The sequence below is a fragment of the Actinokineospora guangxiensis genome (assembly GCF_042657845.1).
Classification (GTDB): Bacteria; Actinomycetota; Actinomycetes; order Mycobacteriales; family Pseudonocardiaceae; genus Actinokineospora; species Actinokineospora guangxiensis.
Genome location: NZ_JBHSKF010000022.1, coordinates 57,672 through 101,826 on the forward strand (window position 1 = coordinate 57,672; position 44,155 = coordinate 101,826).

Annotated in this window: 38 protein-coding genes and 1 pseudogene (1 of these 39 running past the window's edge); 12 read left to right on the plus strand and 27 right to left on the minus strand. The window is 72.8% G+C overall.

Going from position 1 to position 44,155, the window contains the following annotated elements; genetic code table 11:
• From ACFPM7_RS29335 to ACFPM7_RS29350, 4 genes are all read right to left on the minus strand, one after another.
• Window positions 1–5,828, minus strand: partial view of an SDR family NAD(P)-dependent oxidoreductase gene (locus ACFPM7_RS29335; RefSeq protein WP_378251080.1) — the 5' portion only. It extends 673 nt beyond the left edge of the window; 5,828 of the gene's 6,501 nt are visible here — the first part of the coding sequence; the start codon lies at window positions 5,826–5,828; the stop codon falls past the left edge of the window.
• 367 nt (window positions 5,829–6,195) lie between these two features.
• On the minus strand, window positions 6,196–7,032 hold the full coding sequence (locus ACFPM7_RS29340) for an SDR family oxidoreductase (RefSeq protein ID WP_378251081.1): 837 nt from the start codon (window positions 7,030–7,032) through the stop codon (window positions 6,196–6,198).
• A 36-nt stretch (window positions 7,033–7,068) separates the two neighbouring features.
• Window positions 7,069–7,911: a hypothetical protein gene (locus ACFPM7_RS29345; RefSeq protein ID WP_378251082.1), complete on the minus strand. Its 843-nt coding sequence runs from the start codon at window positions 7,909–7,911 to the stop codon at window positions 7,069–7,071.
• Window positions 7,912–8,030: 119 nt separating this feature from the next.
• Window positions 8,031–9,599 (minus strand): MFS transporter, encoded by a 1,569-nt coding sequence (locus ACFPM7_RS29350; protein ID WP_378251083.1) that lies wholly within the window; start codon window positions 9,597–9,599, stop codon window positions 8,031–8,033.
• Window positions 9,600–10,395: 796 nt separating this feature from the next.
• On the opposite strand from ACFPM7_RS29350, the gene ACFPM7_RS29355 reads away from it, so the two are divergent.
• On the plus strand, window positions 10,396–11,556 hold the full coding sequence (locus ACFPM7_RS29355; protein WP_378251084.1) for a BTAD domain-containing putative transcriptional regulator: 1,161 nt from the start codon (window positions 10,396–10,398) through the stop codon (window positions 11,554–11,556).
• A gap of 292 nt (window positions 11,557–11,848) precedes the next feature.
• Here ACFPM7_RS29355 and ACFPM7_RS29360 read toward each other — a convergent pair whose 3' ends face one another.
• The 4 genes from ACFPM7_RS29360 to ACFPM7_RS29375 form a co-directional block, all read right to left on the minus strand.
• Entirely contained in the window at window positions 11,849–12,196 is a 348-nt protein-coding gene (locus ACFPM7_RS29360) for a hypothetical protein (protein ID WP_378251085.1), read from the minus strand.
• Between the two features lie 220 nt (window positions 12,197–12,416).
• Complete coding sequence (locus ACFPM7_RS29365; protein WP_378251120.1) at window positions 12,417–13,556, minus strand: LLM class flavin-dependent oxidoreductase; 1,140 nt, start codon at window positions 13,554–13,556, stop codon at window positions 12,417–12,419.
• A 276-nt stretch (window positions 13,557–13,832) separates the two neighbouring features.
• Window positions 13,833–14,876, minus strand: a complete 1,044-nt coding sequence (locus ACFPM7_RS29370; RefSeq protein ID WP_378251086.1) for a Rossmann-fold NAD(P)-binding domain-containing protein — start codon at window positions 14,874–14,876, stop codon at window positions 13,833–13,835.
• A gap of 162 nt (window positions 14,877–15,038) precedes the next feature.
• Window positions 15,039–15,713 carry a DUF899 family protein gene (locus tag ACFPM7_RS29375; RefSeq protein WP_378251087.1) on the minus strand — a complete coding sequence of 225 codons (675 nt, stop codon included), beginning with the start codon at window positions 15,711–15,713 and terminating at the stop codon, window positions 15,039–15,041.
• A gap of 109 nt (window positions 15,714–15,822) precedes the next feature.
• Here ACFPM7_RS29375 and ACFPM7_RS29380 point away from each other — a divergent pair, with 109 nt between their 5' ends.
• A complete protein-coding gene (locus ACFPM7_RS29380) occupies window positions 15,823–16,977 on the plus strand; it encodes a glycosyltransferase 87 family protein (protein ID WP_378251088.1) in 1,155 nt (384 codons plus the stop codon).
• Here the strand turns inward: ACFPM7_RS29380 and ACFPM7_RS29385 are convergent.
• A complete protein-coding gene (locus ACFPM7_RS29385; RefSeq protein ID WP_378251089.1) occupies window positions 16,966–18,537 on the minus strand; it encodes a sulfatase in 1,572 nt (523 codons plus the stop codon). The genes ACFPM7_RS29380 and ACFPM7_RS29385 overlap by 12 nt on opposite strands.
• Window positions 18,538–18,552: 15 nt before the next feature.
• On the opposite strand from ACFPM7_RS29385, the gene ACFPM7_RS29390 reads away from it, so the two are divergent.
• Complete coding sequence (locus tag ACFPM7_RS29390) at window positions 18,553–19,221, plus strand: RibD family protein (RefSeq protein WP_378251090.1); 669 nt, start codon at window positions 18,553–18,555, stop codon at window positions 19,219–19,221.
• 4 nt (window positions 19,222–19,225) lie between these two features.
• On the opposite strand, the gene ACFPM7_RS29395 is transcribed toward ACFPM7_RS29390, so the two are convergent.
• On the minus strand, window positions 19,226–19,909 hold the full coding sequence (locus ACFPM7_RS29395) for a CDP-alcohol phosphatidyltransferase family protein (protein ID WP_378251091.1): 684 nt from the start codon (window positions 19,907–19,909) through the stop codon (window positions 19,226–19,228).
• 37 nt (window positions 19,910–19,946) lie between these two features.
• Here ACFPM7_RS29395 and ACFPM7_RS29400 point away from each other — a divergent pair, with 37 nt between their 5' ends.
• On the plus strand, window positions 19,947–20,912 hold the full coding sequence (locus tag ACFPM7_RS29400; RefSeq protein WP_378251092.1) for a dehydrogenase: 966 nt from the start codon (window positions 19,947–19,949) through the stop codon (window positions 20,910–20,912).
• Window positions 20,905–21,600, plus strand: a complete 696-nt coding sequence (locus tag ACFPM7_RS29405) for a creatininase family protein (RefSeq protein WP_378251093.1) — start codon at window positions 20,905–20,907, stop codon at window positions 21,598–21,600. The genes ACFPM7_RS29400 and ACFPM7_RS29405 overlap by 8 nt, the downstream gene beginning before the upstream one ends.
• On the opposite strand, the gene ACFPM7_RS29410 is transcribed toward ACFPM7_RS29405, so the two are convergent.
• From ACFPM7_RS29410 to ACFPM7_RS29425, 4 genes are read right to left on the minus strand one after another with little or no spacing between them, the layout of a single operon-like run.
• Window positions 21,514–22,542, minus strand: coding sequence for a lysylphosphatidylglycerol synthase transmembrane domain-containing protein (locus ACFPM7_RS29410; protein ID WP_378251094.1), 1,029 nt, complete (start codon window positions 22,540–22,542; stop codon window positions 21,514–21,516). The two genes, ACFPM7_RS29405 and ACFPM7_RS29410, sit on opposite strands and share 87 nt — an antisense overlap.
• A complete protein-coding gene (locus tag ACFPM7_RS29415; protein ID WP_378251095.1) occupies window positions 22,539–23,273 on the minus strand; it encodes a methyltransferase domain-containing protein in 735 nt (244 codons plus the stop codon). The genes ACFPM7_RS29410 and ACFPM7_RS29415 overlap by 4 nt, the downstream gene beginning before the upstream one ends.
• Complete coding sequence (locus tag ACFPM7_RS29420) at window positions 23,270–24,286, minus strand: glycosyltransferase family 4 protein (RefSeq protein ID WP_378251096.1); 1,017 nt, start codon at window positions 24,284–24,286, stop codon at window positions 23,270–23,272. The genes ACFPM7_RS29415 and ACFPM7_RS29420 overlap by 4 nt, the downstream gene beginning before the upstream one ends.
• Window positions 24,283–24,681 carry a 6-pyruvoyl trahydropterin synthase family protein gene (locus ACFPM7_RS29425; RefSeq protein WP_378251097.1) on the minus strand — a complete coding sequence of 133 codons (399 nt, stop codon included), beginning with the start codon at window positions 24,679–24,681 and terminating at the stop codon, window positions 24,283–24,285. Before ACFPM7_RS29425 ends, ACFPM7_RS29420 begins: the two co-directional genes overlap by 4 nt.
• Window positions 24,682–24,737: 56 nt before the next feature.
• On the opposite strand from ACFPM7_RS29425, the gene ACFPM7_RS29430 reads away from it, so the two are divergent.
• Window positions 24,738–25,364 carry a GTP cyclohydrolase II gene (locus ACFPM7_RS29430; RefSeq protein ID WP_378251098.1) on the plus strand — a complete coding sequence of 209 codons (627 nt, stop codon included), beginning with the start codon at window positions 24,738–24,740 and terminating at the stop codon, window positions 25,362–25,364.
• Between the two features lie 24 nt (window positions 25,365–25,388).
• Here the strand turns inward: ACFPM7_RS29430 and ACFPM7_RS29435 are convergent, their stop codons facing one another.
• The 4 genes from ACFPM7_RS29435 to ACFPM7_RS29450 form a co-directional block, all read right to left on the minus strand.
• Window positions 25,389–26,711 carry a ferredoxin reductase family protein gene (locus tag ACFPM7_RS29435; protein WP_378251099.1) on the minus strand — a complete coding sequence of 441 codons (1,323 nt, stop codon included), beginning with the start codon at window positions 26,709–26,711 and terminating at the stop codon, window positions 25,389–25,391.
• A gap of 131 nt (window positions 26,712–26,842) precedes the next feature.
• Entirely contained in the window at window positions 26,843–28,063 is a 1,221-nt protein-coding gene (locus ACFPM7_RS29440; protein ID WP_378251100.1) for a cytochrome P450, read from the minus strand.
• Between the two features lie 301 nt (window positions 28,064–28,364).
• Window positions 28,365–28,622, minus strand: a complete 258-nt coding sequence (locus ACFPM7_RS29445) for a hypothetical protein (RefSeq protein ID WP_378251101.1) — start codon at window positions 28,620–28,622, stop codon at window positions 28,365–28,367.
• A gap of 11 nt (window positions 28,623–28,633) precedes the next feature.
• A complete protein-coding gene (locus ACFPM7_RS29450; protein WP_378251102.1) occupies window positions 28,634–28,930 on the minus strand; it encodes a hypothetical protein in 297 nt (98 codons plus the stop codon).
• A 155-nt stretch (window positions 28,931–29,085) separates the two neighbouring features.
• Here ACFPM7_RS29450 and ACFPM7_RS29455 point away from each other — a divergent pair, with 155 nt between their 5' ends.
• Window positions 29,086–30,015 carry a DUF5996 family protein gene (locus ACFPM7_RS29455; RefSeq protein WP_378251103.1) on the plus strand — a complete coding sequence of 310 codons (930 nt, stop codon included), beginning with the start codon at window positions 29,086–29,088 and terminating at the stop codon, window positions 30,013–30,015.
• Here ACFPM7_RS29455 and rarD read toward each other — a convergent pair.
• Window positions 30,012–30,956 (minus strand): EamA family transporter RarD, encoded by a 945-nt coding sequence (gene rarD, locus ACFPM7_RS29460; RefSeq protein ID WP_378251104.1) that lies wholly within the window; start codon window positions 30,954–30,956, stop codon window positions 30,012–30,014. The two genes, ACFPM7_RS29455 and rarD, sit on opposite strands and share 4 nt — an antisense overlap.
• Window positions 30,957–31,091: 135 nt before the next feature.
• Here rarD and ACFPM7_RS29465 point away from each other — a divergent pair, with 135 nt between their 5' ends.
• Window positions 31,092–32,015, plus strand: a complete 924-nt coding sequence (locus ACFPM7_RS29465) for a LysR family transcriptional regulator (RefSeq protein ID WP_378251105.1) — start codon at window positions 31,092–31,094, stop codon at window positions 32,013–32,015.
• Window positions 32,016–32,092: 77 nt separating this feature from the next.
• Here ACFPM7_RS29465 and ACFPM7_RS29470 read toward each other — a convergent pair whose 3' ends face one another.
• The 3 genes from ACFPM7_RS29470 to ACFPM7_RS29480 form a co-directional block, all read right to left on the minus strand.
• On the minus strand, window positions 32,093–33,133 hold the full coding sequence (locus ACFPM7_RS29470) for an RNase adapter RapZ (protein ID WP_378251106.1): 1,041 nt from the start codon (window positions 33,131–33,133) through the stop codon (window positions 32,093–32,095).
• An 88-nt stretch (window positions 33,134–33,221) separates the two neighbouring features.
• Window positions 33,222–33,776 (minus strand): class F sortase, encoded by a 555-nt coding sequence (locus tag ACFPM7_RS29475; protein WP_378251107.1) that lies wholly within the window; start codon window positions 33,774–33,776, stop codon window positions 33,222–33,224.
• A complete protein-coding gene (locus tag ACFPM7_RS29480) occupies window positions 33,773–34,558 on the minus strand; it encodes a choice-of-anchor P family protein (RefSeq protein ID WP_378251108.1) in 786 nt (261 codons plus the stop codon). The genes ACFPM7_RS29475 and ACFPM7_RS29480 overlap by 4 nt, the downstream gene beginning before the upstream one ends.
• Window positions 34,559–35,013: 455 nt before the next feature.
• Here ACFPM7_RS29480 and ACFPM7_RS29485 point away from each other — a divergent pair, with 455 nt between their 5' ends.
• From ACFPM7_RS29485 to ACFPM7_RS29495, 3 genes are all read left to right on the plus strand, one after another.
• The gene (locus tag ACFPM7_RS29485; protein ID WP_378251109.1) at window positions 35,014–35,523 is read left to right on the plus strand and encodes a GNAT family N-acetyltransferase; all 510 of its coding nucleotides are present in this window, start codon (window positions 35,014–35,016) and stop codon (window positions 35,521–35,523) included.
• Window positions 35,524–35,593: 70 nt separating this feature from the next.
• Entirely contained in the window at window positions 35,594–36,994 is a 1,401-nt protein-coding gene (locus ACFPM7_RS29490; protein ID WP_378251110.1) for a glycosyl hydrolase, read from the plus strand.
• Window positions 36,995–37,079: 85 nt separating this feature from the next.
• Entirely contained in the window at window positions 37,080–37,490 is a 411-nt protein-coding gene (locus tag ACFPM7_RS29495) for a RidA family protein (RefSeq protein WP_378251111.1), read from the plus strand.
• 13 nt (window positions 37,491–37,503) lie between these two features.
• Here ACFPM7_RS29495 and qcrB read toward each other — a convergent pair whose 3' ends face one another.
• Complete coding sequence (qcrB, locus tag ACFPM7_RS29500; RefSeq protein WP_378251113.1) at window positions 37,504–39,090, minus strand: cytochrome bc1 complex cytochrome b subunit; 1,587 nt, start codon at window positions 39,088–39,090, stop codon at window positions 37,504–37,506.
• 232 nt (window positions 39,091–39,322) lie between these two features.
• A complete protein-coding gene (locus ACFPM7_RS29505; RefSeq protein WP_378251114.1) occupies window positions 39,323–40,153 on the minus strand; it encodes a MerR family transcriptional regulator in 831 nt (276 codons plus the stop codon).
• Window positions 40,154–40,557: 404 nt separating this feature from the next.
• On the opposite strand from ACFPM7_RS29505, the gene ACFPM7_RS29510 reads away from it, so the two are divergent.
• Entirely contained in the window at window positions 40,558–42,705 is a 2,148-nt protein-coding gene (locus ACFPM7_RS29510; RefSeq protein WP_378251115.1) for a putative Ig domain-containing protein, read from the plus strand.
• Between the two features lie 94 nt (window positions 42,706–42,799).
• Here ACFPM7_RS29510 and ACFPM7_RS29515 read toward each other — a convergent pair whose 3' ends face one another.
• The 3 genes and pseudogenes from ACFPM7_RS29515 to ACFPM7_RS30430 all read right to left on the minus strand — a co-directional run.
• Window positions 42,800–43,084, minus strand: coding sequence for a hypothetical protein (locus ACFPM7_RS29515; protein WP_378251116.1), 285 nt, complete (start codon window positions 43,082–43,084; stop codon window positions 42,800–42,802).
• A 28-nt stretch (window positions 43,085–43,112) separates the two neighbouring features.
• Complete coding sequence (locus ACFPM7_RS29520) at window positions 43,113–43,748, minus strand: DUF2238 domain-containing protein (protein WP_378251117.1); 636 nt, start codon at window positions 43,746–43,748, stop codon at window positions 43,113–43,115.
• A 287-nt stretch (window positions 43,749–44,035) separates the two neighbouring features.
• Window positions 44,036–44,155, minus strand: a pseudogene (locus ACFPM7_RS30430) (IS30 family transposase); the annotation flags it as partial.

Below are 44,155 nucleotides of genomic sequence, written 5' to 3' on the forward strand. Positions count from 1 at the left end.
GCGCGGTCGAACAGGCCGAGGCCGGTCGCCGAGGACAGCGCGCCGATGCCGGTGCGCCGCATCCTGGCCAGGTCGGCCTCGTCCAGCTCGCCGGTCATGCCGGTCGAGTCCGCCCACAGGCCCCACGCCAGCGACGTGGCGGGCAGGCCCGCCGAGCGGCGCAGCTGCGCCAGCGCGTCGAGCGCGGCGTTGGCGGCGGCGTAGTTGGCCTGGCCCGGGTTGCCCAGCTGGCCCGCGGCCGAGGAGAACAGCACGAAGGCGGAGAGGTCCAGGCCCGCCGTCAGCTCGTGCAGGTTCCACGCGGCGTCGATCTTCGGGCGCATCACCTTGTCGACGCGCTGGGGCGTCATGGACTCGACGACACCGTCGTCGAGCAGACCCGCGGCGTGCACGACCGCGGTGAGCGGGCGGTCCAGCGAGGTGATCAGCTTGCCCAGCTGGTCGCGGTCGGCGACGTCGCAGGCCTCGATGCGCACGGCCGCGCCGAGCGACTCCAGGCGCGCGGCCAGCGCGTCGACGCCGTCGACCGCCCGGCCGCGCCTGCTGACCAGCAGCAGGTTGCGCGCGCCGTGCTCGGTGACCAGGTGCTCGGCGAACAGCGCGCCGAGGCCGCCGGTGCCGCCGGTGATGAGCACGGTCCCGTCGGCCTCGCGCGGGGGCGGCACGGTCAGCACGACCTTGCCGATGTTGCGGCCCTCGCGCAGGAAGCGGAACGCCTCCACGCCGTCGCGCACGTCCCAGGCGCGGATCGGCGACGGGGTGAGCACGCCCCACTCGAAGAGCCGGGCGATGTCGAGCAGCATCTCCTGGATGCGCTCCGGCCCGGCCTCGATGAGGTCGTAGGAGCGGTAGCGCACGCCCGCGCGCTCGTGGGCGACGACCTCCGGGTCGCGGATGTCGGTCTTGCCCATCTCGATGAACCGGCCGCCCTCGGGCAGCAGGTCCAGCGAGGCGTCCACGAACTCGCCCGCGAGCGAGTCGAGGATGACGTTGACGCCCTCGCCGCCGGTGACGTCCAGGAAGTGGTCCCGGAAGCCGAGGTCGCGCGAGGAGGCGATGCGCCCGGCGGGCACGCCCAGGGCGCGCACGGCCTCCCACTTGTGCGGGCTCGCCGTCGCGAAGATCTCCGCCTCGAAGTAGCGGCCCAGCTGGATGGCGGCCATGCCGACACCGCCCGCGGCGGCGTGCACCAGCAGACGCTGCCCGGCCCGCAGGTCCGCGAGGTCCACCAGGCCGTAGTAGGCGGTCAGGTAGACCACCGGCACCGCGGCGGCCTCGGCGAAGGTCAGGTTGCTCGGCACCGGCACGACCGTGCGCCGGTCGGCGATGGCCACCGGGCCGAACGCGTCGGTCACCAGGCCCATCACCCGGTCGCCGGGCTTGAGGTCGGTGACCTCCGCGCCGGTCTCCAGCACGATGCCCGCGGCCTCGCTGCCCAGCGGCGCGTCACCCGGGTACATGTCCAGGGCGATCAGCACGTCGCGGAAGTTCAGGCCCGCGGCGCGCACGGCGATGCGGACCTCGCCGGCCCCGAGTGCGCGGCCGCCGTTGCCCGGCATGATCGCCAGGTCCTCAAGCGACCCGGCGCGGGTCACCGCCAGCCGCCACGTGTCGTCGGCGGGCTGCTCCTGCGGCGCGCGCTCCAGGCGCGGCGCCAGCAGCCTGCCCTCGCGCACGGCCAGCGCGGGCTCGTCCAGCTCGCCCAGCGCCGCCCAGTCGATCCCGCCCTGGATGTCGCCCTCGCGGACATCCACCAGCAGGAAGCGGCCGGGGTGCTCGGACTGGGTGCTGCGCAGCAGGCCCCACACCGCGGCCTGCGCGATGTCCGGGGTCTCCGCGCCGATCGCGGCGCCCGAGACGGTGCGCACGACGAGCCGCGCGTCGGCGAGGCGGTCGGCGGCCAGCCACGCCTGGACGAGGCCCAGCGCGTTCGCGGCGGCCTCGCGGGACGCGGCGGCGGGCTCGCCCAGCGGCGTGGCGACCGAGGCGACGACCACATCCGGGACAGCCGCGCCGTCGGCCAGCGCGCGCTCCAGCGCGCGCAGGTCGGCGTACTCGGCACCATCGGCGCCGAGGGCGCCGAGGGAGCCGAGGGTGCTGTCGGCGCCGCCGAGGCGCACGACCGTGCCGGTGCCCGCCTCGTCCGCGCGGACCTCGGCCCAGCGCACCTGGTAGAGCGAGTCCTCGGCCTTCTTGGCCGGGACGAGCGCGCCCGGGGCGAGCGGCCGCAGGCCGAGCGCGCCGACGGAGACCAGCGGTGCGCCCTCGGCGTCGGCCACGTCCAGCCGCAGGCCGGTGTCGCCGTGCGGGGTGAGCCGCACCCTGGCCGTGGTGGCGCCGGTCTTCTGGTCCCGCGCCCCCTCGGCGAAGCGCACCTCCGACCAGGAGAACGGCAGCTCGACGGTGGCGGACTCGTCCTTGTCGACCAGCGAGGAGTGCAGCGCCGCGTCGAAGAGCGCCGGGTGCACCGCGTACCCGGCGGTGGAGGTGTCCTCCGGCAGCGCCAGCTCGGCGTAGACGGCCTTGCCGACGCGGTAGGCCGAGCGCAGGCCCTGGAAGACCGGGCCGTACTCGAAGCCGATGAACGCCAGCCGGTCGTACAGGTCGTGCACCGGGATCGGCCGGGCGCCCGACGGCGGCCACTGGGCGGGGAACGGCTCGACGGCCGCGCCCTGCTCGCTGAGCCAGCCGGTGCCGTGGCACACCGCCGCGTTCTCGGTTCCCTCAGAGGAGCCTGCTGCCTCGGCGGTCGGCCTGCTGTAGACCGCCACCTTCCTGCGGCCGTCCTCGGCCGGGGCGCCGACGGAGACCTGCACCTCGTGCGCGCCGTCCTCGGACAGCACCAGCGGCGCCTCCAGGATCAGCTCGTCCAGCACCGGCAGGCCCAGGTGCTCGCCCGCGGCGGCGGCCCACTCGACCATGGCCGTGCCGGGCACCAGCGTCGCCCCGAACACCGCGTGGTCGCGGGTCCAGGTCTGGGTCTGCATGCCCACGCGGCCGGTGAACAGCCACTCGTCGCGGTCGGCGACGCGCACCGCGGCGGTGAGGACCGGGTGCCCGACGCGCTGCTGACCGGCGGCGGTGACGTCGCCTGCGCTCGTGGCCTTGTTCGGCCAGAAGCGCTCGCGCTGGAACGGGTAGGCGGGCAGCTTGACGGTGCGCCCGCCCGCGTGGAAGGACGAGAAGTCCACGGGCAGGCCCGCGACGTGCGCGCCCGCGAGGGCTGTGGCGAAGCGGTCGAGGCCGCCGTCGTCGCGGCGCAGCGAGCCGATGGCGCGCTTGGCGCCGGTCTGCTCGACGGCCATGGTCAGCACCGGGTGCGGCGACATCTCCAGGAAGACGTTCGCGCCCTTGCCGATCAGCGCGCCGATGGCCTGGGCGAAGCCGACGGGCTCGCGCAGGTTGCGGTACCAGTAGGCGGCGTCGAGCGTTCCCGTCTCGACGAAGCCCGCCTTCGTGGTGGAGTAGAACGGGATCGAGCCCGCGCGCGGGGCCAGCGGCCGCAGCGCCTCGGCCAGCTCGGCCTCGATCGCCTCGACGTGGTCGGTGTGCGAGGCGTAGTCCACGGTGACGCGGCGCGCCCACACGCCGTCGCGCTCGCACTCGGCGCGCAGCGCCTCCAGCGCGTCCGGGTCGCCCGCGACGACAACGGTCGTCGGGCTGTTCTCGGCGGCGATGGCGACCCCGGCGTAGCGGGTCAGCCGCTCGGTGACCTGCTCGGCGGGCAGCGTGATCGACATCATGCCGCCCTTGCCCGCGAGCCGGTCGCGGACCAGCCTGCTGCGCAGCGCGACGACGCGCGCGCCATCCTCAAGAGACAGTCCACCTGCGACACACGCGGCGGCGATCTCGCCCTGCGAGTGGCCGACCACGGCGTAGGGCTCGACGCCGTAGGAGCGCCACAGCGCCGCCAGCGACACCATGACCGCCCACAGCGCCGGCTGCACGACGTCGACGCGCTCCAGCGACGGGGCGGAGTCCGCGCCGCGCAGCACGTCCAGCAGCGCCCAGTCGGTGAACGGGGTCAGCGCCTCGGCGCAGCGGCCGAGCTGCTCGGCGAACACCGGGGAGCTGTCGGCCAGCTCCACGGCCATGCCCGCCCACTGCGCGCCCTGGCCGGGGAAGACGAAGACGGCCTTGCCGCCGACGGGACGGCCCTCCACGACGGAGGCCGCCTCCTCGTTGGCGGTCAGCGCGGCGAGGCCCGACAGCAGCGCGCCGCGGTCCGGCGCGACGACGACCGCGCGGTGCTCCAGCAGCGCGCGCGAGGTGCTCAGCGTGTGCGCGAGGTCGACCGTCGAGCGGCCGGGGTTGGCGATCAGCTCGGCGCGGACGCGGTCGGCCATCGCCCGCAGCGCGGCGTCACTGGCCGCCGACAGCGCGACGGGCACCAGGCGTGGCGTCGCGTCGACGGGGGCGGGCGCCTCGGCGGGCGCGGGGGCCTCCTCGATGATGACGTGGGCGTTGGTGCCGCTGACGCCGAAGGAGGAGATGCCCGCGCGGCGGGGGCGCTCGGCGGAGGCGGGCCACGCCTGCGCCTCCGACAGCAGCCGGACGTCCCCGGTGGACCAGTCCACGTGCGGCGACGGCTCGGCGGCGTACAGCGTGGGGGGCAGGGTCTCGTTGCGCAGCGCCTGCACCATCTTGATGACACCGGCCACGCCTGCGGCCGCCTGCGTGTGTCCGATGTTGGACTTGACCGAACCGAGCCACAGCGGACCGGCGGGGCGCTCGCGGCCATAGGTGGCCAGCAGCGCCTCGGCCTCGATCGGGTCGCCGAGGCGGGTGCCGGTGCCGTGGCCCTCGACGGCGTCCACGTCGCCCGCCTTGAGGCCCGCGCCCGCGAGCGCCGAGCGGATCACGCGCTCCTGCGACGGGCCGTTCGGCGCGGTGAGGCCGTTGGAGGCGCCGTCCTGGTTGACCGCGGCGCCGCGCACGACGGCGAGGATGCGGCGGCCGTTGCGCTGCGCGTCGGAGAGCCGCTCCAGCATGAGCAGGCCGACGCCCTCGCCCCAGCCGACGCCGTCGGCGGAGGCGCCGTAGGCCTTGCAGCGGCCGTCGGCGGAGATGGCGCGCTGGCGGGCGAACTCCACGAAGATGCTGGGCTGCGAGAGGACGGTCACACCGCCGGCGACGGCCAGCGAGCACTCGCGCAGGCGCAGCGCGGAGCAGGCCTGCGCGATGGCGACGAGCGAGGCCGAGCACGCGGTGTCGACGGAGACGGCGGGGCCCTCGAAGCCGAAGGTGTAGCTGACGCGCCCGGAGGCGACGCTCTGCGCGGAGGCGATCATGAGGTAGCCCTCGATCTCGTCCCGCTTGTCGCTCGCCCCGGCGACGTGCTGGTAGTCGGCGTACATCAAACCGGTGAACACACCGGTGTCGCTGCCGCGCAGGGACGCCGGGTCGATGCCCGCGTCCTCCATGGCCTCCCAGGTGCCCTCCAGCAGCAGCCGCTGCTGCGGGTCCATGGCCAGCGCCTCGCGCGGGGTGATGCCGAAGAACTCCGCGTCGAAGTGGGCGAAGTCGTCGATGAACCCGCCTTCGCGGGTGTAGGCGGTGCCGGGGTGGTCCGGGTCCTCGTGGTAGAGGCCGTCGAGGTTCCACCCGCGGTCGGCGGGGAACTCCGTGACGGCGTCGCGGCCCCCGCGCACCAGTTCCCATAAGTCCTCCGGCGAGGACACCCCTCCCGGGAACCGGCAGCTCATGCCGACGATCGCGATGGGCTCGTTGAGCCGATCGGACAGCTCCTGCTTCTCCCTGCGCAGCCGCTCGGACTCCTTGACCGACCGACGGAGCGCGTCAACCAGCTGGTTCTTGTCAGAAGACACGGAGCTCCCCTTCGACTAGACGCATACCACGCCTCTCCCCTCAACAGCCACGGATCGACTTGTTTGTCCTCGTGGGACTACCAGCAGACCTGCGGCACCGCGACGGCGCGACCGACAGGCGTCCAACTCTGATTCCCTCTACTGCAGTATTGCGATGTTCGGGTGCTTACTGGGCGAATACGAGAACACTGTGCACCTACCTGACATAGTCGCCCGAAAGGGTGGCAACAAGCTGTCAGCAGGCGCGCAGGGTGGAACCCCGTCCTTGTGGTCGCAACAACCAGTGTGACCGGAACCTGTTACGGGACAAGAAGAAAGGCGTATCGCCCGCGTCACGCGGGCGACACGCCTTGTTCAATTCGGACGATTACTTCTCGGCGGATGCGAGCTTTCGTTGCGCCGAACGGACTTTCCCGTCCATGAACCAGCGCAGCACCGGGCCGATCGCGCCGCCGACGGTCGACAGCGCGCGACTGGTGGCGTCCAGGAAGATCAGCGGCTTGCCGCGGTCGAGGCCGCGCAGGATGTCGCGGGCGACGTCCTTGGGGTCCAGCGGCTTGATGGAGCCGGTGATCGCCGCGGTCTCGGCGGGCTTGTGCTTGTTCTCCTCGGCCAGCTGCGGGGTGTCCACGTCGGGCGGGAACACCGCGCTCACGGTGATGCCGTGCGGCGCGAGCTCCTGGCGCAGCGACTCGGTGAACCCGCGGACGGCGTACTTCGCCGGACCGTAGGCGGTGTAACCGAAGACACCCGCGAGCCCCGCGGTGGAGACCACCGTGAGGATGGTGCCGCGACCGCGCTCCACCATGCCCGGCGCCACCGCGCGCGCCGCCCACAGCGTGCCGAAGAAGTCGACGTCCATCATCGTGTGGAAGACGTCGTCGGGCATCTCCAGGAAGTGGCCCGCCCTGGCCTGTCCCGCCGAGGTGATCAGCGCGACGCACGGCCCGGCCTCGGCCTCAAGGTCCTTGACCGCGCGGCGGACGTCGTCGGCGTTGGTGACGTCGACGCTGCGCACGTGCACCTCGGCCTTCAGGGCGCGCAGCCGCTCGGCGGCGGCGTCCAAGCGCTCCTGGCCGCGGGCCAGCAGCGACACGACCGCCCCGCGCTCGGCCAGCTGCTCGGCCAGCGCCAGGCCGATCCCGCTGGAGCCACCGGTCACGATGACGTGTTCACCGGACTTCACCCAGTCACCGCTGGCCATCCCGAGCCCTCCTAGCCACAACCACGATCACGTCGTCTACATCCGATCCTTGAGACTGTTGATGAGCCCCATCTGCGCCACCCAGGCCCCGACCTGGAACCGGGACTGCGCGTCCAGGTCCCGCATCAGCTCGGCGATGTAGCGGCGGTAGGTGCGCACGGACATCCCCATGCTGCGCGCGGCCACCTCGTCCTTGTTCCCGCTGGCGAGCAGATCGATGATCTGCCGCGTCTGCGCGCACCGGTGGATGCGCGACATCCGCTGGTAGGTCCGGTGGTCGAAGGCCGAGCGCCAGGCCTCGCCGAAGAAGGCGTGCAGCAGCTTGACCATCTCGGAGTTCCAGATGAACAGCGAGTCCGCGTCGGCGGGCGAGAGCCGGGTGAAGGCCTGGCCGCGGTCGATGAGCAGCATGTCGGGCAGGTCCCGGTGCCCGACCCGCACGCTCAGGTCGTAGGAGCGCACGAGGTTGGCGATCACCGGCGAGTCCGCTGTCGACACGTCGCACACGGCGGCGACGTGCACGTGCTTGCCGATCGAGGCGAAGTCCAGGTCGGCAAAGGTCTCGACCAGTTCGTCGAGGAACTGCTCGGAGGACACCACGCACCGGATGTCCTGCTGGGCGTTGGCGACGAGGTCGCGGATCACCTCGCGGCGCACGCTCTTGCTCGACACCGACGACACGGCCTGGTTGCCCCGGCTGGAGATCGCGTGGTCGATGAGCTGGCGGGCCTGGGCGAGCACCTCGAACAGGTCGCCGGTGTCGTCTCGCCTGCCGACGGCCGTGGCGAGCCGGTCCTCCATGGACGACCCCTCCTCGCGTGCGACCCGCCCCAGCCCGCGCTGGGCGGTCGTGGTGCGGCGGCTGGACAGTGTGTTCAACGTGTTCGATGTGTTCGATGTGTTGGCCGTGTTCGCCGTTCCCGCCCTTTCCCCCCGGCCACTCGCTGCCGGGTTCGAGGGCGGGCACGAGCGCGGCTCGGGCACGGTGCTCATCCCACTCACGCCGCGGCCATGGCCGATTCGGGGTCCGGCTGCGGAGTCCGGACGTTGCGAAGCAGCACGAAGCTCGCCAGCGCGACGGCCGCGGCGACCGCGCCGCAGACGATCGAGGCGATGTTGAAGCCGTCGGTGAAGGCGGTGATGGCCTCGGCCGCCAGAGCGGGACCGACCTCGGCCGGGGCCTCGGCGGCGACGACCATCGCACCGGCCAGCGTCTCGGTTGCCGCGTCGGCGGCCTCCTGGGGCAGTGCCGTCACCAGCTGCGAGTCGAGCATGGCGTTGCGGAAGACCGCGGCGCCGACGCTGCCGAGCACCGCGACGCCCAGCGCCAGGCCAAGTTCCAGCGAGGTCTCCGAGACCGCGGCGGCCGACCCGGAGCGGGCGGGCGGCGCGGCGCCGACGACGAGGTCGGTGCCGAGGGCGAACACCGGGCCGAGCCCGCCGAAGATCACCGACATGGCGATGACGAGCGGCGTCATGCCCGAGTCCGGCTCCACCGTCATCAGCGGGATGTAGCCCGCCGCGGAGATCAGCAGACCGGTGGCGACCAGGAAGCCGGGGCGGACCCACTTCGTGAGCGCTGTCGACAGGCCCGCGGTGATCATCAGCGCGACCGCCGACGGCAGCAGCCACAGGCCGGCGTCCAGCGGGCTCTTGGCCTCGACCAGCTGCAGGTGCTGCGAGAGGTAGAGGTAGGCGCCGCCGCTGACGCCGACACCGATCAGCAGCACGACCAGCGCCGCGCCGAAGGAGGAGTCGGCGAACAGCTTGAGGTCCAGCAGCGGGTCCGCCAGACGCTTCTGGCGCATCACGAACAGCACACCGGAGACCAGACCGATGATCAGCGCGGTCAGCGGCGCCCAGGACATGCCGTCCTCGGCCAGCTTCTTGATGCCCCAGATCACCGGGATCATGGCGGCCAGAGAGAGCAGCACGCTCAGCGCGTCGAGCTTGGCGGACTTGCCGGTGCGGAACTCCGGCAGCAGGAACGGCGCGCTGACCAGCAGCAGCACCATGACCGGGATCGCGATCAGGAAGACCGAGCCCCACCAGAACCACTCCAGCAGCAGACCGCCGACGACCGGGCCGATCGCCACACCGGAGGCGAAGCAGCCCGCCCACACCGCGATCGCCTGCGCGCGCTGCTTGGGGTCGGCGAACATGTTGCTGATCAGTGCCAGCGTGGAGGGCATCAGCATCGCGCCGAAGAAGCCGAGCAGACCGCGCGCGGCGATCAGCAGCTCGGCGGAGTTCGCGTAGGCGGCGAGCACCGAGGCGGCGGCGAAGCCGACCGCACCGATCATCATCAGCCTGCGGCGGCCGATGCGGTCGCCGAGGTTGCCCATGGTCACGAGGAAGCCCGCGACCAGGAAGCCGTAGATGTCGAGGATCCAGAGGGCCTGCGTCGCGCTCGCCTGTAGGTCCGATGCCAGGCTTGGCTGCGCGAGGTTGAGGACGGTGACGTCGATCGAGAGCAGCAGGGTCGGCAGCGCCAGCACGCCGAGGCCGAGCCACTCCCGAGTACCGGCCTTCCGCGGCAGGGCATCAGGCGCGGTCTTCACATCCATCTAGGACTCCTCATACCGCCTACTGAGGCGGGATCGTGGCAGCCGACCGTCTGGACCTGTCGCACGGACACCACGCCGCCGGGCGTGGATCGATCAGCTACCGAGTTCACTGTGCATACTGCGCGTAGTGCGTGTCACGCGGAGCGGCTGCCCCGCACCACACCATGCCATGCCCGCTGTCGACGGAGGCGGCCTTTGGCACAACCGTCCTCTGTCGACCGCCATCGCATCGCGACGCGGTTAATACGAAGGAAACTCGGACTGACGATCGACGGTCTTCCACCGCCCGGGACACTGCCGCCATCCGCCCGGCGTCAAGCGCCCCACTGCACCACACGACCCCCGCATAGCCCCGAACAGCTCCTTCTACGCGATGTCCGCAACACCGCGGAGGCCCCTTGATCCCTCGTCGGACAACCGTCACGCAATCACGCGAGCGCCGCGCGGCACAACTCGATGGCGTGAACTAGTCAACTGATTCCCTTGACAATGAATTACACAGTCAGTGCTAAATCCCGTCACTACGAGTAGCGAGGACCCATTCGCTGCACCCGATGGCCCTCGGCGTTGCGCCGAACGGCTGATGTCGATCATCGGTGTCGCCCCCGTGCGGCCCCGCAGGCAAGTGGTACAAATCGCAGCGGTACGAACTTCGCGAATCCCCCCGTGCGCGCGCCGCCGCCCGGCTACGCTCGGGAAGCGAACGAAGCTCGACACCGACTACGAATCCGTTTCAGATTCAGCGAACGGAGCAGTGCGCACGCGGGAAACCCCGCGTGTACAGGCATAAGGGGCCATGCCGTTGACCGACCTCTCGGTCTGCCCGTCCACAAAGGACGAAGCGCCGATCAGCATCCACCTGCTCGGCGCGACCGAACTGGTGGCCGGACGCCTGCGCGTCCAGGTGGAGGACGAGGTCCGGCAGGGTGTCCTGGCAGCGCTGGCGCTGCGCCCCAACCAGCTGATCGGCGTCGAGTCGATCGCCGCGACCCTGTGGGACAAGCCCCCGGCCCGCGCGCTGCGCCAGATCCTCGCCGCTGCCGATGAACTGCGAAAACTCCTCAACGACACGTTCGCCGACGACTACCCCGGCCAGCACCCCGTGCTGCTGGGCCACGCGGGCGCCCTCGCCCTGTGCACGACCCCGGCCACCGTCGATGTCTTGCTGTTCGAGACAAAAACGAGGAACGCCCGCGCCCAGGCCATGGCGGGCGACCTCAACGAGGCGCGGTCGCTGTTCCGCGAAGCGCTTTCCCTGCACCCCAAGCAACCGTTCAGCATGCTGACGGCCATGTCCGGCGCGGCCCCCGGGCTGCGCGCGGAGTGCCTCAAGATCCGCGAAAGCGCCCTGAGCGCCACCGAGGACCTCATCGAGATGGAGCTGGCCCTCGGCGGCCACGTCACGGCCATCCCGGAACTCCGCGACCTGGTGGCGGGCTTCCCCTTGCGCGAGCGCCTGCGCAAGGACCTGGTCCTGGCCCTGAGCCGCACCGGCCGCACCCAGGAAGCCATCGACGTCTACTGCGCGGGCGTGCGCGCCCTCGCCGACGCGGGCGTGCAGCCCAGCCCCGAGCTGACCGACGCCTACCTGGTCGCGGTGGGCAGGGCGACGGCCGATCCGCTGGAGCCGCACTCCAGCTGCCCCAACTCCGCCGCCCAGCCCGTGCCCGCCACCGACCTGCGCACCCCGGCCCAGAAGGCCGAGGACCACCACACCTTCCGACTGCACGCCAACCTGGCGGCGGGCATCGGCTGGCAGCCCCCCGCCCACCTCAGGGCGGTGCTGGAACAGCTGCTCAGCGGCGCCACCGACACCACGGCGAGCAGGCGGCTCGGCCTGTCCCCGAGGACCTACAGCAGGCGCGTCTCGGAGCTGCTCGACTACCTGGGCGTGGACAGCCGCTTCCAGGCGGGCGCGGAAGCGCTGCACCGCGGCTGGATCACCCCGTCGCGTTAGGGACCGGAGTCCGTCGAGGAGGCGGAGCCGCGGCGCGGACGCCGCGGTCCGGGCCCCTGGCGGCCCCACCCCCTGAACTCCCCCTGTGTTTCCGCTAAACGCCCCCTAGTCCAACCCGTGCCTCACCCCTGTTTCCTTCTCGGTTCCACCCCTTACTTGTCTCGCCCTGCTCGTTTACGCCCGCCTATTCCCCCGCTTGTGGAACTCACTTCGCCACCCGGCCGCATCGCGGCGGAATCCACTCGCGTCGGGCCCGCCTCCCCAGGGGGAAGGCGGGCCCGAGAGGCTGGGATCAGAGCAGCACGCCCGCGCGCCCCAGGTGGTTGTCCCAGCAAGCGGTCAGCACGGCGGCCGATGTGCGGTAGACGACCGTCTGCGACGCCGGGTCCAGCACCAGGTACTGGCCGCCCTCATACCCGCCGACGGTCAGGACGTGCGGCACGTTGCTCCCCGACCACGGCAGGTCCTTCATGTTCCCCGCCATGATCACCGGCCGGCCCGCGCGCACGTGCGGCAGGAGCCGCCCGATGTCGTTGAACACGACCTGCGCGCTCACGCCGTTGGCCGCCAAGGCGCGCCGCACGTCGTTCTCGTTGGCGCCGAACTTGTTCGGGTCGTTCCAGGTCGGGTCGTAGCCCATGTCGGAGCGGGCGCGGTTGATGGCGGCGACCGGGTTGGCCGCGTTCCACGAGCGCGGGGTGACGCGCCGACCATCGCCATGACCGCCGCGGTGACCAGCTTTCCGGACCTCATCGTCGCGTTCCTTCCGGCGGTGACCGCCCCCAGCACCCGTAGATCATCACCACCGGCACCGGAATCGCGGAAGGACCGCGGTCGAGATGTGTCGGCAGTGCCGACCCTCACCCGGTGACGCTCAACTCCCCCGCCGACGAGCCCGCCGAGACGGGGGCCCGCCACAGCCCCCGCGTCGCCAGCTCGGGAAAGACGCCCTCGGCGAACCAGTACGCCTCCTCCAGGTGCGGGTAGCCGGAGAGCACGAACTCCGAGATCCCCACGTCGTGGTACTCGGTGATGCGGTCGGCCACCTCCGCGTGGCTGCCCACCAGCGCTGTCCCCGCCCCGCCCCGGACCAGTCCGACCCCGGCCCACAGGTTCGGGGAGACCTCCAGCGCGTCGGTGCGCCCGCCGTGCAGGGCGAGCATCCGGCGCTGCCCCTCCGATCCGCTGCGCGCCAGCCCCTCCTGCACGCGGGCGATCGTGGCGGGATCGAGCGCGGCGAGCAGCCGCCGGGCCTCGGCCCACGCGTCGGCGGCGCGGTCGCGGGAGATGACGTGCAGCCGGATGCCGAAGCGCGGCGTGCGGCCGTGCCGGGCGGCGGCCGCGCGCACCGCGGCGACCTTCTCGGCGACCTGGGCGGGCGGCTCGCCCCAGGTGAGGTAGACGTCGGTGCGGGCGCCCGCGACGTCGATGGCGGCGGGCGACGAGCCGCCGAAGTAGATGTCCGGGACCGGGTCCGGCGTCCTGACCAGGGCGGCGCCGTCGACGGTGAGGTGCTCGCCGACGTGCGTGACGCGTTCGCCCCGCCACAGGGCGCGCACGATGGACAGGAACTCGTCGGTGCGGCGGTAGCGCGCGTTCTTGTCGAGGAAGTCGCCGTATGCGCGCTGTTCGGGGTCCTCGCCGCCGGTGACGACGTTGAGCAGCAGCCTGCCCCCGCTCTGGTTCTGGAACGTCGCGGCCATCTGCGCGGCCAGCGTCGGGCTGAGCAGGCCGGGCCGGAACGCGACGAGGAACTTCAGCCGCTCGGTGGCCCCCACCAGCATCGCGGTGGTCAGCCACGCGTCCTCGCACCACAGCCCGGTCGGCGTCAGCACCCCGGTGAAGCCCAGCTGCTCGGCGCTGCGCGCGATCTGCCCGAGATAGGCGCTGGTGGCGGGCCGGACCCCACCGGTCGCCGTGGTGGGCACCCCGTGCCCGCCCCCGACGAGGTTGCGGCTGTCACCGGTGGTGGGCAGGAACCAGTGGAACGTGAGCATCAGGCAACCTCGGTCACTGTCGGCGGACACCGGACACGCTCCTCCGAGCGTGACACCGACCGCGGGCGTTGGAATGGGGGTTCACATCGTGGACACCCATGCCTCCAGCGAGCGCGGCACGACGCCGATCAAGGTCACCGCGTTGGTGGAACGACAGCCCGCGCGGCGCCCGGCATCATCGCCGAGCTGAACCGTGACGACGACCTGGGCTGATCCCGCCGGACGCCGCCCTGCTGGCCTCCCTGGCCGCCACGGTGGCCGACCGCCTGCCCTGAGCGCTCAGCCCAGCCCGGTGACGGCGTCGGCGAAGCGGGCGCGGCTCCTGGTCCACACCGGACTGTCGGCGGCGAGGGTCAGCAGGTGCGGGGTGAGGCCCGCCGAGAAGGTCGTGCTGGCCTCGCGGGGAAGCAGCGACGGCAGGTTGTCGATGGCCACGACGTCGAGCACCGGGTCGGCGTGCAGCCTGCGGGCGGGCTCGTCCCAGGTGGTGATCCGGTCGTTGACCGGGAGGCGGTTCAGCTCGGAGGTGACGTCGCAGGTCACGTCCGAGACCGTGGCCAGCGCGCGGCCCGGGTCGGCCAGGTCGGGGGCGGCGAGGAACGGCGGGCCGGGCTCGGCCGAGAAGACGGCGTTGACGAGGATGTCGTGCGCCAGCAGCGCGGCGCGGTCCAGGTCGGCGGTCTCGGCGATGTCCCACTCGGTGGTCGGCACGCCCGCCACGCCGAGCGCTTCGACGGCCCCCCGGCCGGAGCGGCCGAGCGCGCCGAGCACGACGGCCCGCTCAGCCGACGGCTCCGACGACGTGGCCCGCAGCCGGGCGTCCAGTTCCGCCCGCGTCGTGGAGCGCAGCGGCGCGGCCAGCTCGCCGCGGTGGTGCAGGACGGCGAGCGCGGCGCCGACGTACCCGGCCCAGAACCCGAACGCGATGACCCGTCGGCCCGCGTCGTCGACCAGTTCCTCCAGGTCGAGCAGGGTGCCGCCGCCGGAGGTGAACCGGCGCAGCACCCTGGGCCCGTCGACCTGCCCCTTGTAGGCGTGCCCGAAGAAGATGTGCCGGTGCGCCAGCGCCTCGGCGGCGCGCGTGGGCTCCTTGAGCCCGAGGACCACCGCCTCCGGCGGCGCGTCCGGCCAGCTGTCGGCGGGCACGATCCGGCACCCGGCGGCCGCGTACTCCTCGGCGGCGAACGCCCGCTGCGCCGCCTCCTCCACCACGACCTCGACACCGGCTCCGACCAGCGCGGCCGCGTCACCGGGAACCAGCGGTGTGCGCTCCTCGTGCGGCGAGGCCTCCCGCCGCAACCACAGCCCGATCGTGCTCGTCATGCGCTCGGATCTCCCGGAAGTCGTGGGTCGGCCTCGCCCGATCCTACGGCCGGACCGCCTCGGCCCACGCGCTGAACCGGCGCGCGCGGAGTGATCGCCTATGCGGTCGTCGCGCGCCAGGCCCGCCGGGAGGCAGGTTCACCGAACCCCGATCACCCGGCGTCAGCCGTAGGTCGGGTACTGCGGCCAGCCTGCCGGGCTGTCCTCCCAGTCCTGCTGTCGCCCGTACACGCTGCGGTCCATGATGTGCGCGACCGGCAGGATGGCCTCTGTCCCCCGGCGGGTGGTCATGTACGTCAGGTACGGCTTCCCGTCCTTGCGCAGGTAGTAGGAGTACCCGGGCATCCAGTACTCCTCGCCCGCGTCGTCCGTGCGCGTCCAGCCCCAGTCGTGGTGGTAGGTCGTGTCCCCCGACGACACCCACCGGTGGTCCCAGCCCCGCTCGGCCCGCCACGCCTCCAGCTTGGCGCTCGGCGCCTGGGACACCATCGCGAAGGCGATGCCCTCCTCGGTCAGCCGCCGCATGTCCGCGGGCAGGTTGTCCACCGCCCACGTGCAGCTCGGGCAGCCCTCCTCCCAGTCGGGACCGAACATGACGTTCTGGACCAGCAGCAGGTACTTGTCGCCGAACAGCTCGCTCAGCCGGACCTCGCCGTCGGGGCCCGTGAAGGCGTAGTCGGGCACCTCGACCATCGGCATCCGGCGGCGGGCCGCGGCGACCCGGTCGTTGTGCCTGGTGACCTCTTTCTCCGCAGCCACCTGCTCGGCCAGCGCCGCGTCGAACCGGGCCCGGTCGACGACCTCGGGGGCCGCCTGTGGCTGATCGCTCTTGCTCATGGGCACCTCTCAGTCGGTCGTAGGCGGACCATCGTCTGCCACCCCGCCGACCTCCGCACGACGGGCGGCCGTGCGAAGATCCGGCGTCCCCGACGACCGGGAGGATCGAGTGAACACCCGCTGGACGCTCGCCTGCCTCGTCCTCATCGGCCTCGCCGCGACCGCCTTCGCCGTCCTGTCCTTCGAGGACGGCGCGATCACCGGCGCCTACCGCATGGACCTCGACGTCTACCGCGTCGCCGTGCAGACCTGGTGGCACGGCGGCAGCCTCTACGGCGAACTTCCCGAGCTGCGCAACGGCATGCGCCTGCCCTACCTCTACCCGCCGTTCGCCGTCGTCCCGCTCGTCCCGTTCACCGTCCTGCCCTACTGGCTCGCCAGTGCCGCCTTCGCCGTCGCCACGGTCGCGGCGCTGCTGGTCGTGGTCATCGTCGTGCTGCGCGCGCTGGACGTGCGCCCCTCCCCGCTGCTGCTCGGCGCGCTGCTGCCGGTTGCCCTGTTCGTCGAGCCGGTTCGGGAGACCCTGCACTTCGGGCAGATCAACGTCTTCCTGATGGCGCTGGTCGCCGCCGACTGCCTGGTCCGCGCGCCGCGCTGGCCGCGTGGCGCGCTGGTGGGCCTCGCCGCGGCGGTCAAGCTGACGCCCGCGGTCTTCGTGCTGTTCTTCCTCCTGCGCGGCGACCGGCGCGCGGCGGTCACCGCCGGGGTGTCCTTCGCGGTGGCCACGGCTGTCGGGTTCCTGCTGAGCTGGTCGGACTCCGTGCGGTTCTGGACGCAGGAGGTCATCGGCTCGGCCCAGCACCGGGGCATGGCCAACGAGATGAACCAGTCGGTCAAGGTGGTGCTGGTCCGCTTCGGGGTCGACCCGGACGTGCTGTGGCCGCTGCTGGCCGCCGCGGTGCTCGGGATCGCGGTCGTCGGCATGCGCCGGGCGATCGCCGCCGGGTGGCCTGCGTGGGCGCTGGGCCTCAACGCGCTCGCCGCGCTGCTGATCTCGCCCGTCTCGTACTCCCACCACTGGGTGTGGGTCGTGCCGATCCTGCTCACCGGCGGCGTCGCCGCGTGGCGCACCCGCCGCCCGGCCGTCATCGCCGCGACCGCGCTGGGCATGCTGCTGGTCCTCGCCGCGCCGCACTGGTGGTGGGACCCGCGGGAGCCGTGGCAGCTCTGGCGGCTGCTGACCGGCAACGCCTACGCCTACGCCGCGGTCCTCGCCCTCGTCTTCGCCGCGCTCCCCGCCCGCTCAGCCCGCTCAGCCCGCTGAGCCGAATGCGGTCAGGAAGCGGTCGCGGAACGCCGCCATCGGCCAGGTGGGGGCCTCCGGCGCGGGCCGGAGCCCCGGTGTCCAGCGCCAGTCCGCGATCCGGTCGAGCACCTCGGGGTCGCGGCTGATGAGGGTGATCGGCGAGTCCCGGTTCGGGCTGTTGCCGGTGACCATCGCCGCTGGCTGGTGATCGCCCACCGCGATCACCACGGGCGCCCCTTCCGCATGCGAGTCCAAATAGGACACCAGAGTGGCCCAGCTGTACTCCAGCGACTTCCCGTAGTCGGCGCGCACCTCGGCGGCGGGCCGCGTCCAGATCGCCTGCGGCCATTCGCCGCCGTGCGGCATCGTCGCGAACACCGACCCGTCGCCGACCCCCGGCCACGGCAGGGCCGAGGGCAGCGGTCGCCACGGCGCGTGGCTCGACAGCACCGGCACCACCGCGAACAGCGGGCCGTTGGCGCGGCGCACCCGCTCCAGGAACGCCAGCGCGTACTGGTCGGGCATCGTCGCATAGCCGAACGCCGGGCCCGCGTAGCCCATCTCCGCGGCCGGGTAGACGCGGTCGTAGCCGAAGAACGCGCCCTCCGGCCAGTCGCGGGTGATGCCCGGCATCACCCCGAAGGTCGACCAGCCCGCCGCCTGGAACGCCTTGGGCAGGGTGAGCCGGTCGCGGCCCATGAGGGCGTCGTAGCGGGGCTGGTTGTCCACCCGCACACCGGCCAGCAGCGTCGCGTGCGCCAGCCAGCTGCCGCCGCCGGAGGTCGTCGAGGTGAGGTAGCCGCTGCGCGCGGCGTACCCCGCCGCGGCCAGCCGCTCGGTCCCGGCGTCCAGCACCGCGCCCACCGACGGCGCCAGTTCCGGGTGCTCCAGCGCGGTGCGGCCGTAGCTCTCCACGAACACCAGCAGCACGTCGTGGCGGGGCAGAGCGCCCAGCAGCGGCCGCCCCGCGAAGCGGTCGGCGGCGACCTCGGCGGCGAAGGCGTCCGCGTCGCCCAGGCTGATCCCGACCTGCCGGGCGTGCTGCAGCGCCGTCGACCAGGCGGGCGCGGCCGCCACCGGCAGCCCGGGGATCGCCACGACCACCCACACCGCGCTCAGCAGCGCGGTGCCCCGCAGCACCGCCGTGCGCCTGCCCGCGGCGATCCGGACCAGCCGCCCGGTCGCCAGCGCCGTCAGCACCACCACCGCGAGCGCGGCGGCGCACACCGCGACGACGACCGCCAGCGCCAGCGCCTGCCCGCCCGTCGTCGCCAGGTACTCGACCGCGGGCGGCAGCAGCGGCCAGTCCAGGACCAGGTCGAACGGCTCGTCCCGCACCGACCCGAACCCCAGGTCCAACGCCTTTACCAGCAGCAACAGCCCCAGAACCGCGCCAAGGGCCACCGCGGCGGGCCGCCGGGCGCCCGCGGGCAGCAGCAGCAGGGCGAGCACCGCCGCGAGCGCCTCCACCGGCAGGCGCAGGAACGCCCACGGCGACAGGTCGCCGACGGTCGAGGGCAGCAGCAGCGCCACCGCCACCAGCGCGGCGGCGAGCGCGGTGACGATCCGGCGGCGCACCGTACGGTGAGCGGCGTGCGCCCCCATGTCCTCCTGAGCGTCGCCGTCAGCGTGGACGGCTACATCGACGACACCGGCCCCGACCGGTTCCCGCTGTCCAACGCCGCCGATTTCGACCGCGTCGACGCGCTGCGCGCGGAGTCCGACGCCATCCTCGTCGGCGCCCGGACCCTGCGCAGGGACAACCCCCGGCTGCTGGTCGCCGACCCCGCCCGCCGCGCCGCGCGCGTCGCCGACGGCAAGCCCGCCCACCCGCTCGGCGTGGTCATCACCGCGCGCGGCGAACTCGACCCCGAACGGGTCTTCTGGCACCAGGACGCCGCCCGCGTCGTCTACACCACCGCCGACGGGCTCACCGCCGCCACGGCCGCCGTCGGCGGGCTCGCCGACGTCGTGGCCACCGCCGGCCTCGCCGACGTCCTGGACGACCTCGGCCGCCGCGGCGTCGCCCGCCTCATGGTCGAGGGCGGCGGTCGCGTGCACACCGCGTTCCTCGCCGCCGGTCTGGCCGACGAGCTGCGCGTCGCCGTCGCCCCGATGCTCGTCGGGCAGGCCGACGCCCCGCGCTTCCTGCACCCCGGGGCCTTCCCCGGCGGCCCGGCCCGCCGCTTCCGGCTGGCCGAGGTCACCGCCCTCGGCGACGTCGCCGTGCTGCGCTACCTGCCCAAGCTCACCTCGGCCTGACGGCTCAGCCACCAGCGCCCCCTCTGCGCGCCCACAGCCACCGGACGTCGCGCCCGAAGGACCACACCAGCGCCGCGAGCGCGCCCGCGAGCAGCCAGCCCGCCGGGACGGCGACCGCGACCACCAGCGCGACGCCCTGCCCGGCGGCCACGGCCTTGCGCGCCCAGCTCGGCGGCAGCGGCGCGCGCAGCCACGGCGCGACCCACGCGGCGGCGACGAACAGGTAGCGCATCAGGCCGATCAGCAGCACCCACGGCCCGACGCCCAGCGCGGCGTGCGCGCTGAGCACCAGGATCAGGAACGCGTCGACCTCCATGTCGAACCGGGCGCCGACCGCCGAGGCGGTGCCCGTCCGGCGGGCGACCTGACCGTCGACGAAGTCCAGGGCGAGGGCCACGGCGGCGACCGCGGTCAGCACCACCACCGCGTCGGCGCGCTCGAAGACCAGCGCCGCCACACAGCCCACCAGCAGCGCCCTGCCCAGCGTGACCCGGTCGGCCGGGCCGATCCGCCCGGCCGGGCGGACCGCGCGGCCCAGCAGCACCAGGGTGGCCGCGGCGCAGCCGGTGCCGACGGCCCAGCCCAGCGGGCCGAGGCCGAGCGCGGCGGTCAGCCCGGCGAGGAGCGCGAGCTGCGCGGCCAGCCATGCCGCGGACTCGGCGGCTCTGGGGTGTGCGACGGTGGTCATCGCCGCCATCATCGACGCTCGAACGGGAGGTTGGTACGTGATTCGCGCCGAGAGGGCCCTTTGGGTCACGGGGAAGGGCCAGAGCGCCCTGCTGACCGTTGACGTGCCGCCCCCCGGGCCCGGTGAGGTACTGGTGCGCACTCTGTGGACAGGCGTCAGCCGCGGCACCGAAACCCTGGTCCACGACGGACAGGTGCCGCGGAGCCAGTGGGCGCGAATGCGCGCGCCGTTCCAGGACGGTGACTTCCCGTGGCCGGTCAAGTACGGCTACCTCAACGTCGGGGTGGTCGAGGCCGGGCCGCGGGAGCTGCTCGACCGGACAGTGTTCTGCCTGTACCCGCACCAGACCCGCTACGTGGTGCCCGCCTCGGCGGTCACCCCCGTGCCCGACGCAGTGCCGCCCGAGCGCGCTGTGCTGGCGGGGACGGTGGAGACGGCGGTGAACGCGCTGTGGGACGCGCGGCCGATGGTGGGCGACCGGGTCGCCGTCGTCGGGGCGGGGATGGTCGGCTCCGCGGTCGCCGCGCTGCTGGCGGGCATCCCCGGCGTGCGCGCGCAGCTGGTCGACACCGACCCGGCCCGCGCGGCGACGGCCGCCGCGCTCGGCGTCGGGTTCGCCGCCCCGGACGCGGCGGCGGGCGGGTGCGACCTCGTCTTCCACGCCAGCGCCACCGACGCGGGCCTGGCCACGGCGCTGCGCCTGCTGCGCGACGGCGGCGAGGTGGTCGAGCTGAGCTGGTACGGCGACCGGCGCGTCGGTGTCGCGCTCGGCGAGGACTTCCACTCCCGGCGGCTGGCCGTGCGCGCCTCCCAGGTGGGCACGCTCGCCCGGCCCGACCGCGACCACGCCGAGCGGATGGCCCTGGCCCTGGAGCTGCTGGCCGACCCCCGCTTCGACGCGCTGATCAGTGGGGAGAGCCCGTTCGCCGAGCTGCCGTCGGTCATGGCGCGGCTCTCCGGCGCGCTGTGCCACCGGATTGACTACCGTGCCTGCCATGGCTGACCTCCTCCCGCTCACCACCACAGTGGACGCACGAGAGGCCGCGGCGTCGGTCGCGGTCCTGCCGGTGGGCAGCTTCGAGCAGCACGGCCCGCACCTGCCGCTGGCCACCGACACGATCGTCGCCTGCGCGCTCGCGCGGGCGGTGGCCGCCGCGTACCCGGTGCTGCTGCTGCCGCCGATCACGATCTCCTGCTCGCACGAGCACGCGGCGTGGGCGGGCACGGTCAGCATCTCCGCCCGCACCCTGCACGCGGTGGTCACCGACATCGCCGAGTCACTGCGCCGCTCCGGGGTGCCGAAGCTGGTGCTGGTCAACGGGCACGGCGGCAACTACGTGCTGTCCAATGTGGTCCAGGAGTCGCACGGCGCGATGGCGCTGTTCCCCGCGCCCGGCGAGTGGTCTCGGGCGCGCGCGGCGGCCGGGATCGAGACGACGTCGGCGGCCGACATGCACGCCGGTGAACTGGAGACCTCGATCCTGCTGCACACCACCCCGGACGCCGTCCGCCCCGGCGGCGTCGACTGGCAGGCAGAGGACCGCAGGCACCTGCTCACGACCGGTATGGCCCCCTACACCGAGTCCGGCGTCATCGGCTCGCCCTCACTGGGCAGCGCGAGCAAGGGCGCGGCCGTCCTCAGCCACCTCACCACCGCCTTCGCCGCGCACCTGGCCGCGCTGACCGCATAATCGCACCGCCAGCACAACGAACCCCGGCGCCGCGGACACCAGCGCGAGCACCCCGTAGACCACCGACGTCCGCACCCCGTCGGCGGCGTCATACCCGAGCACCCCGAACGCCGCCGCCAGATAAGCCTCGCGCGGCCCCCACCCGCCGACGCTGAGCGGCACCGCCATGACCAGCAGCGCCGTGGCCGCCAACACCAGCGAATCCCCCACCGCCACACCAACACCCGCGGCACCCGCCGCGACGAAGAACAGCCCCACGTACCCGACCACCGCCACCACCGACAGCCCCGCACCCACCACCAAGCCCCACCCCATCGCCCGAACGTCCTCCACGACCACCCGCACCCACCGCCGCTTCCGCGCCACCAGCACACCCACCGCCAGAACCACCACCACCCCCACGACACCCCACAGCAGCCCCCACACCTCCGCGCCCCCACCCACCACGCTCCCGTCCGCCACACCCCCACCCGCCGCGCCTCCACCCGCCGCACCCGCGACCGTCGGCAATGGTCCCGTCCCCACCAGGTGCGCCACCACGACCGCCGCCGTCACCGCCACCAGCACCGCCTGTCCGATCCCGCGCTCCCACACCACCGCCCGCACGCCGCGCCCCAGCGCCCCCACCCGCGCGCCGTGGCTGACCGCCCGGTGCACGTCTCCCAGCACCCCGGCGGGCAACACGGCGTTCACCGCCAGCGACCCGTAGTAGTCCGCCACCGCGGTCGGCAGTCCCAGCGGCAGCCCCAGCCGGTGCGCGAAGAGCCGCCACCGCAGGGCGCACACGACCGTCGTGGCGACGCCGATCCCCAGCGCCGCGACCACCGCCCCCGGTGTCACCGACGCCAGCCCGTCGAGGAAGGCCCCCGCCCCGAACCGCCACACGAGGGCGGCCAGGATGGCCACGCCCGCGAGCACCCGCACCGCCGGCCACCAGTTCATCTCCGGCTCCCCGGCAGCGCGAGCAGGTCGGTGTGGTGCACCAGGACGTCGAGGCTCCCGCGCCTGCGGTCGAGGTAGTCGGCGGGCAGCTCGGGGCGCTGCTGCCTGGCCGCGCCCACCCACCCCGCCAGCCACTCCTCGGCGAGCGCCCCGCCGCCGAGCCGCCAGGGGCTGGCCGCGGTGAGCACCCGGGCCCCATGGGCGCCGAAAGCCCGCTCTGCCGCCGCCACCGCACCCGGACCGAGCAGCCCGCCCCGGCGCTGGTGGTCGTTGAACGCCTCCTGGAAGGCCTCGTCCATCGGGTCGGGCTCGGCGAACTCGACGCGTCCGGCGACCGAGAGCGCCAGCAGCGCGGGCCGGCCCGCGCAGGCCGCCGCCACGGCGTCGACCTCGTCCTCGGTGAGCAGGTCGAGCAGCGCGGAGGCGGTGACGAGGTCGGCGCCGTGGAGGTCGGCGGCGGCGAGGTCGCCGACCCGCGTCTCCGCGCCGTCGACGGCCGAGGCCGCCACCGCCAGCAGGGCCGGGTCGTGGTCGTGCAGGACCCAGCGCTGCGGCGCGGGAAGCCTCGGAGCCAGCCAGCGCGCCATGGAGCCCGTGCCGCAGCCGAGGTCGTGGACGACCACCTCCGGGCGGTCGGCCACGACATCGATGAGCGGCGGCAGCAGGGCGGTCGACCGGGCGGCCGCGTCGGCGGGCTCGCGCAGGGCGAGCCAGTCGGGGGTGAAGGTCATCGGGCCACCGCCGCGAGCAGTTCGGCGGCGGCCCGGTCCCAGGTGCGGGGGCGCGTCGCGGCGGCCGCGGCGCGCAGGCGGGCGCGGTGGTCGGCGTCGGCGAGCCACCGGCGCAGGGCCGCGGCCAGGGCGGCCGGGTCCTCGGGCGCGACGAGGACGCCGGGGCCGATGGCGTCGGGGATGCCGCCGACGGAGGTGGCGATGGCGGGGACGCCGTAGGCCAGGGCCTCGGTGATGACCATGCCGTAGGTCTCCGCGCGGGACGGCAGCAGGAGCAGGTCCGCGCCGACGTAGGCGGCCTCCAGGGCGGCTCCCGACAAGGGGCCGCGCAGGCTGATCCGGTCGGCGAGGCCGTGGGAGTCGATGAGGGAGCGCACGAGGTCGGTATACCCGCCGTCCCGGGTCAACGGGCCGACGAGCGCGCACCGCCAGGGCAGGTCCGCCAGCTCGGCCAGGGCCGTCACCAGCACGTCCTGGGCCTTGCGGGGAGTCAGTGAGGCGACGCACAGCAGCCGCCCGCCGTCTCCGCCGCTCGCCCGCACACCCGACCACACCACCCCGGGGACCACCGTCCGCACGCGCTCGGCCGCGACGCCGTGCCGTTCGGCGACCGACCGGGCCGCCCACGGGCTCGTCGTCACGACCACCCGCGCCGCGGCCAGGACGCGTCGCTCCCGGGCCGCCAGGTCGGCGGCGACCCCGGGCGCGAGCCCGGTCTCGTCGGCCAGCGGCAGGTGCACCAGCACGGCCAGCCGCAGCCGCCGCGCCCTCGGCTCCAGCACTTCGGGCGCGCCGCACGCGCACAGCCCGTCGAGCAGGACGGTCGCGCCGTCGGGCAGCGCGTCGAGGGCGTCGGCCAGGCGGCGCGACGTCGCCGCGTCGGGCAGCGGCCAGCGGCCCGGCACGGGCAGTTCGCGCAGCGCGCCGCCCGCCGCGGTGATCACCTGGCGGTCGTAGACGTTGCCGCCGCTGGGCTCGTCCAGGTCGCCGGGGACGACGAAGTGGACAGTCACAGCGGGCGCTCGTAGGAGCCCCACGCGACGTGGGACTCGCGCAGCGTGACCGTGAGCCTGTCCAGGCCGCGCGCTCCCGCGCCCAGCTCTCCGGCGTGCACGCGCTCGGCGATCCGGTCGGCGACCACCTTCGCCAGAAACTCCGTCGAGGTGTTGATCCCGGCGAACTCCGGCTCGTCATCGAGGTTGCGGTAGTTCAGCGGGCCCAGCACCTCGCCGAGCGCGCGGGTGGCCAGGCCGATGTCGACGACGATGTTGTCCTCGTCCAGCTCGGCCCGGCCGAACGTGACGTCCACGACGAAGGTCGCGCCGTGCAGCCGCTGCGCCGGACCGAACACCGCGCCGCGGAAGCTGTGCGCCACCATCACGTGATCACGGACCGTAATGCTGAACATGAGGCATCTCCGTCTTGTGGTCGAATGGTCGGTCGGACGAGGGTAAAGGAACAGGCATGCGGGACGCTTTCAGCGAGGATGACATCGCCGAGTCACGACTGGTGACCAAGAAGGGTGACTTCCGCGCCGTCGCCTTCCGCGCCGACGGCCACGAGCACCTCGCCCTGGTCGCCGGGCGGCCCGCCGACGGCGCGCTGGTGCGCGTGCACTCCGAGTGCGCCACCGGCGACATCTTCCGCGCGGTCCGCTGCGAGTGCGGCGACCAGCTCGACGCCGCGCTCGACGCCATCGTCGCCGAGGGCTCCGGGGTCCTGGTGTACCTGCGCGGGCACGAGGGCCGCGGCATCGGCCTGGTCGCCAAGGTCCGCAGCCACGTGCTCCAGGACGAGGCCGGACTGGACACCCTGGACTCCGCCACCGCGCTCGGCCTGCCCGTCGACGTCCGCGACTACACCCCCGCCGCCCGCCTGCTCCACCACCTCGGCCTCCGCTCGGTGCGGCTGATGTCCAACAACCCCGACAAGGTCGCCGCCCTGGAGAGCCACGGCGTCACCGTCGCCACCCGGGTCCCCCTGCTGGTGACCGCGACCCCGCACAACGTCGGCTACCTCGCCGCCAAGCGCGACCGCCTGGGCCACGACCTCCCCCAGCTCGACGACTACCGAACGGCGGCCGACCCCTGAGCGGATGTCAGAGGTGGGCCCGGATCACGCCAGCGAGAACTTCTCCGTGTGCACCTGGGACTTCGGCACGCCCAGGGTCCGCAGGGTCGCCACCACCGTGTCGGTCATCGCGGGCGGACCGCACACGTACACATCGCGCAGCGCGACGTCGGGCACCAAGGCGTGCACGGCGGCCGGGTCGAACGACGGCAGGCCGGGAGCGCGCGGTCCGGTGACCAGGTGCAGCCTGCCCCGCCGCGCCGCCACCAGCTCCCGCACCTCCCGCAGCAGCACCGCCTCGCCCTGGTCGCGCACCCGGTAGAGCACCACCACGTCTCCCACCGGCTGATCCCCCACCGGCTGCTCCTCCAGCATCGACCGGATGGGCGTGATCCCGACGCCGCCCGCGACCAGCAGCACCCCCGGCCGGGTGCGCCTCATCGACGTGAAAGCCCCGTACGGTCCCTCCACGAACACCCGCTCACCGACCTTCAGGCCCCGGAGCCCGGCGCTGCCCTCCCCCACCGCCTTCGCCGTCAGCCGCAGACCGCGCCCGGTCGGCGCCGCCGACAGCGAGAACGGGTTCGCCTTCCACCAGTGCCGGTGCCCGGGGAAGCGCCACACGCAGAACTGCCCGGCCCGCGCGGGCAGCTCCTCCATGTGCCTGCCCACCACGTACACCGACACCGCGTCGCGCGACTCGGGCACCACCGCCGACACCCGGAACTGGTGGTACCGGTTGCGGCGGACCGGGATCACGACACGCCCCACGATGAGCGACCCGAAGGCGAAGAGCACCAGCGACCACCAGTAGACCGCCGCCACCACCGACGCGGTGAAGGTCGTCGTCTCCAGCAGTTGGTGCACCAGCGCCAGCAGCAGAGCGACGTAGAGCAGCAGGTGCACGCCGTGCCAGGTCTCGTACCGCAGCCTGCGCCGCACCCGCCGCGCCGACGTCGCCGCCACCCCCACGAACAGCGCCGCCGCCAGCATCCCCAGCAGCGAGGCAGGCACCGCCGCCAGCGACAGGAACGTCGCCCCCGCCGACTCCCCGCCCAGCGCCGAGTACCCCAGCACCACGGTCACCGCGTGCGTCAGCACCGTCCACACCAGCGCGAACCCCACCCACCGGTGCCACCCGGTCAGCCGGTCCATCCCGATCCGCCGCTCCACCCACGGCAGCCGCGACACCAGCAGGACCTGCACCGCCGCGGTCAGCGCCGCGTGCACCCCGAAGAACTTCGCCACCGTCAGCGTCGGGTTCTTCCCCGGTCCCGCGGTGAAGAACAGCACCTCCACGATGACGACGTTCGCCACCACGAACGCCGCCACCGCCCACCGCGCCGCGCCTCTGGAACCACCGGCCATCGTCTCGATCCCTCCGCCGCGGCGATGCACGCGTGCCCCCCGACGTCCGTGCTCGGAGGAACCTAGCGGAAAGAAGGACTGCCGGGCGACGACTGGGTTCAGTCGTTGCCCGGCAGTCCCTTCATCGAGGGTCAGACCGTGATGGGCACGGTCTTCGCGTTGCGCAGCTCGACCCGGTCGCTCCAGGTCACCTCGCCGCCGAGGGCCAGGGACGGGAACCGGCTCACCAGCCTGCCGATGGCCACCTGGCCCTCCAGCCTGGCCAGCGCCGCGCCGAGGCAGTGGTGCATGCCCGCGCCGAGGGCGACGTGGTGGCGCGCGTCGGGGCGGTCGATCCGCAGGCTCTCGGCGTCCGCGCCGAAGCGCTCCTCGTCGCGGTTGGCGCCCGCGATGGAGATCATGACCAGCGTGCCCGCCGGGATCTCCTTGTCGCGCACGGTGTACGGCGCGGTGGTGATCCGCCGGGTCTGCTGGATCGGCGGGTCGAAGCGCAGGAACTCCTCGACCGCGTTCGCCGTGAGGTCGGGCCTGCTGCGCAGCAGCTCCAGCTGGTCGGGGTTCTGCAGCAGGGCGGCGACGCCGCTGCCGATCAGGCCGACGGTGGTCTCGTGGCCCGCGGCGTAGAGCAGCAGCACCTGGGCGACCAGCTCGTCGTCGCTGAGCTTGTCGCCGCCCTCCTCGGCGTTGATCAGCGCGGTGAGCAGGTCCTCGGCCGGGTGGTTGCGCTTCCACGCGATCAGGTCGCGCGTCATCTGCACGAGTTCCTGCAGCGCGACCAGGCCGCCGAGGAACTCCTCCTCGCTGACCAGCTCGGGCGAGCGCACGATCCGGCCGGTCAGCTCGCGCATCCGGTCGCTGTCGGACGACGGGGTGCCGAGCATCTGCGAGATCACCGCGAACGGCACCGGGAAGGCCAGCTCGTCCATCAGGTTCCCGCCGCCGAGCTCGGCGATGCGGTCCAGCCGCTCGTCGACCAGGGCGGTCACTGCGGGCTCCAGCGCGGCGATCGACTTGGGCGTGAAGACCTTCGACACCAGCGACTTGAGCCGCGTGTGGTCGGGCGGGTCGCGGTCGAGCATGGACAGGCTCATGATGCTGACCGCCTCGGCCATCGACGGCGGCAGGGCCATCTCCGGGGGCTCTTCCTCGGAGGCGCCGGCTAAGTTGCTGTCCTGCATGGACATCTTGGGCGAACGCAGGATGGCGGTGGCGTCCTCGTGGCGCGACAGGATCCAGAACCCGCCGGGGTGCTCGTGGACGGGGTCGATCTTGCGCAGGGTCGCGTAGTGCGGATATGGGTCGTCCGCGAATCCCGGAACGGACGGATCGAACAACAGCCCGACGTCAGTCAAGATCAATCACCTGCGTTCTGCGTGGTTTTGTGTCATGCGCCCGCAATGACCGCGAAAGCGGTCAATCGCACTACCCGTGCTGACCGGAGAGGCATTCGCGTGAAGGGCGCGCGCCCAGCTTACCGATCAAATCGGTCTCAACTTGGCAGGAACCTGTCACACTTCGTGAATGAGAGACGATGGCCACAGTGACCAATCCGGATGGATATCGGAAACGTTTTCACGTGCGAGGCGGCGTGCTCTGCCGGAAAACAAATCGAAGCCACATGCGAATGGTTGGGAACGTGCGACCGGGAGCGCTCTATCCGCAGAACCAGCCGTTCTGCACCCAACCCCGACGATTCACATCGCCATAGGCGAACCCGTACACCCAGCCGCCCTCGACCCTTTCGACAAGGAAGGTCTGGGGATGCTTCAACACCCCCATCCACGCCCCCACCGGCTGCGTGCGGACGGCCAAGTCCTCGGCGCACACGACTTCCCGGACGCCGACCCGCCCGTTGGCGGCCTGGGCGGGCGCCGCGCACCACACCAGTCCGGCCGCCACGGCCAGCACCACACCCGCGCGCCTCACCATGAGTCAAACCCTCCGATGCACTCGTGCCGCAGGAATCCCCAGTCGTTGGGGCCGAAGTCGAACGAGGCCGCCCAGCCGTTGTAGACCGGGTGCGCCCCCGGCGTGTGCCCGATCTTGTTGCCGTAGGTCAGCACCCGCTTGGGATTGACCGGGCCGCGCGCCGAGTCGTAGTTCTCGTACAGCGTCGCGGTCTGGCACACCACGACCGCGTGCCGGGGCACGACCGGATCGGCCTGCGCGGCGGGCGCGAGGCCGGTCGCCAGCGCAGCGGTCACCAGCAGGACTCTCATGTGCACTCCCAACCAGATAGCAATGCTCCTGGTGAATGAGCGTCGCACCCGAGGCGGTTCCCGACATCCGCCAATCGGACCAGCTTGCCGACTGGTGGCTCCCGGGGCCGTCTGATTAGATGACATGACAACCAAAAGTCCGAGGGAAGGCCGACATGACCGACACCGCTGCCCGATGGCCTGCTCTGCGGGTGGAGGACTGGACCGACACCCGCGACACGCTGCACATGTGGACGCAGATCGTCGGCAAGCTGCGGATGGCCCACGCGCCGCTGGTCAACCACTGGTGGCAGGTCACCCTGTACGTGAGCCCGCGGGGCCTCACGACCGGGACGGTGCCCCACGGCGACGGCGCCTTCGACATCGAGTTCGACTTCATCGACCACCAGCTGCTGATCCGCACCGACAGCGGCGCCACCCGGCGGATCGCCCTGGAGCCCAAGTCCGTCGCCACCTTCTACGGCGAGGTCATGGCGGCCCTGGACTCCCTCGGCATGGCCACGACCATCCAGGCCAGCCCGAACGAGGTCGACCCCGCCATCCCCTTCGCCGAGGACCACCAGCACGCCTCCTACGACGCCGAGGCGGCGCACCTGTTCTGGCGCCAACTGGTGCAGGCCAACCGGGTCATCGGCGAGTTCCGCTCCCACTTCATCGGCAAGGTCAGCCCGGTGCACTTCTTCTGGGGCGCGATGGACCTGGCCTGCACCCGCTTCTCCGGCCGCTCGGCCCCGCCCCACCCGGGCGGCGCGCCGAACTGCGGCGACTGGGTCATGGTCGAGGGCTACTCCCGCGAGCTGTCGAGCTGCGGATTCTGGCCCGGCGGCGGCGAGGAAGGCGCCTTCTACGCCTACGCCTACCCGGAACCGGCAGGCTTCGCCGACCACGCCCCCGGCCCGGAAGGCGCGTTCTACAGCAAGGAGAACGGCCAGTTCCTCCTCCCCTACGAAGCCGTCCGCACCGCCGCCGACCCCGACGCCGCCCTGGCCCAGTTCCTGCACAGCACCTACGAGGCCGCCGCCATCCACGGCGACTGGGACCGCGCGAACCTCGAAGACGACCCCACCCGCTGGAACGACCGCTAAGGCGAACGCCCGTCCCCGGCGCCGGCGCGCGCCCGCCTCGACGCGAGCGCCAGCAGGGCCAGCGCCAGCACGATGGGGCCGTAGACGACGGCGTCGACGGGGGTCAGGGTCTCGCCGAGGAGGGTCACCGCGACGATGACGAGCAAAACCGGTTCCAGGTAGCTGAGGAGGCCGAACAGTCCGAAAGGGAGCAGCCGGGCGGCGCGGAAGTACAGGATGAGGGCGATTCCGCTGACCACGCCGAAGAGCACGAGGGGCCACACGAGGCCCGGCCGGGCCACGAGCGGGTCCCAGGCCTGCTTCCGGTGCAGGGTCCACACGGCGAATGGCAGCATGGCCAGCAGTTCCACCAGGAGCGCGCCCTCGCCGTCGAGCCTGGCCGAGCGGCGGACGGCGAAGTACAGCGGGAAGCCCAGCGCGACCAGGAGCGTGGGCCAGGCGAGACCGCCCGCCACGAAGACCGCGGCCGCGACGCCGACGGCCGCGGTGGACACCGACGCGACCAGCAGCGGGGTGAGGCGCTCGCGGTACAGGAAGACGCCGAGCACCACCATGGCCAAGGGCAGCAGCAGGTAGCCGAGCGCCACCTCCAGGCCTCGGCCCGCCTGGGGCGCCCAGCCGAACAGCCACTGCTGCACGGCGAGCATCGCGCTGTTGACCAGCACGACGCCGACCAGCGCGGGCCGGCGGCGCAGGCGGGTGAGGACGCCGCGCACGTCGCTCCACAGACGCAACGCGCTGAAGACCAGGGCGAGCACGATCACCAGCGCCACCACGCGCCAGGAGAAGATCTGCACCGCGTCGAGCGGGTCGAGGGCGGCGGCCAGGAAGAAGATCAGGCCGAACAGCACCGACGCGCCCACCGACGACAGCACGCCCGACGCCGAGATCCCGGGAGCGACGGGGGTGAGGCCCCGCGTGGACGGTGACGTGACGGTCACGACGCTTCCTCTCACCCGTTGCATCGGAGCGAGGCCAGCTTCCGGGACCGCTCTGACCATGCACAAGCGACGATCCGTCAGCAGATCCGGTTAGCAGTGCTAATGAATACCGCGGCCGGCGGTTAGACTCCCCCGGTGTTCGCGCTCGACCGGCTGGAGGCCCTGAACGCGGTGTGGCGGCACGGCTCGCTGGCCGCGGCGGCGCGGGTCCTGCACGTCACACCGTCGGCGGTGTCGCAGCAGCTGGCGAAGCTGGAGCGCGAGGTGGGGGCGGACCTGCTGGTGCGCCACGGGCGCGGAGTCCGCCTGACCCCGGCGGGGCTGGTCCTGGCCCAGCGCGCGGAGCGGGTGCTGGACGAGATCCGCGCCGCCCGCTCGGAGCTGGCCGCCCTCGCGGGCGAGGTCGCGGGCCCGATCCACGTCGGCGCGATCCCCTCGGGCGTGCACACGATCGTCACCACCGCGGTCACCGCGCTCGTCTCGGCCCACCCCCGCGTCGAGCCGACGATCGCCGAGGTCGAGCCCGAACAGGCCCTCGCCCGCCTGGCCGACGGCACGCTCGACGTCGCGGTGGTCGAGAGCTGGGAGAACCTGCCGCTGCCCCGCCAGGAGCGCACCGCATGGACCCGGCTGCTCGACGAGCCCGTCCACGCCGCGCTTCCCCGCGACCACCGCCTCGCGGGCGCGCGGTCGGTCGCGGTGCGGGACCTGGCCGAGGAGACCTGGGTGGGGTGGTCGAGCGGTTCGCGGGCCCACCAGTGGCTGGAGCAGACCCTGCGCGGCCACGGCGTCGCCGACCCCCGCATCCGCTACACCGTCAACGGCTTCTCCACCCAGTTCGCCGTCATCGCCAACCTGTCCGCGGTGGCGCTCATCCCGAGCATGGCGTTCGTGGTCGCCCCGCCCACCGTCACCGCGGTGCCCCTGCTCCCGGCCCTGCGGCGGACCTTGTACGCGGTGCGCTCGCACGTCCACAGCAGGCCGGCGGTGACGGCCTGCCTGACCGCGCTCACCGACGCGGCCCTCGCGTGGTCGCCACCGGCGCACGACCCAGCCTGACCGCTCATCCGCCCCGGAGGGCCGTCATCGCCGGGCGAGCCGATCCGCACCCCGCCGGAGAGGCCGGAGTCCAGCCGTCAGAGTTCGACCTTGTCGTGATCGCCGCCCTCGTACCGCTGCCCGGACACCTTCGCCTTCACGAAGCTGATCACCGACGCCACTGTGCCGCCAGGCGTGTCCCAGTACTCCGCGCCTTCGACCGACACCTTCAGCAGGGCCACGGACGGGTCCTGCGGCCCTTGGGGCAGCCAGGCCTCCACCCACGGGTTCCACAGCTCCCGGGCCTTGTCGAGATCACTCACGACGTGTCCGGTCCCGCGCAGCGACATCCACGTGCTCCCCGACGCGAGCGTCACGTTGACCCGTGGATCGGCCTCGATCTGCGCGACCTTGCGCGAGCCGCGCTCGACGAAGAACCACAGGTCCCCGTCGAACTCGACCTCCTGCTGCGCCATCGGCCTGCTGACCGGCTGCCCGTCGGCGTCGATCGTGGTCAGCATCCCGATCCTGATCCCCTTGGCCAGCTCGGCCACCTTGCGGACGTCGTCGCTCACACGCTCGGTCATCGGCACTCCCTGACTCCGGTGATGGTCAGGGCCGGAATAGACCCCTTGCCGGGCCGTCAAACATCGCAGCGGCGGACCCGCGAGGGCGGCCAGCTGCTCGACCACGTCGCGCAGCGGCGTCCGGGTATCGATCTCCACAGTGGCCGACGCGCGCAGCAGCGGCTCGACCAGCATCGTGTCCTCCGCGATCCGGTGGCGTTCCTCGACGGACTTGCCGAAGGGATTGCCGACGCGGTGGGCCACGCGGTCCAGCAGCACTTCCACGGGCGCGCTGAGCAGGACGACCGCGTCGAAGCGCGCCGAGAACCGGCCCTGGTTCCACACCGTGCCCGCGATGAACAGCGGTTCGCCCGAGCGCTCGTGTTCGGCGATCAGGGCCCCGATCCGGTCCTCGCGCCACTGCGGCTCCCTACCGCCGCCGTCCGGACGGGCGACCTCCTCGATCCAGTCGCCGAGATCGGTGTCCACCACCCGGTAGCCCCGCTGCGCCAAAGCCGTCAGAGCAGTCGACTTGCCCGCGCCGGACATACCGGTCACCAGGATCACCGCCACCGGCCCAGCCTAGGCCGTCAGGCCCGCCTGCGGGAAACGCGGGTCAGGCCGGGGCGCCCCGGAGGACGCGCCGGCCTGACCCGGAACCTCAGGTCGCCAGCTTCCCGTAGACCAGGATGTTGTCGAGGTAGCTGTTCTCGGCGTGGTCGAACTCGCCGCCGCAGGTGATCAGCCGGATCTCCGGCCGCTCGGTGTCGCCGTAGACCTCGTCGGTGGGGAACGACGCCTTGGGCAGTTGTTCCACTTTGTACACCTCGAACGCGACGACGCTGCCGTCCGCGCGCCCGATCTCCACCCGGTCGCCGGACTTCACCTCGCGCAGCCGCCAGAAGATGCCCTGCTGGTCGTTGCCGTCGACGTGCCCCAGCACGATGGCGGGCCCGTTCTCCCCCGGGGCGGGGCTGTTGCGGTACCACCCGGCCTGCATGGGCTTGTCCACCGGCGGTACCTCGACGGTCCGGTCGGCGTTGAGCCCCAGCTGCACCAGCGTCGATCGGGCGTCGATGCTCGGCACGTCGACCCACAGCGGGGTCACCGGGGCCTGCGGTGTCGCGGCGACCGGGGACGGCGCGGGGGTGTCGGCGGGAGCGGCGGAGCAGGCGACCAGGCCGAGCAGGCACAGCAGGGCGAGCAGCGGCCTCACCGCAGACCAGCCCCGCCCGTCTGCGGCGCGCCGACCGGCACCTCGACGACCTGACGGCCGCCGGGGGGCTTCGGCCTCGGCTGGACCGTCGTGGTGGGAGCGGTGCCCGGGGATGTGGTGGTCGGCGGGGCCGTGGTGAGCGCCTTGCCGCAGGTGGAGGACGCCAGGGCGATGTCGCCGCTGCCCAGGCCCGCGCTGTTGCCGCCGAGCAGCTTCAGGCGCAGCGCGGTGACGGTCAGGGTGCCGTCGGCGGCCTTGACCTGCTCGTTGACGATCAGCTCCAGCACGCCGGGGACGCTCAGGCGCTGGTTCGGCGTGCCGTCCAGCGGCAGCGACCCGAGGGAGCCCAGGTTGATGTCGGTGATGGTCGCCGACCCCTGGACGCCGTTGCGCCCCGAGGTGCACTTCGAGCTGATGACGCGCACCGTCGGGGTGCGGCCCGCGAGCCCGGCCAGCACCGGCAGCCGCACGTCCACGATGGAGGCCGTGGAGTGCACGCCGCCACCGGCTGCGGTGGCCGAGCTGGTGACGGCCTTGGCCCTGACGAGACCGGCGAGGGGCACGTCGACCAGGGAGGCCTCGGTGGGCCCCGCCGTGGACGACGGGGCCAGCCGCCCGGTGTCGACCGTGAGCCCCTTGTCCCCCAACACTCCGGGGAGCAGCGAGACCTTGGCCGAGGCACCGAACGCCGAACCCGCGCCCGGCTCGGCGGCCGCGGGCGCCACGGCGCCCACCACCCCGACCGAGACAGCCGCGACCAGCGCGGCACCGCGGGAACGCATGTCCAACCGCATGAGAAACCCTTCTGGCAGTGGAAGATTCACGGCTCACCCGGCGCTGCCTTCCCCCAGGCGGTCCGGCTGCCGATCACGCAGCCGGGGCGGGTGAGCGGACGCAAGCTATCAACACCCAAGCGCCCCAATCGAAATCCGACTCACCCTCCGGTGTGGCCCACCGCTCTGCTCTGTAGATCGCCTGTCCACTTGACCGCTGGATCGAGTGACGATCGGCGCGGGATCGCTCGCCGAAGCGGTCACCATCGGTCACCTTGACCGATTCGTGATACATGAATGGACGCACGATTCACTCGTTGCCGTGCACCTTTGCCGCAGGTGACCCCGATCACCGGGCAGCGCCCACCGCGGGCGGGGAGGCGTATTGCGGTTGCACCCGCGGACCGGCGGCCAGCAGGGTGGGGCGATGAGGTCGCCTCACATGATCATCGGCGGTGGGCCCCGTGGCTGACACCGCCCGGGTCGTCACGATCCGCGAAGCGCACGGGGACGACTGGCCCCGGATCTGGCCCATCATCCACGACATCGTCACCGAGCAGCACACCTTCCCCTACGACCCCGGCATGAGCGAGCACGAGGCCCGGCAGGCGTGGCTGCTGCCCGCGCCTGCCAGAGTGGTCGTCGCCGTCGCGGGCGCCGAGGTGCGCGGCACCGCCACCATGTACGCCAACCGGCCCGGCCCCGGAAGCCACGTCGCGTCCGGAAGCCTGATGGTCTCCAGGCACGCGCGGGGCACGGGCGTCGGCAGGGCGCTCGCCACGGACCTGATCGCCTGGGCGCGGCGCACCGGGTTCGCGGCGGTCCAGTTCAACGCCGTCGTGGACACCAACACGAGCGCGGTCCGCCTCTACGAGAGCCTCGGGTTCACCACCATCGGCACCGCGCCCGGGGCGTTCCGCCACCCGGTCGAGGGCGACGTCGGCCTGCGCATCATGTGGCTCGACCTGCGTTGACAAAGTTAAGTAACTTACTTAACCTCCGATGTGGTTCAGACCATACCCCCCGCACCGCAGGAGGTAGGCAGTGCGCCACACCGCTCCCCCACGTCCCCGGACCGCACTCGCCGCGCTGGCTCTCGCAGCCGCCGTCGGCGTCCCGCTCACCGTCGCACCCGACAGCGCGGAGGCGTTCCCGCCCTCCACCCGGCAGAACGTCATCGACCACCTCGCCTCCACGGCCGGCCGGTTCGTGGTCTCCGGCCAGCACAACAAGGAACCCGCGAGCCTGCCCGGCCAGTACACGCAGCAGGTCAAGGACATCACCGGCCAGTACCCCGGGCTGTGGGGCGGCGACCTCATGTTCCGCGCCCCGGACGTCGCCGCCCGCCAGCGCGTGGTCGACCAGGCCAAGCAGGAATGGGCCAACGGCTCCCTCGTCACCCTGACCTGGCACGTCTGCACCCCGACCGGCGGCAGCACGTGCGAGTTCGACGGCGGCGTGAAGACCGGCGTCACCCCGGAGCAGTTCCGCCAGATCGTCACCGAGGGGACCGGGCTCAACGGCGCGTGGAAGCGCAGGCTCGACGAGGTGGTCCCCTACCTGCGCCAGCTCAAGGACGCCGGCGTCCCCGTCCTCTTCCGTCCCCTGCACGAGATGAACGAGACCTGGCCGTGGTGGGGCGGCAGGCCGGGACCCGACGGCGGCGCGCGGCTGTTCCGCCTCACCCGGGACCACCTCGCCGCCCAGGGACTCGACAACCTGATCTGGGTGTGGAACGTGCAGGACAACCCGGCGGGCAACTGGGCGGCGTACTACCCGGGACACGACTACGTGGACGTCGTCTCCCTCGACGTCTGGTACAAGGCACACCCCAGCGCGGGTGACTACCAGCAGATCCAGGCCATCGCGCAGGGCAAGCCCATCGCCATCGCGGAGATGGGCAAGGTCCCCACCGCGTCGCTGCTGGACGGCCAGCCCCGCTGGTCCTACTTCATGGTGTGGTCAGAACACCTGCGCGGCAACAACTCCAACGCCGAGATCCAGGCGGCCTACTTCCACCCGCGGGTGCACAACCAGGGCGAGTTCGGCATCCCCGGCGCGACGGCGGGCGCACGCATCACCGGCGTCGGCGGCAAGTGCGTGGACGTGGCGGCGGCGTCGAGCGCCAACGGGACCCCCATCCAGCTCTACGACTGCAACGGCACCACCGCCCAGCGCTGGACCCGCTCCGGCGACACCCTCCGCGCGCTCGGCAAGTGCATGGACGCGACCGGCCAGGGCACCGCCAACGGCGTCCTCGTCCAACTCTGGGACTGCACCGGCTCACCGGCCCAGCAGTGGCAGACCACAGCGGACGGACACCTCCGCAACCCCCGCTCCGGCCGATGCCTGGACGCCCCCGGCGGCGCCACGGCCAACGGCACCCGCCTGCAGATCTGGGACTGCAACGCCAACGCCTGGCAGCGCTGGACCCACTCGGGCTGAGCCGACTCCCCCACCGTTGCCCGACCCGCCGTCCCCGCAGCTCACACCGCGGGCGGACAGCGACGCCGCCGGGCATGCTTGCCCCATGCCCCCCAGGATCACCCGGGTCAACCCCGATCGCCTGCACACACCCCCCGGATACCACCACATCACCGTCGTCGAGGCGGGCCGGACGGCCTTCCTGGCGGGCCAGTGCCCCATCGGCCCGACTGGCGCCCTGGTCGGCGAGAACGACATCGACGCCCAGATCGACCAGGTCGTCACGAACGCGATGATCGCGCTCGGCGCGGTCGGAGCCGCGCCGAGCGACGTCGTGCGCACGGTGGTCTACGTGGTCAGCGACGACAGGTCGGTGCTGGGCGCGGCGTGGGAGCGGCTGACGCGGTCGCCGCTGGCGGCGGCCTTCACCAGCGCGAGCACCCTGCTGGGGGTCGCGCAGCTCGGGTTCGGCGGCCAACTGGTCGAGGTCGACCTCACGGCGGCGCTGCCGGGCTGACCGGAACGCCGCCTCAGGACCGCTCGGCGCGGGCGCGCTCGGTCGCGGCCACCTCGCCGGCCGGGTCGGGGGTGAGGAGGCTGCCGGGGACCGGGCGGCCCGCCGCGCCGAGCTTGTTCATCTTCTTGGGCACGGGTGCGCCCTGGTAGGTGAGGTGGTGGCCGTTGAGCGGCTGGTGGATCTCGACGTAGCCGCCGGTGAGTTCCCGGCGGATGACGCCGGTCTCGACGCCGTGGTCCAGCACCTCGCGGTCGGAGCGCTGCAGGCCCAGGCAGATGCGATAGGTGAGGTAGTAGGCCAGCGGCGGCACGACGAGCAGCCCGATGCGACCGGCCCAGACGGTGGCGTTGAGCGAGATGTTGAAGGTCAGGGCGATGGTGTCGTTGACACTGCTCAGCGTCATGATCAGGTAGGCGGACAGGGCCATCGCGCCGAGGCTGGTGCGCACGGGGACGTCCCGGGGCCGCTGGAGCAGGTTGTGGTGGGCGGTGTCGCCGGTCAGTTTGCGCTCGATCCACGGATAGGCGAGGAACAGGGCGAAGATGACCGTGAGCCCGCCGACGCCCGCGAAGAAGACCGCCGGGACCGTGTAGTCGCCGAGGTACATCTCCCAGGGCGGCCAGATCCGCAGCAGGCCGTCGGCCCACATCATGTAGAAGTCGGGCACCGACTGCGCCGAGACCTGGGCGGGGTTGTAGGGGCCGAGGTTCCAGATCGGGTTGATCTGGAAGAGCCCGGACATGACGACGCAGACCGCGGTGACCACGGCGAAGAACGCCCCCGCCTTGAGGGCGAACACCGGCATGATCCGCACCCCGACGACGTTCGTCTCCGTGGCGCTTCGCTTGCCGCGCACGCCGGGGAACTGCGTGTGCTTCTGGTACCAGACCAGCGCCAGGTGCACACCGATCAGCGCCAGCATGATCCCGGGCAGGATCACGATGTGCAGGGTGTAGAGCCTCGGGATGATCTCCGTGCCGGGGAACTCCGAGCCGAACAGCGCCCAGTGCGTCCAGGTGCCGATGACCGGCAGGCTCAGCACGATCCCCGACAGCGTCGCCCGGATACCCGTGCCGGAGAGCAGGTCATCGGGCAGCGAGTAGCCGAAGAAGCCCTCGAACATGCCCAGGATCAGCAGCAGCGCGCCGATGACCCAGTTCAGCTCGCGGGGACGGCGGAACGCGCCGGTGAAGAACACCCGCAGCATGTGCACGATCATCGCCGCGACGAACAGCAGCGCCGACCAGTGGTGGATCTGCCTGGCCAGCAGCCCGCCGCGCACGTCGAAGGAGATCTCCAGCGTGCTCTCGTAGGCCCGCGACATCTCGATCCCGCGCAGGTTCACATACGAGCCCTGGTAGACGACCTCGCGCATCGAGGGGTCGTAGAAGAGCGCCAGGTAGACGCCGCTGAGCAGCAGCACGATGAAGGTGTAGAGCGCGATCTCGCCGAGCAGGAACGACCAGTGCGTCGGGAAGACCTTGTTGATCTGCCTGCGCAGGCCGCCCGCCGCGTGATAGCGGTCATCGGCCCACCGGGCGGCGGCCGCACCCGCCCGCAGACCGCGCCGCGCCCTCGTCGGTGGCGGGTGATGCGCCATGTCGTGGCTCCCTCCGCGTCGCCCTCCATCTTCAGACCGTTGCACGAGCGATGCAACACGATCAGTTCGGAGCCGACGGGGAGCCGGATTGGCGGCGCGGGTCGCACACCCCTGATCGCCCGGCGCCGTCACCGCAGCACCGGGCGGTGGCCACCCGCTACGACCCAGGCGCCCTCCGCCACCAGGTCACGGGGCCGCCGTCACCCTCTGGCCACACCGCATCCGCACCGGCCTAGGTCACCCGCAGGCTGTCGAGGGCTTCGGCCAGGCTGGTGACGCGGTCGGCGCGGGTCAGTGGTCGTCGCCAGCCAGGGCCGGCGAGGACGACTCGTCGGGTCAGTCGGGTCATGGACCGCACGGTGTCGGCGCGGGCGGTGCCGGGGTGCTGGGCCCAGAGGACGAGGGTGTCGACCTGGCTGGTGCGCACGGCGTGGGCGAGCGCGGCGGTGGGCATCGACGCGCCGAGCATGCGGGTGGGAACGTCCTGTTCGGCGAGGGCGGCGGCGAGGGCTTCGAGGCCGAGGCTGTGCCGTTCGGCCTCGACGCAGCTGAGCATGATGGCGGGGGCGGCGGCGGGCGGCCGGGGAACGGTGTGCAGGACCGCGGTGACAGCCCAGGTCAGCGCGTGTTCGCAGGCGATGCAGTCGGTGTCGCCGCGCTGGTCGTCGTCCATGGCTGCCAGCGCGGGCAGGCACACCTCGGCCCAGGCGCGCACGACACCCCACCGGGTGAGGGCCTGGCCGAGGTGCCGGACGCACTCGCTGGTGTCCAGCGCGCGGGCCGCGCGCACCACGGCGGCCAGCACCTCATCCACCGGCGGGCCCGCTTCGGCGATGGCCGTCGCGGCGTCCGCGGCGGGCATCCCGGCGGCGATGAGTTCACCCATCCGAGCCAGGCGGACGACGTCGTCGGCGCTGTAGCGGCGGTACTGGCCGGGCCGAGCCGGGTGCGGGCCCACCCCGTAGCGGCGGTGCCACGCGCGCAGGGTCGACTCGGCGATCCGCAGCCGGGCCGCGACCTGGCCCGCCGTCCAGGTCCGCTCCGCGGTCGTCCTGCCGTCCATCCGGGAAGTGTGACACCCCGCCCCGGGCGTGGGCTCCCCACCGCCCTCTCGGCCAGGACGCGGTCCGCGCCAGGTCGTCGTCCACACTGGCCACCCGACGCCGCCGACCGCGGCGTGGAAACTCCGAGAGCGTCGAGATTCTCGATGTCCCAGCGGGTTCGCTCAGCCGCGGCCATCAGGTTCCGTTATCGGCACCGCCTATGCCTGCCGGACATCGCCGTCCGCGGTCGATACCACCCGCGACAATTGGTCCATACCATATGTGCTGATCGGCGCAACCTCGTCCGCGGCCGTAGCGAAAGCGCGCGATACGCGGTTACCTGCGACCACGTTCCCTACCCTGCACCCTCTCCCGTTCGGCGACCCCGGCCGGGAGAAACCCTTGTCCTGAGGGAGACACCGCGATGAGACAGTCCCGCGTGGCCTGGGCACGGCGGCTCGCCGTCCCGGCACTGGCCGCCGCCACCACCCTGTCGCTGACGATGGCCGCCCCCGCCGTCGCGGAGGGCGCCATCCTCGGCGCGGGCGCCCACGGCGCCATCAGTGACAGCTACCTGATCGTCCTCAAGGAGCGCACGACGACGATGGCCGCCGTCGGGCCCACCGCGGAGTCCATGGCCGAGCGCTACGGCGGCACGGTCACCGCGACCTGGCGGCACGCGCTGCGCGGCTACGCCGCCACCATGACCGAGCGGCAGGCGCGCAGGCTCGCCGCCGACCCGGCCGTCGCCGCGGTGGAGCAGAACCGGGTCGTGCGGCTCGCCGACACCCAGCAGAACCCGCCGTCCTGGGGGCTCGACCGGATCGATCAGCGCGACCGGCCGCTCAACAGCGCCTACACGTATCCGAACACGGCGTCGACCGTGCACGCCTACGTGATCGACACCGGTATCCGCACCTCCCACCGCGACTTCGGCGCCCGAGCCACGTGGGGCACCAACACCGTCGGCGGCGCGAACACCGACTGCCACGGCCACGGCACGCACGTCGCGGGCACCGTGGGCGGGTCCGCCCACGGTGTGGCCAAGGGCGTGCGGCTGGTCGCGGTCAAGTCGCTGGACTGCCAGGGCAGCGGTTCCACGCAGAGCATCGTCAGCGCCGTGGACTGGGTGACCGCCAACGCGGTCAAGCCCGCCGTGGCGAACATGAGCCTGGGCGGCGGCGCCTCCACCGCCATGGACAACGCGGTGCGCAACTCGATCGCCTCCGGCATCACCTACGCGATCGCCTCGGGCAACTCCAACACCAACGCCTGCGGCACCTCGCCCGCCCGGGTCACCGAGGCGCTGACGGTCAACGCCGGCACCAACGGCGACGTGCGCGCCTCGTTCTCCAACTTCGGCACCTGCACCGACCTGTTCGCGCCGGGGCAGGACATCACCTCGGCCTGGCACACCAGCGACACCGCGACCAACACCATCAGCGGGACGTCGATGGCCGCGCCGCACGTGGCGGGCGCGGTCGCCCTCTACCTCGCGGCGAACCCGAGCGCGACGGTGCCGCAGACCAACCAGGCCATGATCGACAGGGCGAGCACCGGCAAGATCACCAACCCCGGCACCGGCTCGCCCAACCGGCTGCTCTTCGTGCAGCAGGACGCGCCCGCCGACGTGGCGGTCACCAACCCGGGCGGCCAGAGCGGCACCGTGGGCAGCCCGGCCAGCCTGCAGCTCGCCGCGACCGGCGGGACGCCGCCCTACACCTGGTCGGCCACCGGCCTGCCCGCCGGACTGACCCTCTCGCCCGCCACCGGCCGGATCTCGGGCACCCCGACCGCGGCGAACACCTACCAGGTCACCGTCACCGCGACCGACGCGAGCAGCCGCTCCGGATCGGCCACCTTCGGCTGGACCGTCGCGCCCGACGCGGGCGGCGACCTCACCATCCCGAACCCGGGCACGCTGACCGGGGCCGTGGGCGTGGAGGCGGGCGTCAAGCTGACCGTCACCGGGGGAAGCGGCCCGTACACCTGGACCGTCGACGGGCTTCCGCCGGGCCTGCCCCTGGACGCCGACGGCTCCGACACCGCGGTCGTCAACGGCGTCCCGACCACCGCGGGCGCGTACCGGGTGACGGCCAGTGTCACGGGCGCGACGGGCGGCTCCACGTCGATCCAGTTCGACTGGGTCATCACCGGGGGCGGCGGCCAGGTCACCGTGCCCAGCCCGGGTGACCAGAGCGGCACCGTCGGCACCGCGGTGTCCCTGCGGCTGTCCGCCTCCGGCGGCGCCGCGCCGTACGCCTGGACCGCCACCGGCCTGCCCGCGGGCCTGTCGGTCAGCCCCGACGGACTCATCAGCGGCACGCCCACCACCGCGGGCACCACGACGGTGACCGTGACGGCGACCGACTCGGCGAGCGCGTCCGGCACGGCCACCTTCGCCTGGCGCGTGGACGCCGGGGGCGGCGGCACGGCGTGGGCGCCGTGGACCGCCTACGCCGCGGGCGCGACCGTCACCTACGAGGGCGCGACCTACCGGTGCCTCCAGCCGCACACGTCCCAGCCGGGGTGGACGCCGGCGGCGGTGCCTGCCCTGTGGCAGCGGCTCTGACCGAATGACGGGCCGTTCCCCGCGAAGCCCGCGGGGAACGGCCCTCGGCACCGGACCCGGGCGACTCGCGAGCCCGCGCTCCCGACGCCGGGGGTCAGCTGAGAGCCTGTTCCACCAACGCGGACAACGCCTCCCAGCCCTTCTCGTCCACATCGGTCAGCGCGTACGACGTCGGCCACAGCCCGCTCGGGGCGTCGGGGTTCGCCTCCGCGCTGAACCCGAAGGTCGAATAGCGCTCCTTGTCCATCTGGTCGCTGCGGAAGAAGCACACCACCTTCCCCTTCCTGGCGTACGCGGGCTGTCCGTAGTAGAGCTTCGGGGCCGCCGCGGCCACCACCGCGTGGACCCGCTCGGCGAGCACCCGATCCGCCTCGGGCATCTCCGCGATCCTCGCGAGCACATCAGCCTCATCGGCCGCCGCCTTGTCCGCGCCTCCGGTCCGCCAGTTGGCGGTCGTGCACGGCGCGCAGGAGGAGTTGGGCCAGCAGCGCGCTGCAGAGGGCCAGGAACATGTCCCACTGGGTGTCCCACACGTCGCCCTGGGTGCCGAGGAAGTCGTCTGCGCCCGCGCCGAGCGCGACGGCGGCGGTCCATTCGACGAACTCGAAGCAGGCGCTGATCGACAGGCAGACCGAGGTGACGAGGGTGAGCGTCCACCCGCCGGGGCGCAGCGGGGTGAGCCTCAGCAGCAGCTCGCGCACCAGGATCGCGGGGACGAAGCCCTGCACGACGTGGGCGAAGCGGTCGTAGTTGTTGCGCTGTAGGCCGAGCCAGTCGCGGAACCAGTCGCCCAGCGGGGTCTCGGCGTAGGTGTAGTGGGCGCCGTAGCACAGGACGACGGCGTGGATGACGAGCAGCCAGCAGCTGAGGCGGGTCAGCGGGAAGCGGCGGCGGAACAGCAGGACGAGCGGGGCGCCGAGGAAGATCCAGACCACTTCCAGCGCCCAGGTGCCCAGGCTCTTGGCCCCGACCGCCGACCAGACCAGCGCCGCCACCACCACCGCGAGCAGAAGCGCGCCTTCGCGCCGGGAGACCGTTGTCATCGGCAGATCTTAGGCGCGGCACGGGTTGTCCTGATCGCCGATGGTGATTCCGCCGCGAGCGAGTGCGTGAGCCTTCCACTCCCGCGCACTCCACACGGACGAATCGGAGACGCGCGGCGAAGAACTCCGGACCGGTTTCACCGGCGCCGAACCCGACCTACAAGTATGCACCGAGCCCGGATTCTCCGCTGAAGCGGCGTTGGCGAGGAGTGCCGCGATTGCGGCATTCGGAGTTGATCACTCAACAATCCTCGCTGGGCAGCTTTTTCACGGTTAACTCGGTGAGTTCAGGCGGTGGAAGCATGTGATGCGAGGAGTTCGGTGAATACCTCGCTGGGTTTCTTCCAGTCGTGGATCTTACGGGGTCGGTCGTTGATCTCGGCGGCGATGGCGGCCATGTAGCGGGG

Excerpts from the sequence above, each read along its gene's own strand:
- ACFPM7_RS29405 (WP_378251093.1), top strand. The coding sequence starts at position 20,905 with ATGGCTGACCTCCTCCCGCTCACCACCACAGTGGACGCACGAGAGGCC.
- ACFPM7_RS29410 (WP_378251094.1), bottom strand. The coding sequence starts at position 22,542 with ATGAACTGGTGGCCGGCGGTGCGGGTGCTCGCGGGCGTGGCCATCCTG.
- ACFPM7_RS29520 (WP_378251117.1), bottom strand. The coding sequence starts at position 43,748 with ATGACAACGGTCTCCCGGCGCGAAGGCGCGCTTCTGCTCGCGGTGGTG.
- ACFPM7_RS29360 (WP_378251085.1), bottom strand. The coding sequence starts at position 12,196 with ATGGGCTACGACCCGACCTGGAACGACCCGAACAAGTTCGGCGCCAAC.
- ACFPM7_RS29515 (WP_378251116.1), bottom strand. The coding sequence starts at position 43,084 with ATGCCCGAGGCGGATCGGGTGCTCGCCGAGCGGGTCCACGCGGTGGTG.
- ACFPM7_RS29425 (WP_378251097.1), bottom strand. The coding sequence starts at position 24,681 with ATGTTCAGCATTACGGTCCGTGATCACGTGATGGTGGCGCACAGCTTC.
- ACFPM7_RS29355 (WP_378251084.1), top strand. The coding sequence starts at position 10,396 with ATGCCGTTGACCGACCTCTCGGTCTGCCCGTCCACAAAGGACGAAGCG.
- ACFPM7_RS29350 (WP_378251083.1), bottom strand. The coding sequence starts at position 9,599 with ATGGATGTGAAGACCGCGCCTGATGCCCTGCCGCGGAAGGCCGGTACT.
- ACFPM7_RS29340 (WP_378251081.1), bottom strand. The coding sequence starts at position 7,032 with ATGGCCAGCGGTGACTGGGTGAAGTCCGGTGAACACGTCATCGTGACC.
- ACFPM7_RS29510 (WP_378251115.1), top strand. The coding sequence starts at position 40,558 with ATGAGACAGTCCCGCGTGGCCTGGGCACGGCGGCTCGCCGTCCCGGCA.
- ACFPM7_RS29495 (WP_378251111.1), top strand. The coding sequence starts at position 37,080 with ATGCCCCCCAGGATCACCCGGGTCAACCCCGATCGCCTGCACACACCC.
- qcrB (WP_378251113.1), bottom strand. The coding sequence starts at position 39,090 with ATGGCGCATCACCCGCCACCGACGAGGGCGCGGCGCGGTCTGCGGGCG.
- ACFPM7_RS29375 (WP_378251087.1), bottom strand. The coding sequence starts at position 15,713 with ATGAGCAAGAGCGATCAGCCACAGGCGGCCCCCGAGGTCGTCGACCGG.
- ACFPM7_RS29415 (WP_378251095.1), bottom strand. The coding sequence starts at position 23,273 with ATGACCTTCACCCCCGACTGGCTCGCCCTGCGCGAGCCCGCCGACGCG.
- ACFPM7_RS29450 (WP_378251102.1), bottom strand. The coding sequence starts at position 28,930 with ATGAGAGTCCTGCTGGTGACCGCTGCGCTGGCGACCGGCCTCGCGCCC.
- ACFPM7_RS29435 (WP_378251099.1), bottom strand. The coding sequence starts at position 26,711 with ATGGCCGGTGGTTCCAGAGGCGCGGCGCGGTGGGCGGTGGCGGCGTTC.
- ACFPM7_RS29430 (WP_378251098.1), top strand. The coding sequence starts at position 24,738 with ATGCGGGACGCTTTCAGCGAGGATGACATCGCCGAGTCACGACTGGTG.
- ACFPM7_RS29505 (WP_378251114.1), bottom strand. The coding sequence starts at position 40,153 with ATGGACGGCAGGACGACCGCGGAGCGGACCTGGACGGCGGGCCAGGTC.
- ACFPM7_RS29480 (WP_378251108.1), bottom strand. The coding sequence starts at position 34,558 with ATGCGTTCCCGCGGTGCCGCGCTGGTCGCGGCTGTCTCGGTCGGGGTG.
- ACFPM7_RS29455 (WP_378251103.1), top strand. The coding sequence starts at position 29,086 with ATGACCGACACCGCTGCCCGATGGCCTGCTCTGCGGGTGGAGGACTGG.
- ACFPM7_RS29370 (WP_378251086.1), bottom strand. The coding sequence starts at position 14,876 with ATGACGAGCACGATCGGGCTGTGGTTGCGGCGGGAGGCCTCGCCGCAC.
- ACFPM7_RS29395 (WP_378251091.1), bottom strand. The coding sequence starts at position 19,909 with ATGACCACCGTCGCACACCCCAGAGCCGCCGAGTCCGCGGCATGGCTG.